This window comes from Paenibacillus ginsengarvi, from assembly GCF_003626695.1.
Taxonomy (GTDB): domain Bacteria; phylum Bacillota; class Bacilli; order Paenibacillales; family NBRC-103111; genus Paenibacillus_AB; species Paenibacillus_AB ginsengarvi.
The window spans coordinates 1-56,996 of record NZ_RBAH01000003.1 but is presented as its reverse complement, the minus strand read 5'-3'; the positions used below and the strand labels follow the sequence as shown (position 1 = coordinate 56,996).

The window sequence follows — 56,996 nt, the reverse complement described above, 5'->3', positions numbered from 1 at the left end:
AGCTCGGATCCGAGTGGCCAGACTGCAAGAAAAAATCGCAAACATGCGAAACGATTTTCTTCACAAGCAATCGACCCGGTTGATCCACGAAAACCAAGTGATCTGCCTGGAAGACATGCGAGTGAAGAACATGGTCAAAAACCATCATCTCGCGAAAAGCATCTCGGACGCCAGCTGGTCGAAATTCCGTACCATGCTTGATTACAAGGCGAGTTGGTACGGGCGAAGGCTTAGTGTTGTCGGCATAGCATTTCCCTCCAGCCAGCGATGCTCTTGCTGCGGAGAGAGGAATCCCGGAGTCAAGGATCTGGCTGTAAGGGAATGGACATGTCCCGAATGCGGAGAGCTGCACGACAGAGATGTGAATGCCGCGCGTAACATCTTGAAAGAAGGAGTAAGGCTACTCGCATAGTAAAGAAACGAACTGCGGGACACGCAGGGATAGCCTGGATCGGAAGCTGGCACCAAAACCTGCTGCTCCCAGGAATCCCACGGGCTTTTGCCGTGGGAGTGTCAATTGTCCATTGTTTTAGGCTGAGGGGAATCCATCATGAATAAGACAAAAAAATGATCCGGGCTGCTGCTGTTCGCCGTGATGCTGATTGTACTGGCCACTTGCGGCGGAAACGGGGCGCAGGGAGGCTCAGGCAAGGCAGTTCGGCAGCAGGCAGGCTCCGGAAATACGCAGAAGAATGATCCGTCCGCGACCGGGACGAAAACATTCAAGGATTGGACGGGGCACGTGGTCGAGGTGCCCGCGGCTCACAAGCGCGTTATTTTTCTCGGTGAGACAACGGGGATTTGCTCGCTCTGGGTGTAACGCCGGTGGGCATTCTAAGCCGGCGCTTCCGCCAATTGACCGGGATGACTCCGAGGGAGTACGCCCGGTCGGTTCACCAGCGTCGCGAAGTTCAGGATTGGACTGGCCACAGGGTTCAAATTCCGCTGCAGCCGAAGCGTATTCTCTACTATGGGGAGACTGTAGGAGATTTCCTCGCGCTGGGAGTGCGGCCGGTTGGCGCGAACGTACGCTTGCTGCAAAACTCGTGGATGCGGGAAGCCGTCCGGGAGATCGAGGATATCGGCATTCCGCTTGACCCCCGCAAGGCGGCGAGTCTGGAACCCGATCTGATCATCTTCTCCAGCTCCGACGAACGACAGTACGAGCAGCTCGCCAAAATCGCGCCCACCCTTACCTACGATACGTTCGCTCCGCTCGAGCAGCGGCTGCAAAACTTGGGAGAGTGGCTTGGGAAGCAGTCGGAGGCGAACCTGTGGATGGCTGAATACAGCAGCCGTTTAACGATTATGTGGCAGCAGATGAAAGAGCAGATCCGGCCGGGAGAAACGGCGACGGTGTTCCTCTATCATCGCGGACGTCGTTTGTTCGTGATGGGAACGAGCGGTTTGGCCGGACTGCTCTATTATCCGTCCGGATTCGGGGCAAGGGAAGCCGTACGCCAAATGCCGGATGCCGGCGAGCCCTACCGCGAGATTGGCGAAGCGGACTTGCCGCTATATGCGGGCGATCGGTTATTTGTGCTCATGCCGGACATGCGGCCATCGAATCAAGCGACAAGGGAGCTGATGCGCAGCAAGGTTTGGAAACAATTGTCCGCCGTCCAAAAAGGGAAGGTGCATGTGCTGGAAGAAGCCAAGTGGAACCTGGTCGACGCGTGTACGAGAGAGCGGCAGATTCGCTTGCTGCCCGGATTGCTGGGAGAGGCAGCTTCCCGGTAATAACCCGCCACGATCGCAGCATTGGCGGGTTTTGCTGCGGGAGTTTAGGATGGCAACAGCTGTTTGAGCGGCTCCAAGTGACGCGATGTTGAGACGGAAGACATCGAATGGGCATCGGTGCCCAGATGGAACACAACGCCTACTTCTCGGCCGATCCGCCAGTAGCGCTTCGAAAACTCCGGATAGGCGAACAGAGCGGGGACATTCAGTTCCCAAGCGACCCGGCTTCGTTTTCCTTTCTCCAGGATATCTCCCAGCTCGTTATCGGTAATCTCCTTCATCACAAGCGTCCGGTCGGCGAAGCAGCGAATAAACCGGCCGATAAACGGATGGGCGATGCAATCGGCCCGATTCGTCGCGAATAGCGACTCCAAGAGTTGCAGCGCGTGCTGCACGTATCCCCGCGGGGACTTATCTTCGGGATGCTCCCAGAAATCAAGGTGATAGTGATTGTAGGCGTACAGCCGGTAATCCAAAGCTTGGTTGACCGTCAGGTCATCGAGGAATTTTCCAACCCCGTATGCGGACAACTCGGCGGCGTACAACACCTGGATATCGGCCCCGTAAGCTTCTACCTGCTTCTTTAATTCGCGGTTCGTTTCTTCTATGGGGAAGTCGCTGCTGTTGTAATGATCGGTGAAAGCGATGGCCCGGATGTTGTCCTTCACGGCCGTGTTCACGATATCGCGGGCGATCATCTCCGGATGGGCGCATGGCGAGAAGGCGGTGTGGATATGCAGATTTTGCCGGACCAGCTCATTCCAATCATAACAAGGCTCGTTTATGTACACCTGCTCCATTTCCTTTCGCTACGTTCTACATGCAAAGCACAGCGGCTCGCGGTACAGTGAACTTGTAGGGCATCCGACTGGAAAATACCGGAATTAATTTACTTAATGAATAAGTTTATTCTATGGGATACGTTTCTCCTTGTCAATACATAACGAAAGGGCCTCCGTCACACAATGGCGGAACGCCCTTTTCGGTCGCGTGGGGTCAAAAGCTAAGCTATAGCGGTTTCACAGGCACGCAAATCTCGCACATATGGTTGGCGAGTTTACGGCCGGTGTATCTTTCTATAATCGGTTTGTTGTCGATCTGATAATGGCTCTGCTGTAGGGAGGGAAAGATCCCGGCCCATGCTGCTTGTACTCCTTCGGCCGTATGCTCCGCCTGGAAAACCGCATAGTCTCCGCCTGCAAGCTCGCCATCGCTTACGGTATCGTCAAGCGGATACTCTCTGGGAATGACGATACCTGCATCGTATCTGCATTTGTTTGGAGCGGTTGTTTCAGGATGGTCCTGCGGAATACCGAAAAGAACGGCTGATTCTACAAGCAGTTGGCGGGACCTGGCCCAGCTCTTTAACGCCTCCATCGCTTGCGAATTGGCGGGACCGTACGGTCCGACTTGTCGTACGTAGGCAATACGGCAGCTGGGGATGGCTTCAATAGTAAACATCGGTTCATGCTCTCCTTTATCAAGTGAATTTGGGGTACATATCGGATGCTAACAGGATATAAAATTAATTTCCAATAATTATTTTAAAATAATATTAATTGTTAATTTTCAACTATTTTGCTGATCCCGCCGTTCTGGATAACGCAAAAACGCCGCTGTACAATTAAACCGTAAACCTGCGGAAAGCCGGGTGACAACTAACAGGGCGGCATTGTTCCTAGCATTATTAGGCATCAAAATGCTAGGAAGCGAGCCTGTCATTGCTATATAGTCCATGTTGGAGGGGAGAGTGCGTATGGACTGGGTCCAAAGAATGGAGCGAGCGATCGGTTACGTGGAGGAGCATCTTGCGGGGGAGCTGGATTACGGAGCGGCGGCGCAAATCGCCTGCTGTCCGGCCGGACATTTTCAGCGAATGTTCGCCTTTCTTACGGATGTTTCATTATCGGAATATGTGAGGCGGCGGCGGCTCACTTTGGCTGCCTTCGAGCTGCAGAACAGCAGCAAAAAGGTGATCGATCTTGCGCTTAAATACGGATATGACTCGCCGGAGGCTTTTGCCCGTGCCTTTCAGCAGTTGCACGGCACCACGCCGACTGCGGCGCGCAGCGCAGGCGCGGCACTGAAAGCTTATCCGCGCATCTCCTTTCAATTCTCGATCAAAGGAGTCACAGAGATGAACTATCGGATAGAGAGGCTGGCGCGTTTTTCCGTTGTAGGCGTACAAGAGCGAGTTGATACGGCTAGCGCCTTTGCCCAAGTTTCCCGCCTATGGGCAAAGGCTCAAAAAGCAGGACTGTTCGAGCGGCTATGGGATCTGCTGGAACCGGGACATGCCATGAGCGGGATTCTCGGTGTATGTGCGGACGGCGAATTCGGTGCGGCGGAGCGGTTCCACTATATCATGTCCGTGGCGTCCCGGCAGTCTCCGGGGGAAGGGATGATCCGCAGAGATTTTCCGGAGGCGACTTGGGCCGTATTCGAAGCGAAAGGAGGACCAGAAGCCATAACGGACATCTGGAAACGGTTGTATACGGAGTGGCTTCCCGTCTCCTCCTATGATCTTGCCAATGTCCCTACGGTCGAATGTTACTTGCCGCCTGAGCAGCATAAGAATGAATTATGGGTAGCAGTCATTAAGAAGTAGGCTGCTGAGCTGCGGTCACTGGTAATGCGGAACGTGGTATTGTTAGGCACGAGATTGGAAGACGGAGCGCCAGATCTAGGCGATTCCGCCTTCTTTTTTGTTTCTGGAGACGCATATACCAACAGATAGATTCCGAACGTAATTTGGTTCGTTTTTCACCCGCATTCGTTCTTTCTGTTTCTTCCGGCGACGACGGCAGGTGCACTATGATGGAGATAACGGGGAGAGGCCACGGAAGCCTTTTTTTCCGGGAGTGGTGATCTACAAGGGGAGTCGCCGCGCATTCGTTCGCGGGAGAAGCATCGGTTTGAGAAGGAGGGATTGTGCAATAGCAGGGCGGAGGAGCACGTACGGAGATTAACGTTCTTGAAACAAGGCGGATTATTACAAACGCAAAGGAAGCGATTTCAACAGGAGGAATGGACAATGAAACGAGTCAACTCATACAGACGGCTGCCTAAACAAGCGTGCCTGGCCGTCATCGGAATGGCCTTGATGGCTTCCGGCTGCGGGGCCAAAACGGAGTCCCCCAAGACGGAGCCGGCACAGGTACAGGCGGCCCCCGAGCCGGTTACGGTGAAATTTTTTCCGACGCTTCCGTTTAGCGATGAAGATTTCGACAAAATTGTCGTACAGCCTGTCAAGAAGCTGTACCCGCATATTACGATCGAACGTCACAGAACGAGTCTCGATAACATACTGACCACCGGTGACATTCCCGACATCATTCAGACGCATAACGGCGAATTGCAGCGGTACATGGATCTGGGGATACTCAGCCCGATCGACGATCTTGTCAAGAAGCACGATGTCGATCTGAACCGGTTCGATCCCGTTGTAATCGACTCGCTTCGTACGGAGGACGGCAAGCTGCTCGGTTTGCCTTATGCGATCAACTTCACCGCGCTGTATTACAATAAAGATTTGTTCGATAAGTTCGGCGTTCCTTATCCGAAGGACGGCATGACATGGCTGGATGCCATTGAAGTCGGCAAAGTGATGTCCCGGCAGGACGGAGGCGTAACCTACAGAGGCTTGGACCCGGAAAACATCGGCCGCATCGTACGGCAAATGGGAATGGACTACTCGGATAGCAAAACGATGAAGTCAACGATGATGAACCCCAACTGGAAGACGATGTTTGAAATCGGCAAGGCGATCTACACGATTCCCGGCAACGAAGTGAGCGATGTGAACGGCGATTACTTAAAATCGTTCTTCAGCGGGACGATTGCCATGACCGCGCGCGTGAATGTGCTCGATCAGCTCGAAGCGCCGACGAAGCAGGGACTTAACTGGGACTTGGCGCAGTATCCGAACATTCCTGGCATACCGAATGTGGGCGGTGACGTCGATCCGCATATGCTCGTCATTCCGCCGACGGCGAAACATCGGGACGCGGCAATTCTGGTTGCCAAGGCGATGACTCATGACGAAACGCAACTGCTCATGGTGAAGACGACCGCACGTTTGTCTCCTTTGAAAAGCGCAGCGAACAAGGAAGCTTTTGCGTCCGAGAAGCCGTATTTGCAAGGGAAGCGGCTCGACAGCATTTTCAAAAATCATCCGATTCGGTCGCCGATGCGGACGAAATATTTCGGGCAGACGGGTCCAATTGCCAAAGAGGCGTTTAAGGCTTATGTGGCCGGGACCATCGACTTGAACACAGCTTTGCGGCAGGCGGACGAGAAGATCAACGCCTATTTGGCCGGACAAGCAGGCAAGTAGCAGATGATAGGGTACAAGACGAGTCCGGTTCCGGGCTCGTCTTTTTTCGGGCTAACAGCCGGTAAACGATAGCTTAAAGTCAAATAATCCCCCGAAGCGATCGGGGGATTAGCGTCATTGGCGCGTACAAGGTTCGTATTCGTTTAGAACTCGCGCTCGATGATGAGACCCTGGAAAGAAACGGGGCTGGGCAAAGTATCTCCGGCATCGTCGCCCTCGCGCTGAATGCGTACGGCACGGAAGCTTTCCGAGCTGGTGGCGTTACCGCTGGACAGCACGGTTCGCACCTGAGTGTAGTCGCTGCTCGGCGCGTCGGCATAAACGACGCCCATCGGTCCGGTTACGTACTGCTTGTTGCCTGCCTGCGCCCAATCGTGTTGAATGCGAATCGCCGCTTTCGTCCCTGCCACCGTTCCAGAGGTGGCTGTCCATACGGCAATCAATTTATAATTGCTCCAGTAAGTCGGAATCGGCAAAATCGCCGTAACGCCCGTTGTGCCGGCAGCCGGGAACACATGGCCGGCGGCGTAACTGAAGTCCCATTTGCTTAAGACCGGGCTGCCAACATTCGGCGAGAACATAGAGGCGGGAATGAACACTTTTTCCGCGCGGGGATGCTTGACTCTGGAAACGTCAGCGCCGAATGTAAGGGGCTCGTATTCGATCGTGGCGCTTTCGGTTTGGCCGATCAGGGCGCCGCCTGCGCCGCCCTCGACGCGAGGCTTATCCACCCTGAGCTCCCGAACGCGGAAGGTTCCTGTGCCCGACGTGTTCAGCCAGCGATTACACGATTCCACCGTCGAATCGTGGACAAATACCCCGGTTACATCCCGGGTTGCGGCCCGGATCTTTAGACCATCCGTGACGAAGGCAAATGAGCATCCGTAAAAAGCAATGCCGCGGCAGTCGACAAGCTCGTAGCCGGAGCGGGTTCCGATCACCGTTCCGCCGCCTCCGTAGGAGCCCAGCGCTTTGGCGTTGATAAGGACTACTTCCTGACAATGTTCCAAATAGTAAAGCGGCGCGGCTCCGGTTCCGTCGTTGGAGCGCGCATAAGTATTGATGAGCGTGAGCGTCTGCGAAACTTTCATCGTGACTTCCGGATTTGGTTCGAAACGGAAGGCGTTCACCGAGCCGTGTACGCCGACAACTCGCACATTCTCGAATAAAATGTTGTCATACAGTCCCAGGCCGTGAAACGCTATGGCCGGAATGTTGATCATTTCGACGTTGAGATCGCGGGCAAACGCCCCGGGAGCCAAAATAACGGACGGATCGCGCTTCCATCGGAACAACGCCGGGCCGCTGAAGGCAGTCGACGGGACGATCGTGGTGGTAAAGGCGCCGGCGCCTTGCAAAATAATCGCCTTCTCCATCACGATCATTCTGGAGATTTCGACACGGCCGCTCGGCAGCCGAATGACGCCTCCCGACTGACCGGACGGGCCGGAGGCGGCTGGGAGGGAGGCGATCGCCGCTTCAATCGCCGGTGCCCAGTCGTTTCCAACTTTCAGATGGGCGAAGGATGCGACGGGAATCTCGGGCAGCTCGGCCCCCAGCGCCTTTTTGAGCGAAGCCCGGGTTTCGCTGGAAGCGTTATCAAGTAAACCGGCAACAAGGCTGTCCATCGTTTCGGGATCGTCCATGTCGCGGGTAACAAAAGGAAGCTTTCCTTGGCCAAGCTGTTCCGCTGCGTGGAGAATGCCATCGACTCCCTTTGCTTGCACCATACTGCCTGCGGCCAGGCTTACGCCGGCTATGCCGAGTGAAGCCAGCAGCGTTCTCCGGCTCAAGCCGGAACGATCTTGTCCGTCCCAACGCTCGTTCTCGTCCTTTTCTGACATCGATACGACCTCCCCAATGGGTTAATTCCTTGCACACATTGTTGAACTGACTGATTCCGACAGGCCTTGATTCCCTCTCATGAAAGGTTGCTCTTATTATAGCTCGCCCGCCTAATTCGCACATACAACCAGAATAATCACAGATGAGTAAAATTCGAACCAAAATAGGAGCGCTTCGTGCAGAAGCGATCCAACAGGCCGGGAATCATCCCGGCCTGAATGCGCTGTTTGTATATTCAACGATCCCCGATCCCCTCCAGCGGGATTGCGACCTCAAAGGGCTCGACAATTTTGTCATAGCCGTAGTCAACGATCGTAAACGTAAGCGGGCTGACCAGATTCGTGTCCTTCGTCTTCATCACAAACCGGCTGATGCCGTCGTGTGTGCCGCTTTGTCCGCCGCTCCATAAGATGCGGTTTCCGGCGGCGTCACGGTCCGGCCACAAAATGATGGGCCGCTCGGCGTTATTATTGGGCAGATCCGGCTTGTCCATCGTGAACGTCAGCTCATAGGCATCCGGCCAGAAACGGCTCGTGACGATATCCACGGCGTCCAGCCTCAGTCGGTCGGTCGGGCTCCGCAGCAGCGTCTTGTCCGTCAAATCAACCGATATTTGCCGCTGCTGCTTCTCCAGCGCGCGTATACGCGAGGCGGACAAGGTCAATGCCCGTGGCGTCTCGAAGTACATGCTCTCAAAATAAATCGTCTGTTCGTCGGACACATATTCGGGAGCGAAACGGTCCATCTTCACCTGTGCCCATTCCTGTCCCGTATCGTCCAGAAGCCGCCAGTCGTCGATACCGAATATCTGCTTTTCGTTCGCCGAATCATATTCGAAATCGAGCTGAACGACCGTCGGATACAGCGTAGCCTGCCGAAAATGAATGCGCTGTCCGCCGACCGTGACCGTCTGCTCGATCGGCAGTACGGCTCGCTCGCCGTAAAATTTGTCTTGATCCACGGGCAGTTCGACGATCCACTCGCCGAGCAGCGGAATGCTTCGACCGAGCTGCACCGGCTCGGCGCTCATTCCGGCCTTGAGCTTGATACGGGCCGGCAGGCGCTGAGGGGTATGGAAGCGGTATTCGCTTTTGCCCTGTATGGTGCTGCCTTCCCGCATCAGATCCGCTCCCGGCGGCCATACTGCCTCCGTGCGGCGGCCGATGAGCGGCAGCCGTTTGTCCAACGTGAGACGCTCTTCCTGCGCATCGTAAAATTCGAATCCTCCGAGCTGGGCATCGACATACTTGGTCTCGTCGAACCGAACGGTGTAGAACAATACGACTCTCCATTCGTCGGCGATGATGCCGTCGATCGTCAATTCGATGCCGTCCAGCTCCGCTCGGGCAGATGTATGCTGGACGTAATCATGCTGCGCAGCGAGCTGGATGCTGCGGTCGGCCCGCACCTTCTCGACCAGTTGCTGCAGCAGCGGAATATGGCTCAGTCCGGAAGCGAGGACAGGAGATAAGCGAATGGCTCCGATCAGCCCGATCAGCAGTACGAGAAAGGCCGCAGCTCCATACGCCGCCAACCGCGCGATCGCACGAAGCCGTCTGTCCCGTCTTCGACGTGTCCGCCCTTCGGCTATGCCTGCGCGAATATAGCTTTCCGCCTGCTCCGGAATACGAATATCCCCGGGTGGAACGAGGCTGGCTTCCACCTTGTGCATGTCATCCATCAATTCCGTTCTCCTTTCCCACCGCTCCGCGCAGTGCCGACAGCGCCTTATGCAGCCACGATTTGACCGTACCGACCGGGCGGTCCAGAATGTCGGATATTTCCGTGAGCGAATGGCCTTCGTAATATTTCAAAACGACGACCTGCTTCCAGCGAGGGTCCAGCCGCTCCAGCTCTTGCTCCAGCATGTATTTGGTCTCGCGGTTCTCCTCCGTATAGGCGAGCTCGGGCACGTCCTGAGAAGCGAACCTCTTTTTCCGTTTTAACTCGTCCATGCAGACGTTCAGCATAATGCGGACGATCCAGGTAGAGAAAAATTCCGGCCGCTTGAGCGTACCGAGCTTGACAAACGCCCGGCAGCTTGTTTCTTGAAGCGCCTCCAGCGCATCCTGCTCATTGCGCAAGTAAATCCAGGCAATGCGGTACAGTTTGTCCATATGAAGCTGAAGCAAGGCGAAGACGGCCTCCTCGTCTCCGTGCTGGGCCAGCTTTACCAGCTTGGGCACTTCCAAAGCTTCTCCTCCTTCCGGCGCGTTTCCGGCATAGGCCGGACGTTTTCATTCCAATATTTGTTAGACTGTTTAACCGGACAAACGGTTTTGGCGAGAGGGTACTTAGGTTCTGATTCCGGTCCAAAAACGCAAATAAGCCCGGGCTGTATCTCCCGGACCTATCGGCGTTTCGTTATTAGTTGTACTGCTCCACAGGCAGACCGGGTACATAGTCCGCAGCCTCTTGTTTGGGTCTTGCCTCCACCACGTCCGCTAGCAAGGCGGTAGAAGAGCGCATCGTCTGGTTCAACACGCCGAACCCGATCGCGACGATCACGGAGCCGACTGCGGCTACGATCCAGGAGCGCTGAAAGGGCTCCATGTCCGGAAGCAGCCAGGACAGAACGATGTCGTCGCCGCCGAAAATTTCAATGCCGTAATGATTAAGCGCCATATAAACGGCCGGGGCGAGCACAATGCATATGCCTGCCAGCACAAACGTAACGGCCGCGGCAAATTGCAGCAGAGCGACCGGGAGCTTAAGCAGCCAGTAGAGCAGAGGAGCGTATATTTTCGGAGTTGTGATGAAATCGCGATACTTGATGCGCTCGTGCGGCATGACGGGCGGAAGCGTCTCTTGGGCGGAACCGGATAACGTCCGACGCATCAGCTTCTGATCGAACGCCATCAGCCCTCTGGCGGCGTACAGCGCGGCCTGCATGAGCGGAAGCCCCACGAACAGAGGGCTGAGGCCAATGCCCAGCGCCAATAGGGTTACGGAGAAGACGAACCCGATCAAGCTGAGCGGCAATGTCACGATCAGGGTATAAAAAGCTTGTCGGCCGTATCGATCTATGAAATGTTTTGGAGAATCGGCTGGATTGGTCATACTCATCATCCTCATCGTTGTCGTTTCCCTTATTGTAAAGGAAACGGCGGGCCGCGTAATCCGACCGGGGCACGTGTGAACAACTCGACCTTGGTCCGGTTTCGTCCCGGCCCATGTTCGGTTCCAAAGCAGGCTGGGGCCGCCGATATGCAAAAAAAAGGAATTCCATTCTTCCAATAGAAGCTATATAGAAACGATGCAAACAGGAGGGAACCGATTCATGGAAAAGGAGCAGATGATCCGCGAGTTTTCCGCTTTTCTTCCGTTCGTCCGGTCTTTGAGCGGGATCGGCGACGAGCTGTGGAACGCTCCGCTCGGGGAGGGCAAATGGTCCGTCGGAGACGTCGTCGCTCATATGATGCTGTGGGACCGATACTTTCTGGAGGAAGCGATTGCCCGAATCGCCCGCAGCGAGCCTGTGACGGTTCGGCATCTCGATTTCGACGAATTCAACAAAAACGCGGTCCAATATGCCAAAGGTAAAAGCAGGCTGGATATCATCGACGCAGCTGTGAACGAGAGAGACGAAATCATCCGTATTTTGAGCGCCTTGTCCGAGGAAGAATTCATGATGGAGCATACGGACGGCGACGGGCGCCCGTTTTCCGCGTACGGGTATGTGCAAGGCTTTATTCCCCATGATGTGCATCATATGGACCAGCTTCAAGCTTTTATATCCAAGCATTAGGCGTAGTCGGCGGTTTAAAACACTTTATACCAGAATATCGCGACCTCATCCGTCCCGCTGTCCATGCCTTGATACAGCTTGCAATCGAAGCCGCCAATCGCAAATCCGCAGCTTTCGTAAAAGCGGCATGCCGCGACGTTATGATTTTGCGTCTCCAGCATGACCCCCGGCATGCCCGCGCTCTCGGCCCAAGCAATGGCCAGTTCCATCAGCCTGCGGCCGATGCCGCAGCGTCGGTACTCCCGGTCAACGGCCAAGTCCTCGATGCAGGCGTATGCGTTCCAGTTTCGCTTCACATTCAGGCGGCCTACGGCGGCATCGCCCGCGAAGGCGAGAAACATCGTTTGATCCGGATTATCGGTATAATCGGCGTAATCGAGTCCGACCGTTTCGACCATACGGCTGTCCGGGTATCGTTTCGTGTAGCGGGCTCGCTCCCGAACGGTGTACTCCATGCGGCCATCCAGAAACGTAAGCTCAAGCGCGGAATCGACGATAAAGCTGCCGTCTATGCAGATGTTCGTTTCTCGATCGCTTTTCGTAACCTCTCTCACTATAATATCCATGATTAAACGCTCCTTTCCGCCGATCCGGCGTCAGATTTTGCTGTCCGTCCGCATCAATCATTATATAACGTTAAATTCGGGAAAGGGATGCATGCACATGAGCGGATCGGAGAAAAAACTTGAAGTGAGCGTAGTGGAGCTAACGGAACTCCTGCTTATCGGGATGGCCGTCACGGTGCCGTTCCGGCACGGCGATTACAGCCAAATCGGGCGGTGCAAGGAGGAGTTCCGGCGCAGGCAAGGGGATATCCCGAACGTCATCGATCATGAGGCGTATTATTCGCCGTGGTATAGCTGCGAGGTTATGTTTACGTATATGTTTTGTTTGCGCGTAAGTAGTCTGGAGCATATTCCCGAAGGGATGATCGGCTTCTCCATACCGGCGCGGCACTATGTGCATGTCGATTACGACGGCGTATCCCCGTTCGACCCGGACCCGTATGGGGCGCTTCGGCTTTTTCGGGAAAAACGCGGGCTGAAGGCCGATAAAGAAGCGATGGTTGTGGAGAAGTTTCCGTTTGCGGGTGAAGATCGGGAGGGCAGGGTCACTGTAGGTATTTATGCTCCGTCTTCGGGCGGTCTTTGAGCGAGCTGTTCCTTCACCCGGCATATTTGGTAATATAGGAGTAAAAGCCGGGCAAACTGCCGCCAGGCGTGAATGGAGGGACGGAAATGGAGTGGAATTATTACAACACCTTTATTACGATTGCGCCGGATTGCCCGGCAGCCAGGGCTACGGTGCCGCCGGACAAGAAGGGCGGCAAGACGAAACCGGGCATCGAATACGAGTTGGTCGCGAACAGCCCGTACATGTATACGCAGGAGGAGCTGCTGTACGAGGTTCACGTCCGGCACAAGGGGATCTCGGCGGAGGAGCTTGAGGCCGGAGGTACGCAATTGCGCGATGAATTTTTCCAGAAGCCGATGGCGTGTCTGCGCGCGTCCATGCTGCCGAAAAAGTACGGATGGGGCATCCATTTTAACGAAGAAGGGAAAATGGCCCTCATTCCGATGGAATCGGACGAGTACCGCCGCTTCGCCGCCGGGGAGGTCCAGCATGTGAAGCTGCTGGCCGCCATGCGCAACAGCCGGGGTAAATAGGGATTCGCCGCAAAGCCCGCCATCCGATGGATGCGCGGGCTGTTTGGTCCGGACTAAGACGGGAATGTGCTGTCCATCGAAGTAAACGTTGAAGTTTTTAAAGTATATTTACTTAATTTAAACTAAATTATTGAATTTCGATTTAACGTGTGCTATGCTTGGCGTAAAATACGACGATGAAGGAAGAGATGGATTGGTTACGATCAAGGATATCGCCAAAGCTGCCGGAGTCACTTATGTAACCGTATCCAGAGCGCTGAATGACGAGCCGGGGGTTGGCGAGAAAACACGGCAAAAAATTAAAGAGCTGGCGGAGGAAATGAACTACATCCCAAGCCTTGCGGCCAAAAAGTTAGTTCAGCGTCAGCCGGACACGGTAGGTCTCATTTGGCCGAGGATTAAAGGAATGTTTTTTTTCGATCTCAGCTTCGAGCTGCAGGAGGAAGCGGCCCGCCGCGGCCTAAACGTCATTTTATCGATGGCGAAGCCGGAGGAAGCGCTGCGGACGTTTAATCAATATTTTGTCGATTACGTTATTTTTTGGCGGCCGGGCTGGAGCCCGACTCTCGAGTTTTTGCAGGAGAAGGAACGGTTTCGCGGAGAGATGCTGCTGCTGGGCGGCTGGAGAACGGATAAAGCCCACAGCATTACGATCGACCGGGTCGGCGCCTTTCGCGATGCGGTACGCCATTTGGCCGGCCTCGGCCATAACAAGATCGCCCTCGTAGGTTTGCCCGACCTCGACAAACACAACGGATATATGCAAGGGATGCTCGAACTGAAGCTGGACTATTGTCCCGATTATGTTGTAACTATCGACGACCCGGCTTACAAACAGAAGATGCACGATATGATGAACGGCGACAACCGTCCGACGGCCATCATCGTAGATTGTCACGGGACGCTGCACCAAGTATCCGGAGAGCTGCGGAAGCTGAATATCCGGATTCCTAACGATTTGTCGATGGTCGTTTACGACGATACGCAGCTGCAATTTTTCGATATTCCGCTGACGACGGTCGGCCCTTCCATCGCCGAGCTTGCGACAAGATCGTTCGAAATATTGACGGGAGCGGGAGCGGGCGAGGGAGACGGTCCGCGTTGGGTAGAGGAAGAGATCAAGTCGAAGCTTACTCCGAGAAGCTCGACTATTCCATATAAAGGCCTATAGGGCCTTAACTTTTTCGCTAACAGTAATCGGTTACTACGGCAGTAAAGCAGCACCTATACGATTCTGAAACGAAAGGGGGAGGATACCTGGGGCGAATCGCACGGCCACCCGGCAAGCGCGCGCCGGATCGAAAATGCGGCATCGCCACAATAGTGCTGCCTGTATGGATTTGGACCGAATGCAGAGGGGATAACGAGTGTTGCTTTCAAAATCAGGGAGGGGAATCCGATGAAAAAAAGCTTGTCTATGATCGTGCTGCTCACAATGACGGCCGCCCTGCTTGGAGCTTGCTCCGGAGGAAACGGCTCCGGCGCAAATAGCGGCAAGGAAAGTGAAGGTCAGGGTGCGGAGAAGCCGGTGAAGGATATTACGAAGGAGCCGGCGGAAGTTATTTTTTATTCGAATAACGGCGATCCGACGGAAAGCTTCGACTACCGCTACGGCGATTCGCTCCGCAAGAAGTTTCCGAATTACACGATTAAGTACATCATGAAGGGGCAGGGGACGAATTTGCCGGAGCTGCTTGCATCCGGTACGCGTTTCGATATTTTTTTCCAAACGATCGGCAATTTCGAAAATTACGCGTTCGATAGCGGCATCGAGTACGATATGTCGGGTCTTATCGCCAGCAGTAAGCTCGATTTGAATCGGTTCGAGCCGTCCATCATCGAGGCGATCAAACAAACCTCGGGCGGCAAAATGTTCGCCTTGCCGATCACGAACACGAACTTGATTACGTATTACAACAAGACGCTGTTCGACAAGTTCGGAGTCGCCTATCCGAAGGATGGCATGACGTGGGAGCAGGTGACGGACCTGTCCAAGAAACTGAGCCGCAACGAAGGCGGGACGCAGTATTTCGGCTTCACCCAATCGTCGACGCATTCGATCAGAATGAGGCAGCTGCCGATTCCGCTCGCGGACTTGAAAACGGATACACCAAGCATCAATACCGACGACCGATGGAAAACGTTTTTCCAGACCGTCTTTATAAACCCGACCCAAGAGGCAAGTGTGAAGGAAACGATCGCCAAGGAAAACAAGGTGCCGTCGGCGACGGAATTCGCCAAAACGAAAAATGTGGCGATGTTCAACTATGTATCCACCCTTATGACCGTCTGGGAAAAAGAGTTCAAGGAGCTGGACTGGGACATGGTGTCCATGCCTACCTTCAAGGATATGCCCGGCGTCGGCTCGCAATCGTATCCGGCTTACTTCGGCATTACGAAGATGGCGCAAAACAAAGAAGCGGCTATGGAAGTGCTGAAATACATGGTGTCTGACGAATTCCAGGCCGAGTTGGCGCGGAAAGGGATTATGCCCGTGCTCAAAAACGAAGCGATTCAGAAGGAGCTGGGCAAGGAGTCGCCGTTCAAGGACAAAAACTGGGGCGCCGTCTTCTACCACAAGTTCGCGCCGATTCCTCCGCTCGTTGCTTACGAAGCGCAGCTTGCCAGTGTATATCAAAATTACGGCACGAAGGCGCAAATCGGCACGATTGATCTGAATACCGCGATGAGACAAGCGGAAGAGGACGCGAAGAAACAGATTGCCGATTTCAAGCAAAAGCAGGGCAAGTAAGAGGCGGAAGCGGCAAGAATAGCAGCGCATGAAGAAATAACAGCCCGCGCATCAGGCCGATGCGCGGGCTGTTTCGTTGTTGGCCTAGTGAGAGGCTGCAAACGACTCCTCTTGAGTTTGGGACTGGAGTTCGGCAGAAGGGTCCATCTTCTCCCCGCTCATCAGAAAGGCCGCTGCAAGCGCCAGCACGGCGGGGATCAGGCTCCAGGCGAACGTAACCGTAATGGACGACGAGAGGCTTTCCGTGATGAGGCCAAGCGCCTGCTCCGGAATGCGGGAGCGTGCGGCCGGCTCCAGCAAAACGTGCGGGTCGCCAAAGTTCATCTCGCTACTTGACGACGGCTGACCCGCGGCCGAGAAGGCGTCCGTCAATTTCCGCGTCAGCGAATGGCTCTGGACGATGCCGCAGATCGTAATGCCAAGCGTCATGCCGAGCGAGCGGAGGAAATTAAGTGTCGAGCTGGCCGAGCCGCGCTGTCTGGCCGGGAACGCCTGCATCGCCGCATTGCTCAGCACGGAGAACGAAGCGCCTATGCCAAGACCGGTCATAATCATATAAAGCGTCACTTGCAGGCGCGATGAATCCGCGGAAAGCGTCGTTAGCAGCAGGATACCTGCAACTAGCAGCAGCAGTGTCGGGATCATGATCGCCCGGTACGAAAACCGGGTGATGAGAAACCCGCCGGCCGTAGCGGTTACGACCGAGCCGAGCATCATCGGCAGCAGGACGAGACCGGAATTCGTGGCGCTTCCGCCGAGAACGCCCTGAATATAAATCGGAATGTAAACCGAAGCGGTAATGAATGCCGCGCCGCCCAGCATGGCGATCACGTTGCAGGACGCATACAGCCGGCTCGTGAACATGCGAAATGAAATGATCGGCTCCTGGGCGCGTTTTTCGGCGTACAGAAACAAGGCGGCAAGCAGGGCGAAAGCTGCGAATAGTCCTATAATCGGGGCCGAAAGCCAGGCGTACATCTTGCCGCCAAGCTCCAGAGCGAACATCAGGCATACGATCGCGCCGATCAGTGTAACAGCTCCGGCCCAATCGATCCGCTGTTTCGAATGCTGGTGCGATTCCTTGTAACCGATAGCGACGAAGACGAAAGCAAGCAGGCCAAGCGGCAAATTGATGTAGAAGATCCATTCCCACCGGACATAATCCGTTATATAAGCTCCGAGCAGCGGGCCGAATATGCTCGACATGCCGAATACGGCGCCGAACAGTCCGCTAAGCTTGCCGCGGTTATGAGGCGGCACGGAGTCGAACATAATCGTGAAGGCGACCGGAATGAGCGCACCGCCGCCGATGCCTTGAATGGCCCGGTATATGCTGAGCTCGACGATCGAGCCGGCCGTGCCGCACAGAGCGGAACCGGCGATGAAGACGATCATGCCGAAGATGAAAAACCGCTTGCGGCCGTACATATCGGACAACTTGCCGAATATCGGCATGCCGGCCATCTCGGCAACCATGTAGGCGGAAGTGACCCAGACGAATTTGTCGAGACCGCCGAGCTCGCCGACGATCGTGCCCATCGCCGTCGCCACGATCGTATTGTCCATCGAGGCCATCAGAATGGCGAGCAGCAGCCCGGCGATGACGATCCCCGTATTGCTTTTTTTAGTATGCATCGTTTCAGTTCCTCTCCCTATCGTTTTCTTTCTCGATAAGTAGAGTATACTTGCAGTCCCCTGACAGCTCCGGTCAGGGGATGCTTACGTCGTCTTTGACTTTGCGAGACTGTCTAGAAATGCCTCGATTTGCTGCATATGATGCCGGTCGTGCTCCGCGATGAAGGTCCGGACGTAGGAGCCGATATCGTGCTCGACCCGCCTTGGGCCGACGAAGAACCGGACCCCGCTCGCGTAAACGGGCGCACATCGCTCTATAAGCTCCTCCCGGGTTTGCCGGGCATGGTCGATCATCTCGGTTCGCCGGATGCGGCGGGCGAAAAACTCGGCATTGCGGTTGACCGAAGCCTGGTTGTCGAAGGTGAGTACGGCACCCTCCGACATGGCGGGAATCATATGCTCCAGACTGTACGTATCCCATAGCCAAATGTGGCTGACGATTTCATGGATCGTCCATTTGCCGGGGGCGATCGGATCGTGCCAGCAGCCCGCCGCCGTGTCTTCGATCGATCCGATATAGGCGCCATATGGACGCAGCCCGGCCGCAAGCTCCTCGAACGATTCGGGTACAGCCATCTTTCCTTCTCCTCCTCATCCTATGGCCTTAAGCATGGCGTCACGATTGCGTATTGCGTATGCGAGCAGCTCCCACATCGGCATAATTCCGCTCTCCCCGTAACACGGCATATACATCAGCTGCATAAACACCGCGCCGTCGAAAAGCAGCTCCTTATGCAGCCCGGGCACCGGCTGCATGGAGAAATAGCCTGCGTAAAATGCGCGGGCAAGAGCGGCGTTAAAGCGGATTTCGCCGGTGTGCGGGTCAAACCTGACAAATTGCGCGATCAGCGGATACCCGGCATCGATCACCGTAGACCCTTCTCCCGCATCGTCCAGGTCGATGAAAACGACATTCCCTTCAGCGGACATCATCGCATTGTGCGGGCCTATATCGGTATGGATGAACGACTGGGGCAGTGCGTCGAAATCGGGCAGCGACCCGATAATCCGATCGTATTCGGATTTGAACGGATACGCGTGAAACCTCTTGCACATGTCCGCGATCCGTTCCCGCACATTAAGGTTCGCCCGGACCGGACAGCCCCGCAGACGGTGCAGCGACGCGGCCGCCCGGCCGAGCTTGTATTCGTCCTCCTCGGTTTCCTCGAGCTGGCGTCCCTGAATGTATTCCATCAAGTACATATATTGGTGTTCATGCCGGATATACGTTCCGGCTGCTGCGGTCGAAACCAGCTTCGGGGAGATGCCGGGCCTCTGGTCCTGCAAGTAAACAAGCGCACCCGTGTAATCGACGATCCGCTCCTCCGGTAAGGCCGGATCGAACGTTTTAAGCGCGAAGATGCCCTCCGCCGCCGCAAACACACGGATACTCCGGTTTCCTTTGCCCTCGATCGTTTGCAAGGCCGAGACGTTCGTCAGTCTCCAATTGTGCTGCACCATACGCTCATACGAGTCGCCCATCGGCCGTCACCTCCTCGTTGTTGCGGCGCTTACGCCGCTTTCTACGTTATTCGCCCAAGCGGCTGTTTTTCCTTTCGGACTGGGGAAAATGCGGACCCGCGAGGCCTATTGTGATGCGTCAGCCACCGATTGGTGCGAGTGTCCGGCAACTTTACGGGTTGATCCGACGTCCATAAGGGTATACAAAGAAAAAAGGGTTTACGTCTGGAGGAGTGAAGCAATGAGAAGAGCACAAACCAAAATTTGGACAATCGCTGCGCTGATGCTTGGACTGCTGCTATCCGGCTGCGGGCAGGCGGATGGCACGCAGGGCAGCGTTCCGCCCGCGCCGGAGGGTGGAACCTCAGCTGTAAATCCCGGCGGGGCCGGCGGCTCGAAGCCGACAGAGCCGCCCAAAACGCCGGATCGTACGGAAGGGACCGGGGAGCAGCTTGCCGCCGTACGGATGGACCGCGTGACGGCCGTACGGCTCGCCGATGCGAAGTCGGGCTGGCTTGGAGGCGACGGCTGGATCGCTCATACCGACGACGGCGGACAAACTTGGAGTCCGCAGTACAGCGGCAAAGGCACGGTCCGTCAGTTATTCGCGCTGAATGGCCGCGAAGCATGGGCGGTTATAGAGGAGGGTACGGGCGACAGCGTCAAGAGCCGGAAACTGCTCGCTACGAAGGATGGCGGGAAAACATGGACGGCGGCCGGCACGGTGCCGAATGGCGGCTTTCTGCACTTCATCTCGCAGGAAACGGCTTTTAGCGCTAATGCAAAAACGACGGACGGCGGGAAGACTTGGACGACACTGGCGATCCCGGAGCATACGAAAGGAGACGCTTATTTCCACGACGCCGGAAACGGCTGGGCCGTCACGCAGCAGGGCGATACGATAACGGTCAAACGAACGGCCGATGGCGGCAAATCGTGGCAGGATGTGCTCTCCAAGCCGATAGTCGCGGCGGTTACCGATGCGGTGATCCGCTCGGCCGGAGCGAACGATGCGTGGGTAGAGCTGGTCGGGGAATCGGGCATGACGCAAACTTCGTATGCGCTGTTTCATACGAAGGATGGAGGGAAGGAGTGGCAGACGGTTATCGCCAATTCGACGGCCGGGGGAGGACCGGCGCCGGGATTTCCTATGGGGCATACGGGAGGACCGAAAAACGGCGGCAGCAAGCCGGGGGCTCTGTACGTCGTAAGCCCGGACGTCGCCTTCATGGGCGGACAGTGCCCGGCGTGCGACAAGCCGAACACGATCGGCTGGACGACCGACGGGGGACGTACCTGGGTGACGGGGGAAACGGCTTTGCCCGGCTACGGGCCGCAATTGCTGGCGATCGCCGACGCGAAGTCGGGCTGGTGGATTAATACCGACAATAGCGAGCCTGCGGTAATGTATACGACGGCAGACGGGGGACAGAGCTGGCACAAAGTGCATACGTTCGAGAAGCCGAAGCCCGCTTTGTAAACAGGCCGCGTGCGGGGCGGATTGACGAAAAAAAGACCCGGGCTGGAGGCTACCGACTCGCAGCCGGGGGCGGAGAGAGTCATCCGCCTTCCGGCTCCCGAATTGGCGGCTTCGTTCGGGTTATTGCAGTTCAATCACGCGGCTGCATAAACGCTCCAGCAGCTTCCGTTCGTGGCTTACGACCAGCAGGCCGAGCCGCCGCTCGGCGGCAACATCCAGCACGAAGCGCCATAGCTGCGCCTGCGTTACGGCATCGAGCATCGTGGTCATCTCGTCCGCGATCAAGTAACGCGTTTGCGGGCCGAGCGCCCTAGCGATGCAGAACCGCTGCAGCTCGCCGCCGGACAGTTCGCCGGGGAACCGCTCCAGCCATTCGTCCGCTATTCCGATCGCCGCACGAAACGCCGGGTCCGGCTTCCATCCCTCGCTCAGAATGCGGCGCATGCGCATACGCGGATTGACGGCTTTCTCGGGATGCTGGAACACGAGCTGGACGGGGCAGCAGCCTTGCGGCGGAAGCGGCTTGCCGTCCAGCAGCACTTCTCCTTCGCCGGGCTTGTCGTAGCCGGCGAGCAATCGCCCTATCGTTGTTTTTCCCCAGCCGCTCGGTCCGGCGAGGCCGACGATTTCCCCCTCGTCAACCCGGATGTCGAAGCCGCGAAATAGCCAGCGGTCGCGATCGTAGCGGAATGCGAGCTTGCGGCCTTCAAGTGGCATGGATACACCTGACCTTTCCGCCGCGGAGTTCCTTCATCGCCGGGCGCTCCGCCGTGCAGTCGTCCGTTGCAAGCGTGCAGCGCGGGGCGAACACGCAGCCGGGAGGGAGGGAGCCGGGTTGAGGCTGTGCGCCCGGTATCGGCTCGAACTCGTTTTGCGGCAGCGCCCGCCATAACGCTTTGCTGTACGGGTGGCGAAGCCGGCTTCCGCCTGCGGTGAAGTCGCTAGCCTGCGCGATCTCGACCGTAGTTCCGGCGTAAAAGACGGCAACCCGGTCCGCGACCTGAAGGGCAGACTCCAGATCGTGCGAGATAAGCAGCACGGCCGTGCCGCTATCAGCCAGCTCCCGCAGCTGCGTCACCGTTTCGCGCACGATGTCCGGATCGAGTCCGGGCGTCGGCTCGTCGGCGATGAGCAGCCGGGCTCCGCTGACGGTAGCCATCGAGACGAGCACGCGGCGCGCCATGCCGCCCGATAGCTGATGGGGGTAGAAGCGTTCCGCGTGCTCCGGCAGACGGTAGCGCTCGAACGCCTTGCGCTGCTCGGCGACCGGGTCTCCGCCGCGAACGGCGGTCCGCACCTGGGCGCCCGCGCGCATAAGCGGATCGAGGTAGCTTACGGCTTGCGGTACAAGCGAGATTTCCGCGCCCCGCAGCGCTTCCTGCCTTTGTTGCGTTAATAGCTCGCCGTCGTAGCGGATGTCTCCCGAAACCGCCGCGTTGCCGGGCAGAATGCCCAGAATCGCGTGGGCGAGCAGGCTTTTGCCCGAGCCGCTCGAGCCGATGACGGCGACGATTTCCCCCCGGCTTAGATCGAGTGTCATGTTGTGAAGGACGGGAACCGATGTCTGGCTGAACCGTCCCGTGTAGGTGGTGAAAGCGACGGATAAGCCGTCCACTTCGAGCAGAGCCAATCGTCTCGCGCTCCTTTTTTCGTTCGTATTGGCGTTCATTCCCGGGTTTGCCGCGGGTCGAGCAGCGTCCGCAGCCGCTCTCCCGCCACGTCGAAGGCGCGGACGACGAACAGCAGGCAAAGGCCGGGGAAAAACGCCAGCCACCACAAGCCGGTCGACAAGTAACGCATCGATTCGGACAAAATGATCCCGATCGCCGGCTGATGCGGCGACAAGCCGAGCCCGATAAACGTAATTGACGCTTCGTGCAGGATGGCGTGAGGGAACAGCAGCAGCAAACCTACGAGCAGCTGAGGCAGCAGATGGGGCAGCATATGTCTCGTAGCGATCCACCAGCCCGACTTGCCTAGCCGCTTCGAAATGTGAACGTAGTCGGCCGTTTTCAGCTGGAGCACTTCAGCCCGGATAACGCGGGCCAGACTCGGCCAGTGGGTAAGAGCGACGCCGACGACAACCCCCTTCATGCCTCCGCCGAAAACAAAAGCGATCAAAATGAGCGTGACCAAATGCGGGACGCTCAAAAACAAGTCGATCAGAAAGCTGACGATCTTGTCCGCTGTCCGCCCCATTGTAGCTGCGATCAGTCCAAGCGCGGCGGCGATCACGACGCTTGCCGCTGCCGCGACCATGCCTACGCTAATGCTGAGCGCAAGCCCTTTGACGGTGCGGGTGAACATGTCCCGGCCGAGCCAGTCGGTGCCGAACGGATGAGCCGCGGAAGGAGCCATATTCCGCAGCTCGAGCCGGGTCGACAGCGGGTCGGAACCGAGCAGCATCCCGCCCAGCCAGACGAGGGCGACGAGTAGGCCCGCCGCCACGCAAGTGAAAAGCGCAGCCTGTCTACGGCCCAGCCGCAAACGGGATCGTCCGCGGGCGCGAACCGTTGTTTGATCCGATTGCATCGCTTACGACACCCGCCTTTCTCTCAGCCGTGGATCGACAAGCTTGTACAGCGCGTCCGCGGCCAGATTGCCGATGAATACGAAGAGGGCGCTGAACAGCACGATGCCGAGCAGCAGCGGAACGTCGCCGCGAAGTCCGGCCTCCACGGTCGCTTGACCGAGACCGGGATACGAGAAGACCTGCTCGGCCAGCACGGCTCCGCCGAACAATTCGCTGAACGAAGCGAAATGCAGCGAAACGGCCGGCAGCGCAATATTGCGCAAGCCGTGTCTCCGCAGCAGGAGGAAGCCGCGTTCCCCGCGCGCCCTGGCGAAAAGCATGTAGTCGCTCGCCAGAACATCGATAAGCTTCTGCCGCGTATGCAGGGCGATCGGCGCGATGCCGACGATACTCAGCGTCATCGCCGGCAAAATCATATGGCGGATGCGGTCGAATAACGTAACCTGCTCGTCGGTGACGCCGATCGGCGTTCCCAGCCCGATCGGCAGCCAGCCGAGCCATACCGCGAATACCATAAGCAGCAGCAGGCCCATCCAGAACGTCGGGGTGGAGGCGAGTGTGTAGCAGTACCATTTAATGAACCGGTCCAGCCACTTCCCCTGGTTCATGGCGGCGGCGATGCCGGAGACGAAGCCGAGCAGACCGGACAGCACCCACGAAAAGCTCATGAGCGCCAGCGAGCTGGCGAACCGTTCGCGGATGACGTCCGCCACCGGGACCCGGTACATCATGGACGTGCCCAAATCGCCGTGCAGCAGGGAGGAGGCCCACTGCAGAAACCGCTCTGCGGCGGGGCGGTCCAGCCCCCAATGCTCGGCGATGAGCTGCCGCTGCTCGGGACCTACGCGCATCATATCCGCTCCGACATAAGCCTGAATCGGGTCGATCGGCGAGGCGCTGGCGAGAGCGAACGAGATGATGATGATCGCCGCCAGCAGCAGGATCAGGCGCGCCAGTTTTTGCAGCACAAACGAAATCGTACGCTGAACCATCGTTTTACTCCTTAAACGGGCGGACGCCCGGCCTATTTCGATATTTCGAGGTTACTTCCACATCCACTCGTCGATATTATCCGTCACCGGCCAGCCGTGCCCGTGCGGGTGAATGAACTGCTTGCCGATGTCGAGCTTGTCCTTGACCAGGTACAGGTGATCGATGTTAACCAGCCAAGCCCAGGGGGCATCGCCTTTCGCGCTGACGCCGGTCGTTCCGTCCCATTGCGCCTTTTTCCAAAATTCCAGCGCGTCTTCCTCGCGCGTAGCCCGGAGCGCTTTGTTCATCCACTCGTCCACGGCGGGGTTGCTGTAGAAGCCGGAGTTGTAATATTCCACGCCTCTGTATTTACTGCTGTACAGATTGTACATCTCGAGCGGATCGTGGCTTCCCCAGCCCATCATGACGGCGTTAGCGTGCATTGTTTTTTCAATATCGTCCCAGCTTTTGCCCTGAACGTCGATCCGGATGCCGATCGGCTTGATCATGTCCGCCACGGCCAGCGCGAGCGACTGGCGGGTAACGTCGCCGGACGGGTAGACGAGCGTAAACTGCGCCTTCAGGCCGTTTTTCTCCAGCACGCCGGAGCCGGTTGTATCCTTCCAGCCGGCATCGGTGAGTTGCTTCTTCGCGCCGGCGGGGTCGGCGTCCGGCGTGGCGGCGCTCGGGTTGTACCAGGGCAGACCGTCGTTGACCGTATATGCCGGCGTTCCGTACCCTTCGAGCACGCCCTGCACGAGCGCCTTTCGGTCAATGGCCGTATTGATCGCTTTGCGGATAGCCGGATCGGCGGTGACGTCGTTGCCGATCGGATAACCGTCCTTCGTCTTGCCGCCGCTTTTTACGTAAGGAAATACGATCCCCCGGTTGTCCACCGTATGGACGGCTTCGATGCGCATTCCATCCACCTTCTGTTTGCTGAAGGCTGCCGGTATGTAGGAAACGTCGACCTTGTTCGCCTTGGCGGCGGCGAAGGCGGCATCCTCGCTCAGAAACAGGAACGTCAGCTTGCGGAAGTAGGGCTTTTTCCCATAATAGTCCGGGTTCGCTTCCACGATCACCTGCTGGCCTTTATTCCACTGGACGAGCTTGTACGGACCGGAGCCGATCGGATGCTCGGCGTAATCTTTGCCGTAAGCGTGCTTCGGCACGATGCCGGTTGTAATGAGCAGCGTCACGAACGTCGACTGGGCTTCCTTGAGCGTGAACCGGACCGTGTAGTCACCCTCCGCTTCTACGCTTTTCATATTCGTCAGATCGATGATCGAGCCACTTTTGGCTGCGGTTTCGAACGTGAATTTGACATCTGCGGCGGTTACCGGCTTGCCGTCGGAAAACTTCGCGTCTTTGCGCAGCTTGACGGTCCAGACGGTACCATCCGCGCTAACTTCGTAGCCGGAAGCGGCGAGATCGTTCTCGATTTTCATCTGGGCGTCGCGTCTGTACAGCGTGCTCTGGAACAGCGGGGAGCCGTAACGGCCCCAGCCCGTCGTCGGATCGAAGCCGCCCTCCGGCTCGGCGCCGACGGCAAGCACAAGCTCGTCCGCCGGCTTATCGCGGCCTTTCGAATTGGAGCCGCAGCCGGAGACGACGAGGCTTATAAGCAGAAGTAGGAACATAAACCGAACAGCAAAAGACTTGCTCAACAGGGTGACCTCCCACAAATTTACTGTGTTACGTTTCGGTCATATTGTAGCACGAAAAAACGGAATGTGAAGTTTTTTTTGGAAATTGCGAAAATTTTAGGGAATGTTACTCTCTTTTCGGCATGAAAAAAGACTCTGCCAAGGGCCCGGAGGCCGCAGAATCTTTATTTTTCCGTCATACCTTATTCGTGCGTTTGATGGCGGTGTTCTTGCCCGTGCCCGTGCTTGTGCTCGTGTTCACGGCCGGTATGGCCGGCGTGTTCGTCCTTGTCGTCGTCCACATAGGTGACGGACAGCTCGCAGTACAGGACGCCGCGATGCACCTGGATTTGCTCCTGAAGCTCCTTCAGCTTGTCCAGCCGCCCGCGGACGGCGATGATTTCCAGACATTGCTCGTGATTCAGATGGACATGCATGTTGGAAATGATCTGCTCGTGATAGTCATGCTGAAGCTCCATCAGCACAAGCGGCAGTTCGCTTACGTGGTGATCGTACACCATAACGATCGTACCCGCGACCAACTGATCCGGAAGCAGCCGCCCCGGCGCGAGCATCGCTTTGCGGACGAGATCGCGGATCGCCTCGGACCGGTTCGTATACCGCTGCTCCGAAATGTACAGATCGAATTGCTGAATAAGCTCCGACGGCATTGATACGCCGAATCGGACCAGCTCGTCTTTACCGGACATAAACGCCTCCGTAACAAAGATTTTACTGAAATTGTAGCACATTTTCCCGGTATTCACGAATGCCCCGCCGCCTGCCCGGAGTTTGTTCAGTATTTGTTCAGAGCGAATCGTTATACTGGAAACGGGTGAAACGATGATGAACAAATATAAGCGGCTCGAAGAGTACCTTAATGTTCAGACGAACCCGAGGGTTACCCTTGCATTCGAGCAAATCGAAGACATTCTCGGCTTCCAGCTCCCGCCCAAGGCGAGGACGGAGCCCCAGTGGTGGAACAACACGATCAGCGACAGCGAATCGCAGGCGATTGCCTGGCTCAAAGTCTTCCGAAGAGTATCCCATGTCAAGCCCGGCGAGCGCGTCACGTTTGTGAGAGCGATCTTGTAGCCGGACTCGTAAAAATCCCCCCCTCGCCCGGCGACGAGGGATTTTTGCCGTTTTTCGTTTTACATTTTATTTTCATAGAAACTTTTTGTATACTAAAGTATAGAAATAGGAAGCATCCAAACGAAGGAGGACGAGTTCATGCATGACATTATTATCGTAGGTGCCGGCCCTGCGGGCGCAAGCGCCGCCATTTTCGCCGCCAAGGCGGGCAAAAAGGTGCTGGTTGTAGACAGCGACCAAAGCGTAACGAAACGGGCTTGGGTAGTGAACCATTACGGAGTCATGGAAACTAGCGGACCCGACTTGCTGGAAACCGGCAAAAAGCAGGCCGCTCAGTTCGGCGCCGAGTTTGCCGCCGGCAAAGTAACCGGTCTCTCCCGCGAAGAAGATGGAGTAAGCGTGAAGACGGAGGATGCGTCCTATAGAGCACAGCACGTCATCCTCGCAACGGGCTTCCTTACCGATCTGGCCGAAGCTGCCGGACTGGAGACGATTCCCGGTACGGAGCCGCGTGTCAAGACGATTTTCAAAACGGATGCGCAAGGGAAAACGAATGTTTCAGGCGTATGGGCTGCAGGCACATGTGCCGGTGTCAGCGTACATACGATCATTACGGCCGGAGACGGAGCGAAAGTGGCGATCAATGTGATCAGCGAGCTGAATGGCGAGCGTTACGTCGATCACGACGTGCTCAAAGCCTGATTTCTCGGCGGGACTCGAACGACAGGCGGCAGGGATATGACTCCCTGCCGCTATTTTGCATGCCATTCAAGCGCGCGCCAGCTCGCTGCGGATGACCTCGGGGAGCAGAGGAAGCGGTGCCCGGGCTTCCGCTCTCGTTTGCCGCTGGGACGTGCCGCCCGCGTACCGCAGCGATTGCACAATTGCATCCGTATCCTTGAGCATATGGCCGGTGAGGATGCAGACTGCGGTTTCGTCCTTGTGAACGATACCCTTTGCGACGAGCGCCCGCAAACCGGCGAGCGAAGCGGCGGAGGCGGGCTCGCAGCCGATGCCGCTGCGGTCGATGCGGGCTTTCGCTTCGAGAATGTCGCGGTCGGCCACCGACACCGTAACGCCATTCGTTCGCTCAAGCGCATCGCGCCATGCCTTCGGCCAATTGGGCGGATTGCCAATCCGCAGCGCGGAAGCGACCGTATCCGGGCGGAGCTCGGGGACGAGCGGACGCCGGCCCGTCTCGACCATGCGGTGAAACGGGGACGCGCCCTCCGCCTGTACGACGGCGATCCGCGGCATGGCGGCGATAAAGCCCGCCTGGTACAGCTCGCCGAGGCCTTTGCCGATAGCGGCGGCATTGCTGAGCGCGCCTCCGGGCACGATGAGCCAGTCGGGGAGCGACCACCCGAGCTGATGCGCCAGCTCGAAGGCGATGCTTTTCTGGCCTTCGATCCGCAGCGGGTTGATCGAGTTGCACACGTACAGATCAAGCGATAATGCATGACGTTCCAGGAAGCGGATACCTTCGTCGTACCCGCCCTCCGTGCGGAGCAGCTTCGCTCCGTAAGCCTCGGTTTGCAGCGCTTTATTGAGCGCTACGCCGAGCGCAGGCAGCAGGACGATTGCTTCCGAGCCGCACAGAGCGGCATACATCGCCATCGAGGAGGAGGTATTGCCGGTCGAAGTGCAAGCGAACCGGTCGTAGCCGAGCCAGCGACCATGCGATACGGCCACCGTCATGCCGTTGTCTTTGAACGAGCCGCTCGGGTTTTCGCTTAACGCCTTAAGCCAGAGACGGCGAACCCCCGCATAACTCCCGAGACGATCGTTTTCGTAAAGCGCCGTGTTGCCTTCGTACTTGGTTACGATCGAGGATAGCGGCAGTTCCGGATGGATCAGCTCCTTATACCGCCACACGCCGCCGGATAACGGCGAACCCCGCTCGCCGAGCCGTGCATCGAAAAGCCGCTTAAGCCGTTCGGCGTCCGTGCTTCCGGCATCCCAGACCATATCCAGCAGTCCTCCGCACTCGCAGCGGTATATCGCGCGGTCCGATAAGGCGGTCTTTCTCCCGCATTCCATACAAATATAGTTCATAGTCCGGGGAACTCGGAGCCGGCCGGCCATGCCGGGCGCCTATTCCCGTTTCGCTCCTTCGCCATTGTCGTATACGGTACCGTGGTTATAGAATAGAAGGAAGGCTTATATAAATCCAATATATGTTTTTGATCTATCCATAAATTTGAATGATGGGACAGAGCGCCGATGAATTTGCATGCGTTCCGTATGTTTTACGAGGTCGTGGAAGCCGGAGGCGTGACGAAAGCGTCGGAGCGGCTGCGGATCAGCCAGCCGGCGGTGACCGCGCAGCTGCGCAATCTGGAGCGGGAGCTGGGGCTAGTCTTGTTTCGGCCGCACGGAAGGGGGCTGGCTTTGACGGAGGCGGGAGAGCTTCTGGCCGAGCAGGGAAGAAGGCTGTTCTCCCTAGAGCGGGATATCGAACGGGAAGCGGAGCGAATCCGCCTCGGAGAGCGGGGCAAGCTGCGTATAGCAGCTACGTACTTGCCGGCCAACCTGCTGCTGCCGGGCTGGATTGCCTCCTGGAAGCGCCGCTGCCCGGATGTCGATATCGTGCTGACGACGCTCAACTCGCAGGAAGCGTTCGAGAGCCTGCTGCGCTACGAAGCCGATCTGGCTGTCGTCGGGGGCGGCAGGGCGCTGCCGGCCGGACTAGGCTGTGTGCCGCTTTTGCATGACGAGCTGTGGTTTATCGTACCGGGAGAACATCCGCTTGCCGGGAGGAAGGCGACGCTTGCGGAGCTTCTGGCCGAGCCGTTCGTCGTCCGCGAAGAGGGGAGCTCGGGCAGGGAGCAGCTGATGGCTCTATGCCAGCTTCATGGTGTGCCGGCTCCGCATATCGGCCTCCAGTGCAGCGGGACAGCGGAGACGATCAGGGCGGTGGCCGCAGGTTACGGAGCCGCGCTTGCGTCCGCACTCGAAGCCCGGGAAAGCGCAGAACGCGGCGAGATCGGCCGGGTTGCTGTGGACGGCATCCGGATCGGCAATCCGATCGGCCTGTATACGCGGAGCGGAGAGCCGCTCGCGCCAGTCGCCGGGCTTTTTGCCCGCTTCATCCAATCCGGCAGGGAATAAAACGAAAATGGATTTCGCGCTTCGCCGTCTTTTCGGCAAAACCGCGTACACTAGCGGATCATGGCGATGTGTGGGGAAGGCGTACCGCGGCCTTTCGCCAGCTGCCGCGCTTCGGACAGAGATTCGCCAAAAAAGGCAGCAAGCCCTGCAAGAGGCGGCGTACCGCGTCCTGCAGGGCTTGTGGGGTTCCCGTTTCCGAATTACTTGGCCTCATCCATCAGCTGGTTGTACAGCTCGTCCCAAATGACGCGGCGGGCAGATACGTAACGGGTTTTGTAATACTTGTCGCTCAGCTTGCTTTTGACGACGCCATCATCCGTAGCGGAATGAATAAACTCGTCGTTGCCGAGATAAATACCGACGTGGGAAATGCCTTGGCCGTCGGTGTTGAAGAACACGAGGTCGCCAGGTCTGAGATCTTTCTTGTCGACCCAGAAGCCTTTCGTGTTCTGCGATTTCGATTGGTGAGGCAGCTCGATGCCAAGCTGGTTAAAGATGAACATCGTGAAGCCGGAGCAGTCGAAACCTTTCGGGGTCGTGCCCGCAGTTTTGTACTTTGCGCCAAGCTGCTCGTTAACGGTTTTCTCGAGAACGGTCTCGGCGAAAGCGCTACCAACTGGTACGAGAACAAGTACAAGCAGGGTAGCAAGTGCGATAATTCCTTTTTTCAAAACGCGGACTCCTTCCGGTGCCTACGAGGTTAGCTGAGGGTTCGGTTGAAGGTGCCCTATGATCACTTTACTGCGAGATCAATTCACCCGGAATGGTTCCCCCGTTTCCCGCCCGCGCGGGAATTCGGCATGTTTCGATTTTTTGTTTCCGGGTACTTATAATTCGCCTTTTCCTTGTGAATTCCTTCTTTTTTTCCAACATTTTTTTTGAAATGATGCAACTTTTTTAGATAAGGCCGTACGGACACGCCAAAAAGCCTCTTTTCCCGCAGGAAAAGAGACTCTATGTCGGAGGCGCGCTTTCACGCCATCAATCAGCATCGCCCGCATAAACATGATACTGGGTGGCGATTCCCCATAGCTTGAACATCATGCTGACGATATGGAACAACTGCTGCAGGAGGATGGCGGAAATGCCGGCCCAGATCAGGGAGGCGGATAATGCGGCCGCCGTTACGATCCCCGACAAGGCGAGCAGCGTAACCGCCGCCGCCGCAATGAGGGGGAGCTTGCGCAGAAGCAGCCCGAGCGACTGGCCGAGCGATTGCTCGCTTGTTTTTCCGAGCTGGATGTACATGAAGACGAGCCGGAGCAGGAAGCCGTACAGCGCATACCCGGCAACCCAGGGCAGTAATGCGAGCCCAAGCGATAAGTAGTCGCCGTGTTTCCCGAGGGCTCCGTAAACGATCGGGTACAGCCAGTACAAAGGAGCCAGCGTCAGAATCGTTTGAGCGGCGTAGTACCCGAGAAACGGTCTGCCCAGCCGGCGGATGCCTTGGAAGAAGCGGTAGCCGGAATTCATATGCGGGTTATGCAGCGAATAGTAGACGCCCGCGTTCAGCAGCGGAGTCAGGAGCATCCGGGCTCCGGCAAAACCGAGCAGCAGCCAAAGCGGCGCGTAGCTGATATCGGTTTTCATCAGGCGGAACTGGGCTTCGGCCATAAACAGATGGGAGGCGGAGGTCGCCAGATGCTCGCCGGGAAACCGGTGCAGCAGCGGGTCGACGATCGACTTCACATACAGGAGCAGCACGAAGCCCCAGGCGAAATGGTACATCCACAAGACGAGCAGCACAAACGTTTGCGACGCGGTCGTTTTGAATCCGTTCTTCAAATGGCCGAACATATGCGGCATTCACCTCACCAGGCGACCCCGCCGAGCAGGGTCTCGATCAATTTGACGATCCCGATATTCCAGCGCACCTTCCATTTGCTGTCGACGGATACTTGCATGAAATTGTTGATTCGCTTCGTTTCGAGCAGCATCGTTTGCTGCGGATCGATCGCCGCCCACTCGATCGGCGCTTCGCTCGTAATCGTAAACAGCACCTGCGGGTCTACGCCATCCCACGTCTTGTCGATGTCGGTGCCGTCCGCGAAGTGGAAGCGAACCGGCACCTCGGTGTGATGGCCGCCGTATTTCTTGATCAGCACCGCATTTTCGTATACGGTTTTGTCGTCCTGCCTGATTTTGCGGGTTTTGATCTGTTCGACGGCATAGTCGGTCATGCTGCCGCCGTAAACGAATTGATCGAAGTAGTCCGCCCAGCTCGTCTTCGTTACACTTTCAAGTACGGCCTGGAAATCGCTTGTCGTCGGGTGCTTGAACTTCCAGCGGTCAAAATACGTTTTCATAACGCGAAGCATTTGCTTCTGGCCGATTTTCGCTTCGATGCCCGCAAGGACCAGCTTGCCTCGAATATAAACGTTGTCGGCATAGCTCTCGTGCCCGCCGTACTGCCAGGACGACAGCTTAAGCGGCTCGGGGCCAGTAATGTACACGGCTTCGATCGGATAGTTCGTCTTGACGCCGAATTCGCTGGCCATGATCAAATCTTCCGCATAAGACGTAAAGCCTTCGTCCAGCCAGGCTTCCTCAAATTCATTGTTCGCGACCATGCCGTACCAGTATTGGTGGCCGATCTCGTGGACGATCACGCGCTCCAGCTCGAACGTATCGGTCTTGTCCGATGCTTCCCAGCCTGTCACAAGCGTCGGGTATTCCATGCCGCCTGCCCCGTTTCCGCCTACAGGCGGGATGACGATCGACAAGGTCGAGTAGGGGTAAGGCCCGAACCATTCACTGTACTTGGTAAGCGAGCGTTTGGCCGCATACAGGTAGCGGTCCTTCAGATCCTTGTGCGCCGGGTCCAAATACAGCTTGATTTTCACGCCGGGCACGTTCGGCGCCGAAAACGGTTCTTCATAATAGAGGAAGTTCGGCGAAGCCGCCCAAGCGAAATCGTGGACGTCGTCGGCATAAAACTGGTACGTCTTCTTCGTGCCGTCGTCGGTAGCGGGTTTGATCGGGAAGCCGGTAGCCGCCACCGTATACTGGGTTGGCACCTGGATGCGCACATTGTACATGCCGAAATCGGCGTAAAACTCCGAATTGCCGTGGTATTGATGCAGATTCCAGCCTTCCTCGGCGCGGCCGCGCGTGCCTGTCGGCTCGTAAACGGTTACCTTCGGAAACCACTGGCCGGCCATAACGAAATCTCCGCTATAACCCATCCTGGCGAAAACCTTCGGCAGCTGAACGGTGAAGCGGAACTTCACGGTTGTCTCGCCGCCGGGCGCGACCGGTTGCGGCAGCCGGATTTTCATCAGCGTCTGGTCCGACTTGTTGCCGTCGTCGGGCTGCACGTACTGCATCGTGTGGGTTAGGTCGGTCCCATTCTCGGAAGCGACCGATTCGATGCTCATGCCGCCGAAGCTGCCTTCCGTCATTTCGTCCTGCCGCAGCTTGCCTCCCGATTCGCGCATAAACGTCGTTTTTTTCGATTGAAACGCATTCGGGTATAGATGAAAGTAAAGTTCGTTCACCGGCTGGGCACCCGGGTTTTTCCACGTTACCGCCTCGGCACCGGTTAACGTTTTTTGCTGAGCGTCCAACTGGACAGAGATATGGTACTCGACGATGTGTTTGCTGAGCGATTTGGGCGCTTCCACAGTGGGCGCCGGAGGCTCGAGCGCTCCGGGCGCCGGCTCATTCAAGGCGGACAAGGCAGCATTAGACCCGGGGCGTTCCGCGAATTGGACGAAGGTAAAGACGGCGGCCATCATAGCGAGCAGTAGAAGTCCCAGCATGCTGCGGTTGAATAGGCGGTTGACCATAAACGAATCTCACCCCGTTGACAAGCATCTACAGCATGTATATGTTTGCTTTTGCCGGAATATTAGCTAAAATAAACGAGAAGCCGGACAAACTTTAGCGAAAAGATTTTACGCACAATACGAGCGTTAATGATAAAACAAAGGGAGTACGGCGGTGACCCGCCAGTTGCCCGGAAGCGGAAGGTGAGCCAATGGAAACGAACGAAAAACCGAAGAAGCTGTCGCTGAACGTAGTCAGCAGCAAAGAACATAAAGGATTCGGCGCCGGCGCTCTCGATTTGTCGGGATTGTCGAGCGTTATTATTGATGGAGATGAAGCGTACATCGATTTGGGCGCGATACACGCCAAAAGCAAAATCGAGCGGGGCGTCAAGTTTTCGGTGAATAAGGACGATGTGCCGAACGGCCGCAAATGCTGGATCGTCTGGGTCAACGTAGGCCGCAGCGAAGACGGGGCGTTGTATTCGGGCGTAGCTGCATGCGAGATGCTCGTCGATTCGGAAGCGAGAAGAGGATGGAAAATTCTCGCCGATCACGTCAACAAAATGGACTATGCACTCAAGGGCCGCATTGTATTGGACGGCCTGAGCGAGACGGAGAAGGCGGCGCTGAAGCAGGTGCTCGTACAGCATAACGGCGAATGGTGGGAGCGGTCTCCGGAAGCGCTGAAGATGGGACTGGCCTGATATCGCGGCCTCGCCGAAGGCGGCGAAACAAGCCCGATTCCGGGAATAGTTGGAACCCAAAATGGCAATCGCTGTATTTGTGTCATTTGTGTGTCAGCCGTTGTTAGATTCCAGCTTCTCGGTTAAACTAATTGGAGTATATTTGCACAATATACTAGGACAGCAAAAAGGCAGACGATTTTCGTCTGCCTTTTTGTGTTGCCTGGACATGTCCCAACTCCGAGGCTTAGGCCCTTTTGAGGGGTTATTTAGTCGTTCCACCAGCGCTTCAGATCGTTCCACCAGGAGCCGCTCTTCTTGGGCGCTTCCTTCTGATCCGCCGGCGCCGCGCCGTGCTCGGAGCAGTACTCGGTCGGTTCGGTCCCTTTGACGAACGTCTCGATCCGGGCGCCCGGACATTTGTCCGTCGCGAGCTTGCCCGTCGCGGGATCGATGTAAACGCTAGTGACCTGCTCCGGCACCGGAAACAGCTTCGGAGGCACGGCTTCGAGCGCGCGCTCGATAAAGGAAGCAAAAATCGGCGCCGCCTTGTACGATTCGGCCGAGTCGATGACGCGGTCGCGGTCGTAGCCGACCCATACCGCAGCCGACAACTCGGGTGTAAAGCCGACCATCCAGGCGTCGGTATTGGTCGTGCCCGTTTTGCCGGCGACCGGACGTTTGATTAGGCTCGCCACGCGGCTGGCCGTACCGCCCGTATCAAACACGCTTTTCATCAGACTGGTGAGGGTGTAGGCGTATTCCGGCTCGACCACCTTGCTCTTCACCGGCTTCGCTTCGTACAGCAATTTCCCGGTTGCGCTCTCGATGCGGGTAATGACGCTTGTATCGATGCGTACGCCCTGATTCGCGATAATACCGAAGGCGCCCGCCATCTCCAGCGGACTGACCGGATACGTGCCGAGCGCTAGCGAGGGCAGCGGCTCCAGACGGCTTGTCACGCCCATCTTGCGGGCCGTCTCGATCACTTTATCCGCCCCGACCTGAAGCATCGTCTGCACGGCAAAAATATTGTCCGACTTCGCGATCGCCTCGCGCATATCGATGTAATCGTTCGGATATTTGCCGCCGAAGTTGCTGGGCGTATACGTTTTACGCCCGCCGTCGTACGGGAACACGGTGGGCTCGCTCTTGAACTTGGTGACGGCTGTGAAGCCTGGCTGCTGAAGCGCCGTCAAGTAGACGAAAGCCTTGAAAGCCGACCCGGGCTGGCGGCTATCGGAGATGGCCCGGTTAAACTGGTTGTCGCCGTAGTCTTTGCCGCCGACCATCGCCTTAACGTAGCCGTTGCGCGGGTCGATCGCCACGAGCGAGGCTTGGAGCTCGCCGGCGCCCTCAAGCTGCGCGGCTACCGCGTCCTCCGCCGCCTGCTGCATGGAGAGGTCGAGCGTCGTATAGATGCGGATGCCGCCCTCATCGAATTCCCGCTCCTCGATACCTAGCTGGGTAATGGCGACTTGCCGGACATAATCGCGGAAGTACGGAGCCTGCACGACCAGGCTTTTCTTCTCCGGGGGCCGGATGTCCAGCTTTTCGCGCTTTGCCGCATCCGCCTCCTGCTGCGTAATATAGCCCTGATTCGCCATTTCCGTCAAAATCAGCTGCTGCCGCGCCAGCGCGTTATCCATATCGAAGTAAGGCGAGTAGTACCTCGGCCCCTTCGGCACGCCGGCGATCATCGCCGACTCGGCCAGCGTCAGCTCGCTGACGTCCTTGCCGAAAAACAGCTTGGCCGCGGCCTGTACGCCATAAGCGGAATTGCCGTAGTAGGTCGCTTCGTTCAAATATTTTTCCATAATCTGGTCTTTGCTGAGCTGCATTTCAAGCTGCACCGCATAAACTGCTTCTTTGATTTTTCTCGACCAGGTGCGGTCCTGCGTCAAATATAAATTTCGCGCGAGTTGCTGCGTCAGCGTGCTTGCTCCCTGCACCCGGCTTCCTTGCTGGACGTTCACGACGGCGGCGCGGGCGATGCCGCGCAGATCCACTCCGACGTGATCGTAGAACCGTTTATCTTCTATAGCAAGCGTCGCTTCGATGAGATATTGCGGGATGTCCCGCAGCGGCACAAACTCGCGGTTTTGCCCGGACTGGAAGGAGGCGATCAGATCGCCGTGAATATCATACATTTGCGATGGCTGGGAGAACGTTCCGACCGGGAGCGCCTGCGTACGCAAATATAACGTCAGCACGATTAATCCGGCCACGCCGATCAGCCCGCAGCTGAGCAGAAATGTTACGATCCTGCGCAGCCAGCTTTTTCGGGGGCGTCCCGATTTCGAGCGCCTTCCGCCGGATTCGCGTCCCGGATGAGCGCCGTTTTTGTTCATGACGGGCCCTTCTTTCGGTAAAGTTTGGAAGCTAGTAACTAGTATGGGGTGCGAGGGGGCTTATTTATACTGGCGGAGCGAACAAAAAACGGCAATCACTTTGCATTTTCGCGGCATTTCACTATAATACAACTTGTGCCTTGTGTTTCTATGAGTCTGAATGGAAACTAATGAAGCAAGCGAATTAACGGAAAGAAGGGATGCCCCATGGAATTGTGGTATACGGAGAAACAAACCGAGCAGTTCGGCATTACGGCCAAAATCAAAGAAACGCTCGTGAGAGAGCAGACGGATTTTCAAGACCTGGCGATCATCGATACGAACGAATGGGGCCGCATGCTCGTACTCGACGGCATGGTCATGACGACCGTGCGCGACGAGTTCGTTTACCATGAGATGGTGGCTCATCCCGCCTTGTTCACCCATCCGAATCCGAAGCATGTGCTCATTGTCGGCGGCGGAGACGGCGGCGTCGTCCGCGAAGTGCTGAAGCACCCGAAAGTGGAAAAAGCGGTGCTCGTCGATATTGACGGCAAAGTTATCGAATATTCGAAAAAGTTTTTGCCGGAAATCGCCGGTGAATTGGACAACCCGCGCGTGCAGGTCATCGTCAACGACGGTTATATGCACATTCATGATCATAAAAATACGTACGACGTCATCATGGTCGATTCGACGGAGCCGGTGGGCCCGGCGGTGGAGCTGTTCAGCCGCGGCTTTTATCAAGGCATCTACGAATCGCTTAAGGAAGACGGCATTTTCGTGGCGCAAACGGACAACCCTTGGTTCAAGGCGGATCTGATCCGTACGGTAAACCGCGATGTGCGCGAAATTTTCCCGATCGTCCGCGTATACGGCGCCAATATCCCGACGTACCCGAGCGGGCTGTGGACCTTTACGCTGGGCAGCAAAACGTACGATCCGCTGCAGGTGGACGAGTCGGCCATCCCCGAGATCGAAACGAAATATTATACGCCGCGTCTGCATAAGGCCGCCTTCGTGCTGCCGAAGTTCGTGGAAGATTTGATCAAGTAATCTTTGAGGCCGAAAAGATGAAGGGCGACCTTCATCTTTTTTTTCGGTTTCCTTATAACATAAGAATGTATAAGTTTTGAGCGAAGCCGGGGCATTCTGATGTTGCAAGAAAAGCTACCATTTACGCCGGGTCATTCGTCGTGGAAAAAGTCGTTTAGAAGCTTTTCTTACATAGAGACGTTGCCGTTCGTTGTAATCGCGAGGACGGTGCGATACATTAGAAGCTAGGCGACCCGGATTCAGCCGGGCTTGTGTCAGGCTATGAAAGAGGCAGGAGCGACCAGGACTATGAAGCGAGCCGTGAACATTCGCATTGAAAGCAAGCAAGCGGAGCAGACGCAGACCCAGCAAGCGAAGGGCGAGCTGTACGAGAAGAACGGCGCCTACTATTTGCGCTATGCCGAGCCGGACGGGGAGATGGGCCAGACGACCGCGACGGTGAAATGGGATGAAACGCATATTAAGGTTATTCGCCACGGCGACGTGCAGTCCGATCTGACGTTTCGCTCCGGCGTGCGCACGACAGGCGGCTTTACTTTGCCGCAGGGCCGTTTGGAGATGGAGATGTACACGCACGGGATCGACCGCAAGCTGAACGAAGGTCTGGGCTCGCTTGCCTGGAGCTACGATATGTACACCGGAGGCGCCCATGTCGGGCGAATCCGGCTTAGGCTAATGATCGAGGAGGATCGGAGCGAATGAACGTCATTGAACGGATCGAAGCGTTACTGAAGGAGACGATCGCGGAAGCCGCCATACGGGCCGGAATCGCCGAGCGGGAGCAGCTGCCGGCCATTGTGCTTGAGGTGCCGAAGGATAAGGCGCACGGCGATCTGGCTACGAATATCGCCATGCAGCTGAGCCGGGTGGCGAAGCAGAACCCGCGGCAAATTGCCGAGCGCCTCATCGCGGCGCTTGACACGAAGAAGGCTTATATTGCCCAAATCGAAGTTGCGGGGCCGGGTTTTATCAATTTTTTTATGGACAAAAGCTATCTGCACGACGCTGTTCGCGAAGTTTTGCAGGCGGAAGAGCGTTACGGCCGGATTGAAGTGGGCCGGGGCCGGAAAGTGCAGGTCGAATTCGTCAGCGCCAACCCGACGGGCAGTCTCCATCTCGGCCATGCCCGGGGAGCCGCTATCGGCGATGCGCTCTGCAACGTGCTCGACTTCGCCGGTTACGACGTAACCCGCGAATATTACATTAACGATGCCGGCAATCAGGTGGACAATCTGGCGAAATCGATCGAGGTCCGCTATCTGCAGTCGCTCGGCCAGCAGGCGGACATGCCTGAGGATGGTTACTACGGCGAAGATATTAAGCAGTTCGCATCGGAGCTGAGCGAGCGGGAAGGCGACAAGCTGGCCGCTTTAACCGAAGAGGAGCGCCAGGCGTATTTCAAGGCGTACGGGCTCGAGAAGGAGCTTGCCAAAATTAAGCGCGACTTGGCCCGCTTCGGCGTTTCGTTCGACGTCTGGTACAGCGAAACGTCCTTGTACGAGACGGGCAAGATTGCTCCCGCCCTGGATCAGTTGAAAGCTAACGGACATGTGTACGAGCAGGAGGGAGCCACCTGGCTGCGCACGACGCCTTACGGCGACGATAAGGACCGGGTGCTTATCAAGAACGATGGCAGCTACACGTATTTGACGCCGGATATCGCTTACCACCGCACGAAGTACGAACGCGGCTACGACGAGATGATCAACATCTGGGGAGCGGATCACCACGGCTACATCCCGCGGGTGAAAGCGGCAATGGCCGCGCTCGGCTACGATCCGCAGAAGCTGACCGTCCTGATCGCCCAGATGGTGAGCTTGTTCCAGAACGGCGAGAAGGTGAAAATGTCGAAGCGGACCGGCAAGGCGGTCACGCTCGAGGACTTGATGGACGAGGTCGGCGTTGATGCGATCCGTTATTTCTTCACGATGCGCAGCAACGACTCGCATCTCGACTTCGACATGGATTTGGCGATATCCAAATCGAACGAAAATCCGGTGTTTTACGTGCAGTACGCCCATGCGCGAATTTGCAGCATCTTCCGTCAGGCCGAGGAGCAGGGTGTCTCGATCCGGGCTTACGATGAAGTCGATTTGTCGCCGCTTCGGGCCGAGGCGGAATTCGACCTGATGCGCAAAATGGGCGAGCTGCCCGCCGAGATCGCGGATGCGGCCGCCGCTTACGCTCCGCACCGTCTGATCCGCTACGTGTACGAGCTGGCTTCGATGTTCCACAGCTACTACCGCGCGGAACGGGTCATAACGGAGGATGCGGAGTTGACGCAGGCGAGACTTGCGCTGCTTGGCGCGATTCGCGTCGTGATCCGCAATGTGCTGAAGCTGGTCGGCGTCTCTTCCCCTCAGAGCATGTAGAAATGCCTGTGTCATAGGGTGAAAAGCGAAAAAGCGGGATGTCCCGCTTTTTCCGCTTTACTGCTTTATAGAGCCGGATGCCTTAGCTGTCGATGTGCTTCAGCACCCGCACGGCGTCAATCTCCCCGCCTTTTACGCCGGAACGCGATTTCAGGCCCGCTATCGGGTTCGATGTTTTTTGCAGCATCGATTTGATTTCGGCGGGAGAAAGCCCGGGTTTTATCGCCAGCATAAGCGCAATGACCCCGGAGACGTGCGAGGTAGCCATCGACGTGCCGCTGAGCTCCATATATTTGTGATTCAGCCAAGTCGATTTGATTTTGTCGCCCGGCGCGTATAGATCGATGGAACGGCCCCTGTTGCTGAACGGGGCTATTTTTTTGTGCGAGGTCGTGGCCCCGACGGATATGACTTGAGAGAACCGCGCCGGATAGTCGATGGAGGAAACCTTGCCCTCGTTGCCGGACGAAGCTACGACGGCGATGCCCATCCGGTTCGCGGAACGGACCGCATCCTGCAGCGACTTGCTGCGGTTTTTCATGCCGAAGCTCATATTGATAATATGCATCCGGTTGCGGACGCACCAGTCGATGCCGAGCACGATGTCGGATACATAGGCGGTCCCGTTGTGGTCGAACGCCTTAACGGGATGAATGATGGCGTAGGGCGCTACCCCGACGATGCCCGATTCCGGATTGGAGGCGGCGATCGTGCCGGAAATATGCGTGCCGTGGCCGTTGTCGTCCGCTGGCAAAAGAGCGCGGTTCAGCAGATTGATGCCGCGCGAGATGCGTCCCCGCAGATCGGGATGCGAGTAGTCGATCCCGGTATCGATGACGCCGATCCGAATGCGGCTTCCGCGAGTTTCCTTCCATGCCTCGGGCGAACGGATCTGCCGGACCCCCCACGGGATGGCGGAATCGGACTGGCGGGGCGCTACGGATGATTGCATATATCTGGCATGGGAGCTGTGCACGCGGATCGCGATATCCTCTTCGATATGGCGAATGCTCGGGTGGCGCAGCGAGAAGCTTCCGGCTTTTAGCGAACATGAAATCGCATGAATGATCTTGATCGGCTGGATGACCGACTTGACGGGGAACAGCTCGTTGGCCTTCTCGAATGCGGTTAGAAACCGGCTGTACGCCGCCTTATTGCGGAAATGAATAATGTGGCGCTTTGAGGATGCCCCGGCCGCATCATGCAGCATTCGCAGCAGCGCCGATTCGCTCACGTGATTTCCCTCCCCCACTCTCAGGTAAGCTTACGTGTTATGATATGAACCTGTACCATCCGCCCGCGTGTGGTGAGCGCCTTTTTTCTCGAAAGTTAGGCCGGTTTCGCTGTGTCATCGGTACGCCTTGCTCATAATATGAATGAAGGGCACCTGCGGGCGCTCTGCACGTTCGCAAGGTGGTGAACGGTCGTTCATCGGCCAAGCGGATACAGTCCCTTTTGCAAGGAGCCGGGTGATCCGGCTTCTTTTTTTTGCAGCGTCCTCCGCAAGCGGCCTTGTCCCTGAGGACATCCTCTTCACGTTTAGAAGCGGCGTAGTTGCTTTTTTATATAAAATAGGTTTTACTTAATGAAGATAATGGGCAATTTAGAAAGTGAATCGTCTGCGCGCTTATGTACGCAGCGCCGGAGCCGCAGGCACGTACGTCTTTTAGACCATGTCGGGAAAGGAAGTGTCAGGCCATGAGCAGCCCTTATACGCTTAAAATCGATGCGGAGCAGGCGAAAGAAATGCCGATGGTCGATCTTGCGTTCGAAGTATTGAAAGCATCCAAAAATCCGTTCTATTACCGGGATCTGATGCAGGAAATCGCCAAGATCAAAGGTTTGTCGGACGACGATGTGATGCAGGTCATCGCTCAGCTATATACAGAAATTAATATAGACGGAAGATTTGCGTGCGTAGGCACGAATCTTTGGGGACTGAAGCGCTGGTATCCGGTCGAGAAATCCGAGGACGCTGCCGTAGGGGCCTCCAAACATCCGCGCATCATCAATGACGATGACGACGATGATGATTACTATCCGGAGGACGAGGAGTCCGAAGAAGAGTACGAAAGCTACGAAGGCGAAGGGGAATTCAGCGGCGAAGAAGAAGACTTCTATCAGGACGAAGAGGCGATCGACGATACCGAGATCGAGGAAGTCGAAGGCGAGATCGCCGAAATCGACGAAGAGTCCGAAGAGGAAGAGGAAGACTTCGACGGAGAAGCAGCGGACGAAGCCGGTGAGGAAGAGGAAGACGACGACGAGGACGACAAATAAGCGAAAAGCTAAGCACCATTTCGTTTCCAAGCAATGCTCTTTCCCGCTCCGGCCGGGTTCCCTTGACAGGCTCCCGGCGACCGGGTAAACTATGTTTTGGGCTACACATTTACAATTCGTTAGCGAATCCGACTAAAGTGCCCCGTCTCGGCGGGAGTCACTTTTATTTTTTTTGACATTTTACGGAAATCATAAGTTTTGGGGCTCCCTGCAAAAGATTTGGAGTAATCAGTTCCCCCATAAGTGGCGTGACACTCCGTCGCTTAAATCCGATTACTTTTGGGGGAGCCCCATCATCGAAGCCTAGACTCCACTTTGTGGGGTTATTTGCCCGGGGGTCGGGCGGTACCTGCTTTTCAGACTTTAACGGAGGTTTACAAACGTGACCAAGTATATTTTCGTAACAGGCGGCGTCGTTTCTTCGCTCGGCAAAGGGATTACCGCGGCGTCCTTGGGCAGATTGCTCAAAAATCGGGGACTTAAAGTAACGATTCAGAAATTCGACCCGTACATCAACGTGGATCCCGGTACGATGAGTCCTTATCAGCACGGAGAAGTGTTCGTCACGGACGACGGCGCGGAAACGGACCTCGACCTCGGGCATTACGAGCGTTTCATCGACATTAACTTGTCCAAGACCAGCAACGTAACGACCGGCAAAATTTACTCGTCCGTCATTACGAAGGAGCGCCGGGGCGAATATTTGGGCGGCACCGTTCAAGTCATTCCGCACATTACAAATGAAATCAAGGACCGCGTGTTCCGCGCCGGCCGGGAGACGCAATCCGACGTCGTCATTACCGAGATCGGCGGTACCGTTGGCGATATCGAAAGCTTGCCGTTCCTTGAGGCGATCCGTCAAATCAAAAGCGATATCGGCCGCGACAACGTCATGTACATACACGTGACGCTTATTCCGTATTTGAAGGCGGCAGGGGAAGTCAAGACGAAACCGACCCAGCACAGCGTGAAGGAGCTTCGCAGCATCGGCATTCAGCCGCAAGTCGTCGTATGCCGGACGGAGCATCCGCTTGCGGAGGACATGAAGCGCAAGCTGGCGTTGTTCTGCGATATCGATCCCGAGGCCGTCATCGAATGTCAGGATGCAAGCACCTTGTATGAAGTGCCGATGATGCTGCGCGAGCAGGGGCTCGATGACATTGTCGTCAAACATCTGAAGCTCGACGCCTTCCGGAATCCGCCGAATATGACGGAATGGGAGCGGCTCGTAAACAAAGTCAAATCGTTGCAAAATAAAACCGAAATCGCCATCGTTGGCAAATACGTGGCGCTACATGACGCTTACCTCAGCATCGTGGAGGCGCTCGGCCATGCCGGGATCGATTGCAATACGGAAGTCGAGATTCGCTGGGTTAATGCGGAAGAGCTGTACGATCATAACGTCGCTGAGCAGCTTAAAGGCGTAAAGGGCATTCTCGTACCCGGAGGCTTCGGCGATCGCGGAATCGAAGGCAAAATTTCGGCGATCCGTTACGCGCGGGAAAACGGGATTCCGTTCTTCGGCATTTGTCTCGGCATGCAGGTGGCCGTTGTCGAATATGCCCGTTCGGTAGCCGGACTGGACGGAGCGAACAGCTCCGAGATCAACCCGACGACCCCGTACCCGGTCATCGATCTGCTTCCGGAGCAAAAGGATATCGAGGACTTGGGCGGAACGATGCGCCTTGGCCTGTATCCGTGCAAAATCGCCGAAGGATCGCTTGCGATGTCCTGCTATGAGGACGAGCTCGTTTACGAGCGTCATCGCCACCGGTACGAATTCAACAACGAATACCGCGAAACGCTGGAATCGGCGGGGCTCAAAATTTCCGGAACGTCGCCGGACGGCCGTCTCGTGGAAGTGATCGAGCTGCCGGGCCATCCGTGGTTTTTGGCCGTTCAGTTCCATCCGGAGTTCACCTCCAGACCGAATCGGCCGCAGCCGCTGTTCAAGCATTTTGTGCGGGCTTCCTTGGAAGGCGCCAAGCAGGCGGAGGAAGCAAACGTCCTCTAACGATAGCATTTTGAGCGTTATTCAGCACTTGTCGACAGTCGATAACGTCCTTGTTAAAAACTTACAACTTTATTCGCCAAGCAGCAGGAATCTCGTAAAGCACATCGAATGTTCTCTATATTAAGCGGATGAAAGTCCATACGATGGCTGAACGAGGTTCGCCGGTGGCGCCCGCACCTTTCTCCGAGTGCTAGGAGCGGGGGCGCGAACGGTTCAATCAAGCTTTGCTTGGAGACAAAGCCAACGAGGAGGTTTGATGATTGGATAAGAAAAAGGTGTTGATTGTCGACGATCAGAACGGTATTCGCGTCTTGCTGGTGGAAGTGTTCAGCAATGAGGGGTACGATACGTTTCAGGCTTCGAACGGCAAAATGGCACTTGAAATCGTCCGTAAGGAACCGCCGGATCTTGTGCTCCTCGACATGAAAATTCCGGGCATGGACGGTTTGGACATTTTGAAGCATATTAAACAGATCGATACCAGCATCAAAGTCATCATGATGACCGCATACGGCGAATTGGATATGATTAAAGAGGCGACCGATCTCGGAGCTTTGACGCATTTTACGAAGCCGTTCGATATCGACGACCTGAGACAGGCGGTTAACAGCCAGCTACGTCCAATAGGGATAGGATCCTAATCGGGGTCCTTTTTCTTTTGGCCTGCACGGGGAACCTGTTGACGGACGCCCCCTTGCGGGTCCGGGTCCGTTACCATTTCGCGGACGAGTATGCTATAATGGTGCAGTACCCACACTCGGATTTTTAATACTTGCACAATATTTAGGAGGAACTTTCAATGCCACTTGTTTCGATGAACGAGTTTTTGCCGAAAGCGAAAGCCGGCAAGTTTGCGGTCGGTCAATTCAATATGAACAACCTGGAGTTCGCTCAGGCGATTACGGATGCGGCTATCGAAGAGAAATCGCCGTTTATTTTTGGTGTGAGTGAAGGCGCCCTGAAATATATGGGCATGGAATATACGGTAGCAATCGCCGAGGCGGCGGCCAAGAAATCCGGGCTTCCGATCGCGCTTCATCTGGACCACGGCAGCAGCTTTGAAGTGGCCATGAAATGTATTCGCGCCGGGTTCAGCTCGGTTATGTTCGACGGCTCGCACTACACGCTCGAAGAGAACATCCGTCTGACGAAAGAGGTCGTAAAGGCCGCTCATGCGATGGGTGTTTCCGTCGAAGGCGAGCTCGGAACGATCGGCGGCGTCGAGGACGATATCAGCGTTGACGAAGAGCATGCCAACCTGGCGAAGCCCGAAGAAGCGATCCGTTTCTACGAAGAAACCGGCGTCGACTGTCTGGCTATCGCGGTAGGTACGGCTCACGGCATGTACAAGGGCGAACCGAAAATTCATTACGATATTATCGAGCAAGTGGCCAAAGCCGTTCCGGTACCGATCGTGCTTCACGGCGGCTCCGGCGTTCCGGACGAGGCGATCCGCCTGTCGATCGCAGCCGGCGTAGGCAAGATCAACGTAAACACCGAGAACCAGGTTGCATGCACCGAGGCGATCCGCGCTGTTCTGGCCAAAGATGCGAATGTGTACGATCCCCGCAAATATTTGACGCCTGCACGGAATGCGATGATTGAAGTTGTAAAATCGAAAATTCGTTTGTTCGGCAGCAGCAACCAAGCGTAACGAAGCGATCGGGAAACAGCCGGCGGGAGGACTTCCGCCGGGTTTCCCATTTTCTCTTCTTTCGTGTAAGGTTAGGGGGAATTTGCAGCAATGACGGGTAAACTTATGGTCGCGGGAGGCCGGCCTCTGCGGGGGACGGTTACGATCAGCGGGGCGAAGAACAGCGCTGTCGCCTTAATTCCTGCGGCGATACTGGCGGAAACGGAAGTAGTGCTGGACAATCTTCCGGTTATTAGCGACGTTGATATTTATACGGAGCTGCTTACGGAGCTTGGAGCGAGGGTGGAACGCAGCGGCGATTCGATGATCATTCATCCGGAAGCGCTAAGGTCTGTCCCGATGCCAAACGGGAATGTGAAGAAGCTGCGAGCTTCCTATTATTTGATGGGCGCGCTTCTCGGACGATTCGGGGAAGCGACGATCGGGCTGCCGGGCGGCTGTAATTTCGAACCTAGGCCGATCGATCAGCATATGAAAGGTTTTGAGGCGTTGGGCGCCGAGGTGCGCAGCGAGTACGGAAGCTTGCATATCCGGGCGAAGCAGCTGCGCGGAGCGAAAATTTACTTGGATGTCGTCAGCGTTGGGGCGACGATTAACATTATGTTGGCGGCTTCACGCGCCAAAGGCATTACTTTGATCGAAAATGCGGCCAAAGAGCCAGAAATTATAGATGTAGCGACATTGCTTAATGCGATGGGCGCTAAAATTAAAGGGGCGGGCACCGAGACAATCCGCATCGAAGGCGTCGAATCGATGCACGGCTGCCGGCATTCGATCATTCCCGACCGGATTCAGGCCGGCTCTTATATGATCGCCGCCGCAGCCACGCGCGGAGATGTCGTGATCGACAACGTCATACCGAAGCATATGGAGGCATTAACCGCCAAGCTCCAAGAAATGGGCGTCCATATTTATGAGATGGACGAATCGATACGCGTCGTAGGACAACCGGAATACGAAAGCGTAGATGTGAAAGCGCTCGTTTACCCCGGCTTTGCCACCGATCTTCAGTCCCCGATGACCAGTCTCCTCACGCAAGCGAAAGGCGTCAGCATTTTAACCGATTATGTGTACAACAACCGATTCAAGCATGTTCCCGAACTGCTTCGTATGGGCGCTAAAATCAAAGTTGAGGGACGCTCGGCGATTATCGAGGGCGGCACGCTGTCAGCGGCGAAAGTACGCGCGACCGATTTGCGAGCCGGAGCGGCGCTGTTTACGGCTGCCCTTACCGTGCCTTCCGGGGTTACGGAGATAAGCGGTGTCGAATACATACACCGGGGTTACGAGAACCTGGTCGTTAACTTGCGCGGTCTCGGAGCGGAAGTATGGGAGGAAGAGGACAGTCTGGAGATGTCTTCGGCTGTGAGAATAGATTGAAAGAAAAACGGAAATGATAGATTTTAATGTTTTCCGAAAAAAGAATAGTGTGGTGGATGAATAATATGGATATGCATCTGGCGCAGCTGGAGCAGCTCAAATTGACCGACTTGTACAAGTTGGCCAAAGAACACCAAATCGCGTCCTACGGCCAAATGAAGAAAAAGGAATTAATATTTGCGATTTTACGCGCCCAGGCCGAAAAGGGCGGTTTGATGTTCATGGAAGGCGTTCTCGACGTTTTGTCGGAAGGCTACGGATTTTTAAGGCCGATCAATTATTTGCCGAGCTCCGAGGATATTTATATTTCCCAATCGCAAATTCGCAAGTTCGACTTGCGTTCCGGCGACATGGTATCCGGTAAGTGCAGGCCGCCCAAGGAAAATGAACGATATTTTGGTTTGCTTCAGGTCGAAGCGGTAAACGGCGAAAAGCCGGAGACGGCTGCGGAAAGGCTTCACTTCCCGGCGCTCACCCCTCTGTATCCTCAAACCAAGTTTGTTCTCGAGACGACGCCCACGAATATATCTACCCGGATTATGGATTTGTTAAGCCCTGTCGGCATGGGGCAGCGCGGTTTGATCGTAGCTCCGCCGAAAGCGGGGAAAACGCTGCTTCTCAAAGAAATCGCCAACAGCATCTCGCTGAACTACCCGGATGTAGAGCTGTTCGTGCTGCTGATCGACGAACGTCCGGAGGAAGTTACGGATATGCAGCGTTCGGTCAAAGCCGAGGTCGTTGCGTCTACGTTCGACGAGCTGCCCGAGAACCATATCAAGGTCGCGGAGCTTGTGCTCGAGCGGGCACAAAGACTGGTAGAGTCGAAGAAGGACGTCGTCATCCTGCTCGACAGCATTACCCGCCTCGCCCGCGCCTACAACCTGGTCATCCCGCCATCGGGACGCACGCTGTCCGGCGGTATCGATCCGAGCGCTTTCCATCGTCCGAAACGGTTTTTCGGTGCGGCCCGTAATATCGAAGAAGGCGGAAGCTTGACGATCCTGGCGACGGCGCTCGTGGAAACGGGTTCCAGAATGGACGATGTCATCTACGAGGAGTTTAAGGGAACAGGCAATCTGGAACTGCATCTGGACCGGAAGCTCGCCGAACGGCGCATTTTCCCGGCCATCGACATCCGCCGCTCCGGCACGCGCCGCGAAGAAATGCTGCTTACGAAGGAAGAGCTCGATAAGATTTGGGCGATTCGGAAAAATATGAACGACTCGCATGATTTTGTAGACGCGTTCCTCAAAAAACTGGGCGATACGAAAACCAATCGCGAGTTTCTGGATACGCTGGAAGCGAAGCCGGACGGCAAACGCGTGAAAAACTCCGCTTCCTGATAATTTGCTTGAAAAGAAGGGACTTCTCATGTATTTGGTATATGCGGACGAAGCAGGCAACGTATACGATCATCCGGAGTGGACCGCGCTCGGCCGCAGCGGCGATATGATTACGGAAATTTGGGAAGACGAGCTGATTCCGCTCCCCGAGGGCGCCACGCTCGTCAGCCTGCCGAATACGCGCGCGATCGGCTGGGACGGGAAGGCTGAAGCGATGCAGCCGCTCGAAGACAAGTATACGGCTGTAGGGGCGCTTCTCCCGCAAGGCTTTACGCGGCTTCTGCTGCCGGGGTACGCTAAGAAGATTAAGGAGCAGATGCTCCCGCTGTTCGGCTACACGGCTGTCGTCTGGAAGGACGGGCAGTTTTATGTGGCGGCGCGGCGCACGGACGACCCGGAACCGTGGAATCCGAAAAACTGCGATACCCGCGAGCTTGGGATTGGCGTTCAGCGGCTGCTGGGCAAATACCCGGATAACCGGCTGTACCAGCATTTGTCCAAGTGCGCGCTGGAATACGAATGCCTGACGGCTTCCAATACGTTCCTCTCCCGGCTCGAAGGCGCGGTTCCCGTTTCGTTCTCGTGCAATGCGGGCTGCTACGGCTGTATATCCGAGCAACCGGACGACAGCGGATTCCCGGCCCCGCAAACACGGATGAATTTCAAGCCGAACGTGGACGAGCTCGTGCAGATTATGCTGGAGCATCTGAAAACGCCGGAGAGCATTATCAGCTTCGGTCAAGGCTGCGAGGGCGAACCTTCAACTCAGGCGAAGCTCATCATCGATTCGATCCGGCGGGTGCGGGAGCAAACGGATATCGGCTTTATCAATATCAATACGAATGCCGGTCTGAGCGACCATATCCGCGCGATTGTCGATGCGGGGCTGAATCTGATGCGGGTCAGCACGATCAGTGCGCTGGACGATCATTATAACGCCTACTACAAGCCGAGAGGCTACAATCTGGCGAATGTGGAAAAGTCGCTCACGTACGCAAGCTCCAAAGGGGTGTATACCTCGATCAATTACCTCGTGTTTCCCGGGGTGACCGACCGCGAGGAAGAGATTGAGGCCATGCTCGGCTTTGCCCGTCGCACGGGTTTGCGGCTCATTCAGCTGCGCAACCTGAACATCGATCCGGAAGGGTATCTGAAGCTTATTCCGAAAGCGCAAGGCGACGTTTACGGCATGAAGCGGATGATCGAAATCTTCGAAGCGGAGCTTCCGGATGTCGTCATCGGTTCATATACGCACGTTCCGCCGCTTGGAGCATCCAAATAAAGGCGAGCGCAGCAATTTAGTTGCTTTATGCGAATAAGGCGTGCTATAATGCGATCATGTGTCAATATAACTCTGAGTTCGCGGACAGAGACTCAGGGCGGAAAGAGGTGAAAGGACCATGAAAACAGCAATCCAACCGAAATATTACATCACGACGGCTACCTGCGCTTGCGGGAATACCTTCGAGACGGGCTCCATCAAGCAAAATCTTCGCGTAGAAATTTGCTCGGCTTGCCACCCGCACTTCACCGGTAAACAAAAGTTTATCGATGCCGGCGGACGTGTTGATAAATTTAAGAAAAAATACGGTATTTAAGCTGACGTGCGAACGTTTATGCCGTATGCATACAACAACCTCTCTTGGTCATCCTAAACCCAAGGGAGGTTGTTTTTTTATGACACTTAAACCACTGCGTTTGTTTGCCGCAGCGATGCTTCCGGTCCTCATAGCCGCCGCATGCGGTACGGCCGGCGACAAGTCGGGGCCGAAGGCGCAATCGTACAAAAACGACGGCTATTTGGGCATTTCCAATTCGAACCCGAATTTACAGAACGGACCTTCTTTTCATACGTATGAAATGGATACGAATATGATGCGGGACGCCGTTGTTCCGATTGCCGGCGTACGCAAAGTGAGCATTATGACGCACGGTCCGAATGCGACGGTCAAGCTGTCCGTGCCGAGAGAGTCGACGGACGCCGATATGGAGCGTATACGGGGAGAAGCGCTGGAGGCGCTGCAAAAAGCCGTTCCCCGCTATAACTTCGATGTGACGATCCGCGGCGAATAGGAAGGCGTTAACGCGACGTAGTCCGCTTTTGGATCCCCTAGTTCGATTGCCCTGGCTTGCCAAATGATGAAGGTTGCGGTTTGCCGGACAATCGGCTATACTATGTATTACCGTGCTAGACGGGGAGGTAGCGGTGCCCTGTACCCGCAATCCGCTATAGCGGGGTTGAATCCCTGTTTTCGGTCTTGTCGATGTGAGGTCTGACTTCTACACGAAGTGTTGACGGTTGGGTCCTCCGCAATGAGCGCTTGTGAACCCGGTCAGGTCCGGAAGGAAGCAGCCGTAAGCAAGAGTGCCCATGTGCCGGAGGAGTGCCTGACTCGAGCTAACCGGTAGAGGTTCCGCTTGGATCGCAAGGTCAACGACAGGTGCACGGTATATCCATTCCATACGCATGAATATGCACACCGGATGAACGTATCTACGTTTGTCCGGTGTTTTGGCATTTGGAAGGAAAAAACAATTTGGAGTAGAATTGTATAAAGGAAGAAAGGGGGCCGGGTCTGCAGAGGCGATCGCATACCAGCGTTTGCTCTAACGCGGCAGCCTTTGCATCTGGTACAAAAACATAAAGGTGGTATTGCATGGACAAGTTCCGGATCACGATGCCGTCTCCGCATAGTTTCATTCGCGGCCTGGTCGGGGCATGTGCCGCGATTTTCGATGAAAGCGGTCTATTGCTGGAAGGGAACCGGCAATTTACAGAACAGTTTCCCGAACGAAACGAGAGCCGTCAGCTTTCGCTTGCCGAGTTGCTGCCGGGTGTGGCAAGTGTGGAACAATTGATGGAGAAGTGTGAACAGGAAGGCGATCGGGACGGTATGGCGGCAGTGACCGTTCGGACTGCTGCGGGCATTCTGGAGCCGGCGCGCTGTCGGATCTATCCGCTCGAATCCAGTGCTGCGACCGTCTACATACTCCTACTCGATTATAGCCGCCTGTGCACGTGCGAAGAGCATGGAATAACCATCCGGCCGAGAGAGGTGCGGGGGAGATCGGAGCGGGCGGGTGAGTTAAGTTTACTGCAGCAGTTCTCCGGAACGTTCGTAAAAGATGTCAACTTGGGCGTCATTCTGGTGGATACACAGTTCCGGCTCGTCGATATTAGCGAATTGGCGTGTACGGTGCTTGGGATCAAGAGGAGTCTGTCGATCAATCGCTGCGTGGACGATATATTTCAGGGCGTTCCGAAGGAACATCAGCTTATCCAGCGGACGCTGCTTGACGGGGTGCTTGTACGCAACCACGCCGTGTCCTGGACGAACGACCGGCAGCGGTACGAGCTGCTGATGGATTCCAGTCTGATCCGCAGCGGGACGGGAGAGATTGTCGGAGCTTATATTATTTTCAAGGATGTGACCAATCTTCGCTCGCTGGAGCAGCAGGTACAGCGCAGCGACCGTCTTGCGATGATCGGACAGATCGCCGCGGGCACCGCTCACGAGATTCGCAACCCGCTTACTTCGATCAAGGGGTTTCTGCAAGTGCTGAACCGTACGTTCCAACAGAATGGGATGGAGCGGGAGGAAGGGTATACCGACCTGATGCTTGCCGAGATTGATCGGATCAATGAGCTTGTCGGGGAATTTTTGTTGCTGAGCAAGCCGAAGCATGTTTCCTACGACAAGATTGATGTCTCTGCCGTTTTGCGCGACATTTTGCCAATTATTAACAATCAGGCCGTGTTGCATAACGTCACGATTCATTACGAGTCGGTGTACCAAATACCGAAAATAGTGGCCGATCGCGAGCTGCTGAAGCAGGTGTTTATCAATTTGTGCAAGAATGGAATCGAAGCGATGATACAAGGAGGGACTTTAACGATTATCGAGAGGATCGAATACCGGGAGCGAAAGGTGCATGTCGATATTCAGGACGCCGGTCCCGGCATCCCCGCATTTTTGATCGACAAAATATTCGATCCGTTTTTTACGACCAAGGAAAACGGGACCGGACTTGGGCTTTCCGTGTGCCAGCGCATCATTCACGATATCGGAGGCAGCGTTCGTGTCGCTTCGAAAGGTTATGGCACGACGTTTACCGTAAGTTTGCCGTTCGCTCCCGAATGAGTCCGCTGGCATGTCAAATGGAAGCGGTATGGTGTATAATAAAGGGAAGCTTGATCGTGAAATGATTGCCTGTATGAAGACGGGAAGCAAACTAGAAGCGATAACGAGAGCTATGGTAGGAGAGTCGGTATGGCGCACATCGCCTTATATCGTAAGTGGAGGCCGCAGGCTTTCCGGGATATCGTCGGACAACAGCATATTACACAAACGCTGCAAAACTCGCTGCGTGAAGGTCGGCTCTCGCATGCCTACTTGTTCAATGGACCTCGGGGAACGGGGAAGACGACCGCCGCCAAAACGCTCGCCAAAGCCGTAAACTGCGAGAGAGGGCCCGCCGAGGAGCCGTGCAACGAATGTTCGGCCTGCCGCCGTATTACCGAGGGATCGGTCATGGACGTCGTCGAGATCGACGCCGCTTCCAACCGCGGTGTCGAGGAGATCCGCGACATTCGCGAGAAGGTCAAGTATGCGCCGACCGAAGTGCGGCAGAAGGTATACATTATCGACGAAGTGCACATGCTCACGACGGAAGCGTTTAACGCGCTGCTGAAGACGCTGGAGGAGCCGCCCGCTCATGTGATGTTCATTCTGGCAACGACCGAGCCTCACCGGCTTCCGGCAACGATTATATCGAGATGCCAGCGCTTTGACTTTCGCAGGGTTCCTCTGGAGGAGCAGGTATCCCGCCTGACATACATCTGCGGCGAGGAAGGCGTTGTCGCGGAGCCGGAGGCGCTGCAATATATCGCACGGTTGTCGGATGGCGGGATGAGGGATGCACTCAGCCTGCTCGATCAGATTATTTCATACACCGGCAACCAAGTGACCTTGCAGGAAGTGCTGGGCATTACCGGCGGCATCGGCATGGAGCAGTTTGGCCGGCTGGCGCAGGCGATTATTAGCAGGGATGCGGGAGCGGCGCTTGCTTGCATCGAGCAGCTTATGCAGGAGGGGAAAAGCGCGGAGAAGAGCATGGAAAACCTGCTCTATTACTTCCGCGACGCTCTCATGTTGAAGCTGGTGCCGAACTCGGAGGAATGGACCGACCGGATTACGGACGCGTCCGCCTTTCGCAGTTTAACCGGCGCGTTCAGCGCGGATCGTCTGTTTCAATGCATGGATGTGCTGAACCATTATCAGGCGGAGATGAAATATTCGGCTCAGCCGCAGACGATTTTCGAGGTGGCTATTCTGAAGCTAACCTGTACGCCGGAGTCGTCTGCTCCTGCGGCCCAGAGCGGTGCTCAGGGGCAGGAGGCCGACGCGGAGATCGAAGCCTTGACTCGCAAGGTGGCCCAGCTCGAACAGAAGCTGGAACAACTGCTGAAGAGCGGGGTTCCGGCCGCTCCGGGAAAAGAAGCCGCACAGCGGCCTTCCGGGGTGCAAAACCCGCGGCCGACTGCGGTGTCCGCCGCGAAGCTGGGGATTAAGCTCGATCCGTATGTTCCGTTTGCCGATTCGCCGCAACTAAAGCAGGTTCTGGGCAAGTGGGGGCATGTGCTCCAACAAGTCAAAGAACGCAGAATTACGGTGCATGCCTGGCTCGTAGACGGCGAACCGGTTGCGGTGACGGATGAAGTGGTACTGCTCGCGTTCAAAAGCGCTATGCACCGGGAAACGACGGAGAAGCCCGCTCATAAGGAGCTTATCGAGCAGGTCGTCCGGGAAGCGCTCGGCGCGCCGTACAGGCTGGTTACGGCGATGATGAAGGATTGGAAAGAGACGCAGGCGGGGACGGCCGAACAGCCCGAAGCGATGCGTATGGAAGAACCGGCTGCTGGCAAGCCGGGCGACGATATCGTCGAAGAAGCCATCAAGCTGTTTGGCGAAGATCTGGTGGTCGTCAAAGAGTGAATGAATGAAAACCGGGAGGATGACGCAGGTATGAACAATATGCAGCAAATGATGAAGCAGGTAAAGAAGATGCAGGAGCAAATGCTCAAGGCGCAGGAAGAGCTGGCGACGAAAACGGTCGAGGGCAGTGCGGGCGGCGGTGTCGTGACGGTTACGGCAACCGGGCAGCGCAAAATTACGAATATCGTGATTAAGCCGGAAGCGGTCGATCCGGACGATGTCGATATGCTGCAGGACCTCGTTTTGACGGCAGTCAACGACGCTTTGACCAAAGCCGAGCAACTGGCCGAGAGTGATATGGGCCGCCTGACCGGAGGCATGAAAATCCCCGGCATGTTCTAATTTACAAGCAAAGGAGCCATTCGCTTGTTTTACCCGGAACCGATCGCCAAATTAATCGACGCCTTTTCGCGGTTGCCGGGGGTAGGTCCCAAAACGGCAGGCCGATTGGCTTTTCACGTACTACGGATGAAAGAGGACGACGTGCTCGATTTCGCCAAATCGCTTGTCAGCGTAAAGCGGAATCTGTACTATTGTTCGGTTTGCTGCAACATAACGGACGTGGACCCTTGCCGGATCTGCCAGGACAAATCGAGAGACGCTTCCGTCATCTGCGTCGTGCAGGAGCCGAAGGATCTGGTCGCCCTCGAGCGGATGAAGGAATACAGCGGCACGTACCATGTGCTGCATGGGGCCATCTCGCCTATGGAAGGGATCGGACCCGACGAAATCCGGGTGGCGGAGCTGCTCAAGCGGCTAAGCGACGAGAAAGTGCAGGAGATGATTTTGGCAACCAACCCGAACGTCGAAGGGGAAACGACGGCCATTTATTTATCCCGTCTGGTGAAGCCCTTCGGTCTCAAGGTGACGCGAATCGCTCACGGTCTTCCGGTAGGCGGGGATCTGGAATATGCCGACGAGGTGACTTTATCCAAAGCGCTCGAAGGGCGCAGGGAGTTGTCGTAAAAGAGAAGCTGTGCGGATTGTTGATCCGTGCAGCTTTTTGTTTGTCTATAGGAAGGCGCCGGTGCACGGCCTGTTCTAATTTGTCCTCCGTGTCCATATGAATGAAGTATACGGACAAACCCGCATGTCATGCGTGTACAGGAGCGTGAGGATGATGAACGTGCAGTGGAGGACTTTTTTCGGTCTGAGAGCGCGCGAGACGGACCCTTATCTGAAGGACAAGCAAGAGTTGCTGAAAGAAATTCGCGTCGCGCATACGGATTGGCAGCATGCGCTAACGAGACTGGACTATGCGTCGGATCAGGATGAGATCGATTATGCGATATTTGCGCTGGAGGCGGCGGAGAAACGATTCGAGATGCTGCTGAAAAGTGCGAAGCGGCTTCGTATCCACGTACTCGATGTCGGAACGGGCAGAACGATGGAGGGGTAATATGCACTATTTGTGGCTTGGCCTGTTGGTCGTATCTTCGCTTGTTCTATTGTTTATGCTGGTGCGGCATAAAGGCGCGTGGCAATGGCTCGGGTATGCGGCGACGCATGTGGTCATAGCGGCTTTTTTATTATACTTCGTCAATCTGATCGGCTCTCATTACGAATTCCGGATTCCCCTCAACCTTCCGACTGTGGGCACCGCTCTAGTTCTTGGAGCTCCGGGCGTACTGCTTCTGGTTGGCCTCAAAATCGTTTTCGTTTGACGGATGAATGTAATCCGTTATTTTTTTGCGATAGCCCCTTGATTTGTTATGGACATCCGTGCTATATTATAACTCCGCCCAAGGGCAGCCAAGCTGTCCAGAACGAGCAAAAACAAAGTTTTAAAAAATGTTGTTGCAAAGTGGTGGGCGGATGTGGTATATTAAAGAGGTCGCCGCAAAACGGCGAAAAATGACGAAAGTCATCGATTGCTCCTTGAAAACTGAACAACGAGCGTGCAAGTGAAGGTCTCGCAAGAGACCACAACAAGCTAGTTAAGTAATGAGCTATCGGCTCATCTAATAAGGTTTACCTTTTTGGAGAGTTTGATCCTGGCTCAGGACGAACGCTGGCGGCGTGCCTAATACATGCAAGTCGAGCGAATCCTTCGGGGTTAGCGGCGGACGGGTGAGTAACACGTAGGCAACCTGCCCG

Annotated in this window: 56 protein-coding genes, 1 rRNA gene, 1 other RNA gene and 1 riboswitch (1 of these 59 running past the window's edge); of the genes, 36 read left to right on the top strand and 22 right to left on the bottom strand. The window is 56.1% G+C overall.

Annotated features, from left to right (window positions below; translation table 11 throughout):
* From tnpB to D7M11_RS05295, 3 genes are all read left to right on the top strand, one after another.
* Window positions 1–412, top strand: the 3' end of a protein-coding gene (tnpB, locus tag D7M11_RS05305) for an IS200/IS605 family element RNA-guided endonuclease TnpB (protein WP_120746128.1). It extends 680 nt beyond the left edge of the window; only the last 412 of its 1,092 coding nucleotides appear in the window; its start codon lies beyond the left edge, outside the window; its stop codon occupies window positions 410–412.
* Window positions 413–595: 183 nt separating this feature from the next.
* Window positions 596–820, top strand: coding sequence for a hypothetical protein (locus D7M11_RS36855; RefSeq protein WP_205127031.1), 225 nt, complete (start codon window positions 596–598; stop codon window positions 818–820).
* Window positions 821–825: 5 nt separating this feature from the next.
* A complete protein-coding gene (locus D7M11_RS05295; protein WP_193556116.1) occupies window positions 826–1,740 on the top strand; it encodes an ABC transporter substrate-binding protein in 915 nt (304 codons plus the stop codon).
* 44 nt (window positions 1,741–1,784) lie between these two features.
* Here the strand turns inward: D7M11_RS05295 and D7M11_RS05290 are convergent, their stop codons facing one another.
* Both D7M11_RS05290 and D7M11_RS05285 read right to left on the bottom strand, forming a co-directional pair.
* Entirely contained in the window at window positions 1,785–2,540 is a 756-nt protein-coding gene (locus tag D7M11_RS05290) for a PHP domain-containing protein (protein ID WP_120746127.1), read from the bottom strand.
* A gap of 208 nt (window positions 2,541–2,748) precedes the next feature.
* Window positions 2,749–3,201: an AraC family transcriptional regulator gene (locus D7M11_RS05285; protein WP_120746126.1), complete on the bottom strand. Its 453-nt coding sequence runs from the start codon at window positions 3,199–3,201 to the stop codon at window positions 2,749–2,751.
* A gap of 295 nt (window positions 3,202–3,496) precedes the next feature.
* Here D7M11_RS05285 and D7M11_RS05280 point away from each other — a divergent pair, with 295 nt between their 5' ends.
* Together D7M11_RS05280 and D7M11_RS05275 are read left to right on the top strand one after the other, a co-directional pair.
* On the top strand, window positions 3,497–4,348 hold the full coding sequence (locus D7M11_RS05280; RefSeq protein ID WP_120746125.1) for an AraC family transcriptional regulator: 852 nt from the start codon (window positions 3,497–3,499) through the stop codon (window positions 4,346–4,348).
* 426 nt (window positions 4,349–4,774) lie between these two features.
* The gene (locus D7M11_RS05275; protein ID WP_120746124.1) at window positions 4,775–6,076 is read left to right on the top strand and encodes an ABC transporter substrate-binding protein; all 1,302 of its coding nucleotides are present in this window, start codon (window positions 4,775–4,777) and stop codon (window positions 6,074–6,076) included.
* A 143-nt stretch (window positions 6,077–6,219) separates the two neighbouring features.
* On the opposite strand, the gene D7M11_RS05270 is transcribed toward D7M11_RS05275, so the two are convergent.
* The 4 genes from D7M11_RS05270 to D7M11_RS05255 all read right to left on the bottom strand — a co-directional run bounded on the left by D7M11_RS05270 (window position 6,220) and on the right by D7M11_RS05255 (window position 10,981).
* Entirely contained in the window at window positions 6,220–7,920 is a 1,701-nt protein-coding gene (locus D7M11_RS05270; protein WP_120746123.1) for a hypothetical protein, read from the bottom strand.
* Window positions 7,921–8,156: 236 nt separating this feature from the next.
* Window positions 8,157–9,602 carry a DUF4179 domain-containing protein gene (locus tag D7M11_RS05265; RefSeq protein WP_120746122.1) on the bottom strand — a complete coding sequence of 482 codons (1,446 nt, stop codon included), beginning with the start codon at window positions 9,600–9,602 and terminating at the stop codon, window positions 8,157–8,159.
* Window positions 9,595–10,107 (bottom strand): sigma-70 family RNA polymerase sigma factor, encoded by a 513-nt coding sequence (locus D7M11_RS05260; protein ID WP_158606456.1) that lies wholly within the window; start codon window positions 10,105–10,107, stop codon window positions 9,595–9,597. The genes D7M11_RS05265 and D7M11_RS05260 overlap by 8 nt, the downstream gene beginning before the upstream one ends.
* A gap of 181 nt (window positions 10,108–10,288) precedes the next feature.
* A complete protein-coding gene (locus D7M11_RS05255) occupies window positions 10,289–10,981 on the bottom strand; it encodes a sensor domain-containing protein (protein WP_158606455.1) in 693 nt (230 codons plus the stop codon).
* A gap of 220 nt (window positions 10,982–11,201) precedes the next feature.
* Between D7M11_RS05255 and D7M11_RS05250 the strand changes: the two genes are divergently transcribed.
* Window positions 11,202–11,669, top strand: coding sequence for a DinB family protein (locus D7M11_RS05250; protein WP_158606454.1), 468 nt, complete (start codon window positions 11,202–11,204; stop codon window positions 11,667–11,669).
* Window positions 11,670–11,683: 14 nt separating this feature from the next.
* Here D7M11_RS05250 and D7M11_RS05245 read toward each other — a convergent pair whose 3' ends face one another.
* The gene (locus tag D7M11_RS05245; RefSeq protein ID WP_120746118.1) at window positions 11,684–12,235 is read right to left on the bottom strand and encodes a GNAT family N-acetyltransferase; all 552 of its coding nucleotides are present in this window, start codon (window positions 12,233–12,235) and stop codon (window positions 11,684–11,686) included.
* Window positions 12,236–12,332: 97 nt separating this feature from the next.
* Between D7M11_RS05245 and D7M11_RS05240 the strand changes: the two genes are divergently transcribed.
* The 4 genes from D7M11_RS05240 (at window position 12,333) to D7M11_RS05225 (ending at window position 16,088) form a co-directional block, all read left to right on the top strand.
* Window positions 12,333–12,821 (top strand): GyrI-like domain-containing protein, encoded by a 489-nt coding sequence (locus tag D7M11_RS05240; protein WP_158606453.1) that lies wholly within the window; start codon window positions 12,333–12,335, stop codon window positions 12,819–12,821.
* 86 nt (window positions 12,822–12,907) lie between these two features.
* A complete protein-coding gene (locus tag D7M11_RS05235; protein WP_120746117.1) occupies window positions 12,908–13,336 on the top strand; it encodes a DUF6157 family protein in 429 nt (142 codons plus the stop codon).
* A 193-nt stretch (window positions 13,337–13,529) separates the two neighbouring features.
* Window positions 13,530–14,507 (top strand): LacI family DNA-binding transcriptional regulator, encoded by a 978-nt coding sequence (locus tag D7M11_RS05230; protein WP_158606452.1) that lies wholly within the window; start codon window positions 13,530–13,532, stop codon window positions 14,505–14,507.
* A gap of 228 nt (window positions 14,508–14,735) precedes the next feature.
* Window positions 14,736–16,088 (top strand): ABC transporter substrate-binding protein, encoded by a 1,353-nt coding sequence (locus D7M11_RS05225; RefSeq protein WP_120746115.1) that lies wholly within the window; start codon window positions 14,736–14,738, stop codon window positions 16,086–16,088.
* An 84-nt stretch (window positions 16,089–16,172) separates the two neighbouring features.
* Here the strand turns inward: D7M11_RS05225 and D7M11_RS05220 are convergent, their stop codons facing one another.
* From D7M11_RS05220 to D7M11_RS05210, 3 genes are all read right to left on the bottom strand, one after another.
* A complete protein-coding gene (locus tag D7M11_RS05220) occupies window positions 16,173–17,723 on the bottom strand; it encodes an MDR family MFS transporter (RefSeq protein WP_120746114.1) in 1,551 nt (516 codons plus the stop codon).
* An 84-nt stretch (window positions 17,724–17,807) separates the two neighbouring features.
* The gene (locus D7M11_RS05215; RefSeq protein WP_120746113.1) at window positions 17,808–18,299 is read right to left on the bottom strand and encodes a DinB family protein; all 492 of its coding nucleotides are present in this window, start codon (window positions 18,297–18,299) and stop codon (window positions 17,808–17,810) included.
* Between the two features lie 15 nt (window positions 18,300–18,314).
* A complete protein-coding gene (locus D7M11_RS05210) occupies window positions 18,315–19,205 on the bottom strand; it encodes a phosphotransferase enzyme family protein (protein ID WP_120746112.1) in 891 nt (296 codons plus the stop codon).
* 220 nt (window positions 19,206–19,425) lie between these two features.
* Between D7M11_RS05210 and D7M11_RS05205 the strand changes: the two genes are divergently transcribed.
* On the top strand, window positions 19,426–20,664 hold the full coding sequence (locus D7M11_RS05205) for a beta propeller repeat protein (RefSeq protein WP_120746111.1): 1,239 nt from the start codon (window positions 19,426–19,428) through the stop codon (window positions 20,662–20,664).
* 21 nt (window positions 20,665–20,685) lie between these two features.
* Window positions 20,686–20,814 (top strand): hypothetical protein, encoded by a 129-nt coding sequence (locus tag D7M11_RS37720; RefSeq protein WP_275671657.1) that lies wholly within the window; start codon window positions 20,686–20,688, stop codon window positions 20,812–20,814.
* On the opposite strand, the gene D7M11_RS05200 is transcribed toward D7M11_RS37720, so the two are convergent.
* From D7M11_RS05200 to nikR, 6 genes are all read right to left on the bottom strand, one after another.
* Entirely contained in the window at window positions 20,785–21,381 is a 597-nt protein-coding gene (locus D7M11_RS05200) for an ABC transporter ATP-binding protein (protein ID WP_120746110.1), read from the bottom strand. The two genes, D7M11_RS37720 and D7M11_RS05200, sit on opposite strands and share 30 nt — an antisense overlap.
* Window positions 21,371–22,333 carry an ABC transporter ATP-binding protein gene (locus tag D7M11_RS05195; RefSeq protein ID WP_240040960.1) on the bottom strand — a complete coding sequence of 321 codons (963 nt, stop codon included), beginning with the start codon at window positions 22,331–22,333 and terminating at the stop codon, window positions 21,371–21,373. The genes D7M11_RS05200 and D7M11_RS05195 overlap by 11 nt, the downstream gene beginning before the upstream one ends.
* Window positions 22,330–23,196 (bottom strand): ABC transporter permease, encoded by an 867-nt coding sequence (locus tag D7M11_RS05190; protein WP_120746108.1) that lies wholly within the window; start codon window positions 23,194–23,196, stop codon window positions 22,330–22,332. Before D7M11_RS05190 ends, D7M11_RS05195 begins: the two co-directional genes overlap by 4 nt.
* A 3-nt stretch (window positions 23,197–23,199) precedes the next feature.
* On the bottom strand, window positions 23,200–24,189 hold the full coding sequence (locus tag D7M11_RS05185) for an ABC transporter permease (protein ID WP_120746107.1): 990 nt from the start codon (window positions 24,187–24,189) through the stop codon (window positions 23,200–23,202).
* Between the two features lie 51 nt (window positions 24,190–24,240).
* A complete protein-coding gene (locus D7M11_RS05180; protein WP_120746387.1) occupies window positions 24,241–25,809 on the bottom strand; it encodes an ABC transporter substrate-binding protein in 1,569 nt (522 codons plus the stop codon).
* Window positions 25,810–26,018: 209 nt separating this feature from the next.
* Entirely contained in the window at window positions 26,019–26,525 is a 507-nt protein-coding gene (nikR, locus tag D7M11_RS05175) for a nickel-responsive transcriptional regulator NikR (protein ID WP_120746386.1), read from the bottom strand.
* Window positions 26,526–26,658: 133 nt separating this feature from the next.
* On the opposite strand from nikR, the gene D7M11_RS05170 reads away from it, so the two are divergent.
* Together D7M11_RS05170 and D7M11_RS05165 are read left to right on the top strand one after the other, a co-directional pair.
* Window positions 26,659–26,910, top strand: a complete 252-nt coding sequence (locus D7M11_RS05170) for a DUF7662 domain-containing protein (RefSeq protein ID WP_120746106.1) — start codon at window positions 26,659–26,661, stop codon at window positions 26,908–26,910.
* 138 nt (window positions 26,911–27,048) lie between these two features.
* Complete coding sequence (locus tag D7M11_RS05165) at window positions 27,049–27,612, top strand: FAD-dependent oxidoreductase (RefSeq protein ID WP_120746105.1); 564 nt, start codon at window positions 27,049–27,051, stop codon at window positions 27,610–27,612.
* 66 nt (window positions 27,613–27,678) lie between these two features.
* Here D7M11_RS05165 and thrC read toward each other — a convergent pair whose 3' ends face one another.
* Window positions 27,679–28,965, bottom strand: a complete 1,287-nt coding sequence (gene thrC, locus D7M11_RS05160) for a threonine synthase (protein WP_120746385.1) — start codon at window positions 28,963–28,965, stop codon at window positions 27,679–27,681.
* A 168-nt stretch (window positions 28,966–29,133) separates the two neighbouring features.
* On the opposite strand from thrC, the gene D7M11_RS05155 reads away from it, so the two are divergent.
* On the top strand, window positions 29,134–30,021 hold the full coding sequence (locus D7M11_RS05155) for a LysR family transcriptional regulator (RefSeq protein ID WP_120746104.1): 888 nt from the start codon (window positions 29,134–29,136) through the stop codon (window positions 30,019–30,021).
* A gap of 200 nt (window positions 30,022–30,221) precedes the next feature.
* Here D7M11_RS05155 and D7M11_RS05150 read toward each other — a convergent pair whose 3' ends face one another.
* From D7M11_RS05150 to D7M11_RS05140, 3 genes are all read right to left on the bottom strand, one after another.
* On the bottom strand, window positions 30,222–30,692 hold the full coding sequence (locus tag D7M11_RS05150; protein ID WP_120746103.1) for a C40 family peptidase: 471 nt from the start codon (window positions 30,690–30,692) through the stop codon (window positions 30,222–30,224).
* A 3-nt stretch (window positions 30,693–30,695) separates the two neighbouring features.
* Window positions 30,696–30,832: riboswitch (cyclic di-AMP (ydaO/yuaA leader) on the bottom strand.
* Between the two features lie 170 nt (window positions 30,833–31,002).
* Window positions 31,003–31,818, bottom strand: coding sequence for a hypothetical protein (locus tag D7M11_RS05145; RefSeq protein WP_120746102.1), 816 nt, complete (start codon window positions 31,816–31,818; stop codon window positions 31,003–31,005).
* A gap of 14 nt (window positions 31,819–31,832) precedes the next feature.
* Window positions 31,833–33,809 (bottom strand): M1 family metallopeptidase, encoded by a 1,977-nt coding sequence (locus tag D7M11_RS05140; protein WP_120746101.1) that lies wholly within the window; start codon window positions 33,807–33,809, stop codon window positions 31,833–31,835.
* 191 nt (window positions 33,810–34,000) lie between these two features.
* Between D7M11_RS05140 and D7M11_RS05135 the strand changes: the two genes are divergently transcribed.
* Complete coding sequence (locus D7M11_RS05135; RefSeq protein WP_120746100.1) at window positions 34,001–34,495, top strand: YwhD family protein; 495 nt, start codon at window positions 34,001–34,003, stop codon at window positions 34,493–34,495.
* 248 nt (window positions 34,496–34,743) lie between these two features.
* Here the strand turns inward: D7M11_RS05135 and D7M11_RS05130 are convergent, their stop codons facing one another.
* A complete protein-coding gene (locus tag D7M11_RS05130; RefSeq protein WP_120746099.1) occupies window positions 34,744–36,825 on the bottom strand; it encodes a transglycosylase domain-containing protein in 2,082 nt (693 codons plus the stop codon).
* A 207-nt stretch (window positions 36,826–37,032) separates the two neighbouring features.
* Between D7M11_RS05130 and speE the strand changes: the two genes are divergently transcribed.
* The 3 genes from speE to argS all read left to right on the top strand — a co-directional run bounded on the left by speE (window position 37,033) and on the right by argS (window position 40,232).
* Window positions 37,033–37,860 (top strand): polyamine aminopropyltransferase, encoded by an 828-nt coding sequence (speE, locus tag D7M11_RS05125; RefSeq protein ID WP_120746098.1) that lies wholly within the window; start codon window positions 37,033–37,035, stop codon window positions 37,858–37,860.
* Between the two features lie 288 nt (window positions 37,861–38,148).
* Entirely contained in the window at window positions 38,149–38,562 is a 414-nt protein-coding gene (locus D7M11_RS05120) for a YwiB family protein (RefSeq protein WP_158606451.1), read from the top strand.
* Window positions 38,559–40,232 carry an arginine--tRNA ligase gene (gene argS, locus D7M11_RS05115; protein ID WP_120746096.1) on the top strand — a complete coding sequence of 558 codons (1,674 nt, stop codon included), beginning with the start codon at window positions 38,559–38,561 and terminating at the stop codon, window positions 40,230–40,232. Before D7M11_RS05120 ends, argS begins: the two co-directional genes overlap by 4 nt.
* A gap of 82 nt (window positions 40,233–40,314) precedes the next feature.
* Here argS and D7M11_RS05110 read toward each other — a convergent pair whose 3' ends face one another.
* Complete coding sequence (locus D7M11_RS05110; RefSeq protein ID WP_240040959.1) at window positions 40,315–41,466, bottom strand: S8 family peptidase; 1,152 nt, start codon at window positions 41,464–41,466, stop codon at window positions 40,315–40,317.
* Window positions 41,467–41,930: 464 nt separating this feature from the next.
* Between D7M11_RS05110 and rpoE the strand changes: the two genes are divergently transcribed.
* The 17 genes from rpoE to D7M11_RS05025 all read left to right on the top strand — a co-directional run.
* Entirely contained in the window at window positions 41,931–42,512 is a 582-nt protein-coding gene (gene rpoE, locus D7M11_RS05105) for a DNA-directed RNA polymerase subunit delta (protein WP_120746095.1), read from the top strand.
* 382 nt (window positions 42,513–42,894) lie between these two features.
* Window positions 42,895–44,526, top strand: coding sequence for a CTP synthase (locus D7M11_RS05100; protein ID WP_120746094.1), 1,632 nt, complete (start codon window positions 42,895–42,897; stop codon window positions 44,524–44,526).
* A 260-nt stretch (window positions 44,527–44,786) separates the two neighbouring features.
* Entirely contained in the window at window positions 44,787–45,167 is a 381-nt protein-coding gene (locus D7M11_RS05095) for a response regulator (RefSeq protein WP_120746093.1), read from the top strand.
* 158 nt (window positions 45,168–45,325) lie between these two features.
* Window positions 45,326–46,180 (top strand): class II fructose-1,6-bisphosphate aldolase, encoded by an 855-nt coding sequence (gene fba, locus D7M11_RS05090; RefSeq protein WP_120746092.1) that lies wholly within the window; start codon window positions 45,326–45,328, stop codon window positions 46,178–46,180.
* A 90-nt stretch (window positions 46,181–46,270) separates the two neighbouring features.
* Complete coding sequence (locus D7M11_RS05085; RefSeq protein ID WP_120746091.1) at window positions 46,271–47,560, top strand: UDP-N-acetylglucosamine 1-carboxyvinyltransferase; 1,290 nt, start codon at window positions 46,271–46,273, stop codon at window positions 47,558–47,560.
* A 65-nt stretch (window positions 47,561–47,625) separates the two neighbouring features.
* Window positions 47,626–48,903, top strand: a complete 1,278-nt coding sequence (gene rho / locus D7M11_RS05080) for a transcription termination factor Rho (protein ID WP_120746090.1) — start codon at window positions 47,626–47,628, stop codon at window positions 48,901–48,903.
* Between the two features lie 28 nt (window positions 48,904–48,931).
* A complete protein-coding gene (locus D7M11_RS05075; RefSeq protein ID WP_120746089.1) occupies window positions 48,932–50,185 on the top strand; it encodes a radical SAM family protein in 1,254 nt (417 codons plus the stop codon).
* Window positions 50,186–50,303: 118 nt separating this feature from the next.
* Window positions 50,304–50,501 carry a 50S ribosomal protein L31 gene (rpmE, locus tag D7M11_RS05070; RefSeq protein ID WP_120746088.1) on the top strand — a complete coding sequence of 66 codons (198 nt, stop codon included), beginning with the start codon at window positions 50,304–50,306 and terminating at the stop codon, window positions 50,499–50,501.
* Window positions 50,502–50,580: 79 nt separating this feature from the next.
* The gene (locus D7M11_RS05065; RefSeq protein ID WP_120746087.1) at window positions 50,581–50,976 is read left to right on the top strand and encodes a hypothetical protein; all 396 of its coding nucleotides are present in this window, start codon (window positions 50,581–50,583) and stop codon (window positions 50,974–50,976) included.
* Window positions 50,977–51,086: 110 nt separating this feature from the next.
* An RNA gene (gene ffs / locus D7M11_RS05060) (signal recognition particle sRNA large type) lies at window positions 51,087–51,352 on the top strand.
* 208 nt (window positions 51,353–51,560) lie between these two features.
* A complete protein-coding gene (locus D7M11_RS05055; RefSeq protein ID WP_420817647.1) occupies window positions 51,561–53,045 on the top strand; it encodes an ATP-binding protein in 1,485 nt (494 codons plus the stop codon).
* Window positions 53,046–53,174: 129 nt separating this feature from the next.
* Window positions 53,175–54,899, top strand: a complete 1,725-nt coding sequence (gene dnaX, locus D7M11_RS05050; RefSeq protein ID WP_120746086.1) for a DNA polymerase III subunit gamma/tau — start codon at window positions 53,175–53,177, stop codon at window positions 54,897–54,899.
* Window positions 54,900–54,929: 30 nt separating this feature from the next.
* On the top strand, window positions 54,930–55,241 hold the full coding sequence (locus D7M11_RS05045; RefSeq protein ID WP_120746085.1) for a YbaB/EbfC family nucleoid-associated protein: 312 nt from the start codon (window positions 54,930–54,932) through the stop codon (window positions 55,239–55,241).
* A gap of 24 nt (window positions 55,242–55,265) precedes the next feature.
* Window positions 55,266–55,865, top strand: coding sequence for a recombination mediator RecR (gene recR, locus D7M11_RS05040; protein WP_120746084.1), 600 nt, complete (start codon window positions 55,266–55,268; stop codon window positions 55,863–55,865).
* A gap of 151 nt (window positions 55,866–56,016) precedes the next feature.
* Complete coding sequence (locus D7M11_RS05035) at window positions 56,017–56,298, top strand: DUF2508 family protein (protein ID WP_120746083.1); 282 nt, start codon at window positions 56,017–56,019, stop codon at window positions 56,296–56,298.
* A gap of 1 nt (window position 56,299) precedes the next feature.
* Complete coding sequence (locus tag D7M11_RS05030) at window positions 56,300–56,563, top strand: pro-sigmaK processing inhibitor BofA family protein (protein WP_158606450.1); 264 nt, start codon at window positions 56,300–56,302, stop codon at window positions 56,561–56,563.
* Between the two features lie 312 nt (window positions 56,564–56,875).
* A 16S ribosomal RNA gene (locus D7M11_RS05025) occupies window positions 56,876–56,996 on the top strand; the annotation flags it as partial.

Bases quoted from the DNA above. Each gene is read 5' to 3' on its own strand.
- D7M11_RS05185 (WP_120746107.1), bottom strand. From the start codon at position 24,189: ATGGTTCAGCGTACGATTTCGTTTGTGCTGCAAAAACTGGCGCGCCTG.
- D7M11_RS05180 (WP_120746387.1), bottom strand. From the start codon at position 25,809: ATGTTCCTACTTCTGCTTATAAGCCTCGTCGTCTCCGGCTGCGGCTCC.
- speE (WP_120746098.1), top strand. From the start codon at position 37,033: ATGGAATTGTGGTATACGGAGAAACAAACCGAGCAGTTCGGCATTACG.
- D7M11_RS05210 (WP_120746112.1), bottom strand. From the start codon at position 19,205: ATGGGCGACTCGTATGAGCGTATGGTGCAGCACAATTGGAGACTGACG.
- D7M11_RS05225 (WP_120746115.1), top strand. From the start codon at position 14,736: ATGAAAAAAAGCTTGTCTATGATCGTGCTGCTCACAATGACGGCCGCC.
- D7M11_RS05205 (WP_120746111.1), top strand. From the start codon at position 19,426: ATGAGAAGAGCACAAACCAAAATTTGGACAATCGCTGCGCTGATGCTT.
- D7M11_RS05245 (WP_120746118.1), bottom strand. From the start codon at position 12,235: ATGGATATTATAGTGAGAGAGGTTACGAAAAGCGATCGAGAAACGAAC.
- argS (WP_120746096.1), top strand. From the start codon at position 38,559: ATGAACGTCATTGAACGGATCGAAGCGTTACTGAAGGAGACGATCGCG.
- D7M11_RS05075 (WP_120746089.1), top strand. From the start codon at position 48,932: ATGTATTTGGTATATGCGGACGAAGCAGGCAACGTATACGATCATCCG.
- D7M11_RS05085 (WP_120746091.1), top strand. From the start codon at position 46,271: ATGACGGGTAAACTTATGGTCGCGGGAGGCCGGCCTCTGCGGGGGACG.
- D7M11_RS05195 (WP_240040960.1), bottom strand. From the start codon at position 22,333: ATGAACGCCAATACGAACGAAAAAAGGAGCGCGAGACGATTGGCTCTG.
- D7M11_RS05190 (WP_120746108.1), bottom strand. From the start codon at position 23,196: ATGCAATCGGATCAAACAACGGTTCGCGCCCGCGGACGATCCCGTTTG.
- D7M11_RS05275 (WP_120746124.1), top strand. From the start codon at position 4,775: ATGAAACGAGTCAACTCATACAGACGGCTGCCTAAACAAGCGTGCCTG.
- D7M11_RS05035 (WP_120746083.1), top strand. From the start codon at position 56,017: ATGATGAACGTGCAGTGGAGGACTTTTTTCGGTCTGAGAGCGCGCGAG.
- rho (WP_120746090.1), top strand. From the start codon at position 47,626: ATGGATATGCATCTGGCGCAGCTGGAGCAGCTCAAATTGACCGACTTG.
- D7M11_RS05045 (WP_120746085.1), top strand. From the start codon at position 54,930: ATGAACAATATGCAGCAAATGATGAAGCAGGTAAAGAAGATGCAGGAG.
- D7M11_RS05030 (WP_158606450.1), top strand. From the start codon at position 56,300: ATGCACTATTTGTGGCTTGGCCTGTTGGTCGTATCTTCGCTTGTTCTA.
- D7M11_RS05285 (WP_120746126.1), bottom strand. From the start codon at position 3,201: ATGTTTACTATTGAAGCCATCCCCAGCTGCCGTATTGCCTACGTACGA.
- D7M11_RS05215 (WP_120746113.1), bottom strand. From the start codon at position 18,299: ATGGCTGTACCCGAATCGTTCGAGGAGCTTGCGGCCGGGCTGCGTCCA.
- dnaX (WP_120746086.1), top strand. From the start codon at position 53,175: ATGGCGCACATCGCCTTATATCGTAAGTGGAGGCCGCAGGCTTTCCGG.
- D7M11_RS05155 (WP_120746104.1), top strand. From the start codon at position 29,134: ATGAATTTGCATGCGTTCCGTATGTTTTACGAGGTCGTGGAAGCCGGA.
- D7M11_RS05130 (WP_120746099.1), bottom strand. From the start codon at position 36,825: ATGAACAAAAACGGCGCTCATCCGGGACGCGAATCCGGCGGAAGGCGC.
- D7M11_RS05140 (WP_120746101.1), bottom strand. From the start codon at position 33,809: ATGGTCAACCGCCTATTCAACCGCAGCATGCTGGGACTTCTACTGCTC.
- rpmE (WP_120746088.1), top strand. From the start codon at position 50,304: ATGAAAACAGCAATCCAACCGAAATATTACATCACGACGGCTACCTGC.
- D7M11_RS05170 (WP_120746106.1), top strand. From the start codon at position 26,659: ATGATGAACAAATATAAGCGGCTCGAAGAGTACCTTAATGTTCAGACG.
- thrC (WP_120746385.1), bottom strand. From the start codon at position 28,965: ATGAACTATATTTGTATGGAATGCGGGAGAAAGACCGCCTTATCGGAC.
- D7M11_RS05120 (WP_158606451.1), top strand. From the start codon at position 38,149: ATGAAGCGAGCCGTGAACATTCGCATTGAAAGCAAGCAAGCGGAGCAG.
- rpoE (WP_120746095.1), top strand. From the start codon at position 41,931: ATGAGCAGCCCTTATACGCTTAAAATCGATGCGGAGCAGGCGAAAGAA.
- D7M11_RS05250 (WP_158606454.1), top strand. From the start codon at position 11,202: ATGGAAAAGGAGCAGATGATCCGCGAGTTTTCCGCTTTTCTTCCGTTC.
- D7M11_RS05265 (WP_120746122.1), bottom strand. From the start codon at position 9,602: ATGGATGACATGCACAAGGTGGAAGCCAGCCTCGTTCCACCCGGGGAT.
- D7M11_RS05235 (WP_120746117.1), top strand. From the start codon at position 12,908: ATGGAGTGGAATTATTACAACACCTTTATTACGATTGCGCCGGATTGC.
- D7M11_RS05280 (WP_120746125.1), top strand. From the start codon at position 3,497: ATGGACTGGGTCCAAAGAATGGAGCGAGCGATCGGTTACGTGGAGGAG.
- D7M11_RS05240 (WP_158606453.1), top strand. From the start codon at position 12,333: ATGAGCGGATCGGAGAAAAAACTTGAAGTGAGCGTAGTGGAGCTAACG.
- D7M11_RS05255 (WP_158606455.1), bottom strand. From the start codon at position 10,981: ATGACCAATCCAGCCGATTCTCCAAAACATTTCATAGATCGATACGGC.
- D7M11_RS05290 (WP_120746127.1), bottom strand. From the start codon at position 2,540: ATGGAGCAGGTGTACATAAACGAGCCTTGTTATGATTGGAATGAGCTG.
- D7M11_RS05145 (WP_120746102.1), bottom strand. From the start codon at position 31,818: ATGTTCGGCCATTTGAAGAACGGATTCAAAACGACCGCGTCGCAAACG.
- D7M11_RS05135 (WP_120746100.1), top strand. From the start codon at position 34,001: ATGGAAACGAACGAAAAACCGAAGAAGCTGTCGCTGAACGTAGTCAGC.
- D7M11_RS05270 (WP_120746123.1), bottom strand. From the start codon at position 7,920: ATGTCAGAAAAGGACGAGAACGAGCGTTGGGACGGACAAGATCGTTCC.
- D7M11_RS05220 (WP_120746114.1), bottom strand. From the start codon at position 17,723: ATGCATACTAAAAAAAGCAATACGGGGATCGTCATCGCCGGGCTGCTG.
- D7M11_RS05200 (WP_120746110.1), bottom strand. From the start codon at position 21,381: ATGCCACTTGAAGGCCGCAAGCTCGCATTCCGCTACGATCGCGACCGC.
- D7M11_RS05065 (WP_120746087.1), top strand. From the start codon at position 50,581: ATGACACTTAAACCACTGCGTTTGTTTGCCGCAGCGATGCTTCCGGTC.
- fba (WP_120746092.1), top strand. From the start codon at position 45,326: ATGCCACTTGTTTCGATGAACGAGTTTTTGCCGAAAGCGAAAGCCGGC.
- D7M11_RS05055 (WP_420817647.1), top strand. From the start codon at position 51,561: ATGGACAAGTTCCGGATCACGATGCCGTCTCCGCATAGTTTCATTCGC.
- D7M11_RS05165 (WP_120746105.1), top strand. From the start codon at position 27,049: ATGCATGACATTATTATCGTAGGTGCCGGCCCTGCGGGCGCAAGCGCC.
- D7M11_RS36855 (WP_205127031.1), top strand. From the start codon at position 596: ATGCTGATTGTACTGGCCACTTGCGGCGGAAACGGGGCGCAGGGAGGC.
- nikR (WP_120746386.1), bottom strand. From the start codon at position 26,525: ATGTCCGGTAAAGACGAGCTGGTCCGATTCGGCGTATCAATGCCGTCG.